We start from the raw sequence: 55,921 nt of genomic DNA, 5'->3' as shown, positions 1-55,921 counted from the left end.
ACAGCACCCGGACCCGGATCGGCTCCGCCCCGTGCCGGATCGCGTTGGTGACCAGCTCGCTGAGGATCAGCTCGGTGGTGAACACCAGCTCTTCCAGGCCCCACTCGGACAGCCGCCGGGTCACCGCGGCCCGTACCTCGCCGACGGCCGCCGGATCGGCCGGCACCGGCCACTCGGCGACCCGGTCCGCGCCGAGCGCCCGGGTGCGGGCCACGAGCAGCGCGATGTCGTCGCCCGAAGCGGCCGGCGGCCGGGCGTCGAGCACCGCGCGGCAGGTCTCCTCGGGCGACGGCCCGGCCGCCGCCAGAGCGGCCCGCAGCTCCGCCAGCCCCTCGTCGATGTCCCGCTCCCGGTCCTCGATCAGCCCGTCGGTGTAGAGCACCAGCCGGCTGCCCTCGGCCGGCCGCAGCTCCGCCGCCTCGAAGGGCAGCCCGCCGAGCCCGAGCGGCGGTCCCGCCGGGACGTCCACGATCTCGACCCGGCCGTCGGGATGGACCAGGGCGGGCGGCGGATGGCCGGCCCGGGCGACCGTACAGCTGCGCGAGACCGGGTCGTAGATGGCGTAGAGACAGGTCGCGCCGGTGACGGGGGCGCTGTCCCCGGCGGCCGACTCGGCGCCCTCGTCCTGGTCGATGCGGCCGACCAGCTCGTCCAGCAGGGCGAGCAGCTCGTCGGGCGGCAGGTCCAGCGCGGAGAAGTTGTGCACCGCCGTACGCAGCCGGCCCATCGTCGCCGCGGCGTGCAGCCCGTGCCCGACGACGTCCCCGACCACCAGGGCCACCCGGGCCCCGGACAGCGGCAGTACGTCGAACCAGTCGCCGCCCACCCCGGCCCGCGCGGGCAGGTACCGGTAGGCGAGCTCCAGGGCGTTCTGCTCGGGCAGCGTGCGCGGCAGCAGGCTGCGCTGCAAGGTCACCGCCATGCTGTGCTCACGGGTGTAGCGGCGCGCGTTGTCGATGGAGACCGCGGCCCGCGCGACCAGCTCCTCGGCGAGCGCCAGGTCGTCCGGGTCGAACGGCTCCGGCCGCGCGGCGCGCCAGAAGGTGACCACCCCGAGCCGGAGGGTGCCCGCCCGCAGCGGTACGGCGATCAGCGAGTGGACGCCGTACTCCACCACCCGCGCCGCGCGCTCCCGGTCCTGCGCCTGCCAGCCGTGCGCCCGGGTCAGGTCCGGTTCGAGGACGGCCCGGCCGGTGCGGATGGCGGCCGCCTGCGGGGTGGAGGCGACGAAGCGGATCCGCCGGCCCAGCGGGAACAGCGCGGTGTCCGCCACGGTCCCGCTGACCGCGGTCCGCAACAGCGGGCGCCCCGGTTCCGGCGGGCCTCCGGTGAGCACCGCGTCGGACAGGTCCACGGTGGCCAGGTCCGCGAACCGCGGTACCGCGAGGCCGGCCAGTTCCTCGGCCGTACGGGTGACGTCCAGGCTGGTGCCGACGCCCACGCCGGCGTCGTAGAGCAGGTCGAGGCGGGCCCGGGTGGTCTCCGCGCGGCCGGACAGGGCGCGCAGCTCGGTGGAGTCGCGCAGCGTGGCGACGCTGCCGGGCGGTCCGCCGCGGATGTCGGTGGGGCGCTGGTTGACCGCCAGCAGCAGGTCACCGACCTGGTGCACCTCGTCGGTGGCGACCCGGCCGGAGGCCAGCAGGTCGGCCGTGCCGGGCTCCAGGCCGAGGTCGCGCACCCGCCGTCCCTCGGCGTCGGCGGGCAGGCCGAGCAGGCGGTGCGCCTCGTCGTTGGCGAGCAGCAGGGTGCCCTCGCCGCCGACGATGAGCACCCCCTCGCGGACCGAGTGCAGCACCGCGTCGTGGTGTTCGTACATCCGGGCCAGCTCGTCCGGGCCCAGGCCGTGGGTCTGGCGCAGCAGCCGCCTGCTGACCAGCGCGGTGCCCGCCGTGGCCAGCACCAGCGCCGCCGCGGCGGTGCCCAGCAGCAGCGGCAGCTGGCGGTGGACGGCGCCGCCCACGTGGTCGGTGGTGAGGCCGGCCGAGACCAGGCCCACGACGGTGCCGTCGGACGCCCGGACGGGGACCACGGCCTGGGTCAGCGGGCCGAGGGTGCCGTCGATCTCCTCGGTCACGGTCCGCCCCGCCAGCGCGGGGGCGAAGGTGCCGACGTACTTGCGGCCGATGCGGTCCGGTTCGGGGTGGGTGTAGCGGATGCCGTCGGTGTTCAGCACGACGACGAAGTCCACGTCCGCCGCCTTGCGGGCGGCCTCCGCCCGGGGCTGGAGCACCGCCGTGGGGTCGGGGGCGCGCAGCGCCTGGACGATCCCGGGGGAGTTGGCGAAGGCCCCGGCCACCGCGACCGAGCGGTTGCGGGCCTCGGTGCGGCTGTCGCCCCGGGCCTGGAGCACCAGCGCGGCCACCGCCGCCAGCACGAGCAGCAGCAGCACCACCACGTGCAGGGCGAACACCTGCCCGGCCAGGCTGCGCCGGGGCAGCGCGGACCGCAGCCCCGGGACCGGTGCGCGCCGCGGCCGGCCGGGACTGCGGGTGGGCCGGGCTGCCGATCCGCCCGGGAGTCGGACCATATGTCCATGTCTACCCTGCCGGGCCGAGTGTGGCGACGCGGGGTCGACGCTCGAATGTTTCGGACTCCACCACCGCCGTAACAGATTCACGCCATGTCTTCCGTTCCCGGGAACTCGTGCGGTGACGGCCGTTGACCCGGACCGTGCGAGTCCGTAACCTCCACCGCGACATTCGGAAACAGGCCCGAAACTTTCGCCCCCTCCGGCTTCTGTCCGAAAGGAATGTCATGCGCAGGAATGTCATGCATCTGACACATTTACTGAGAGCCGCGACGGCCGGACTGATCGCCGCGACCGCCCTGACGGCCGCCGCGCACACCGCCGAGGCCGCCGACACGCTCGGCTCGGCCGCGGCCGGCCAGGGCCGCTACTTCGGCACCGCCGTCGCGGCCGGCCACCTCGGCGAGTCCGACTACGCCGCCACCCTGGACCGCGAGTTCACCTCCGTGACCCCCGAGAACGAGATGAAGTGGGACGCCACCGAGCCCACCCGGGGCGGCTTCACCTTCATCGCCGCCGACCAGATCGTGAACCACGCGCAGAGCCACGGCATGGACGTCCGCGGCCACACCCTGGTCTGGCACTCCCAGCTGCCGTCCTGGGTCGGCGCACTGGGCGCCACCGACCTGCGGACGGCGATGAACAGCCACATCACCCAGCTCATGACCCACTACAAGGGCGACATCCACAGCTGGGACGTGGTCAACGAGGCGTTCCAGGACGGCTCCAGCGGCGCCCGCCGCAGCTCCCCGTTCCAGGACAAGCTGGGCGACGGCTTCATCGAGGAGGCGTTCCGCACCGCCCGCGCCGCCGACCCGGCCGCCAAGCTCTGCTACAACGACTACAACACCGACGGCGTCAACGCGAAGAGCAATGCCGTCTACACCATGGTCAAGGACTTCAAGGCCCGCGGTGTGCCCATCGACTGCGTCGGCTTCCAGTCGCACTTCAACAGCGCCTCCCCGGTGCCGGCCGACTACCAGGCCAACCTCCAGCGCTTCGCCGACCTCGGCGTCGACGTGCAGATCACCGAACTGGACATCGAGGGCTCCGGCACCGCCCAGGCGACCAGCTACGGCAACGTGGTCAAGGCGTGCCTGGCGGTGAGCCGCTGCACCGGCCTCACCGTCTGGGGGGTCACCGACAAGTACTCCTGGCGCAGCAGCGGCACCCCGCTGCTGTTCGACGGCTCCTACGCCAAGAAGCCCGCCTACGACGCCGTACTGGCCGCCCTCGGCGGCACCGGCGGCGGCACCGACCCCGGCACCGGCGCGACCTGCACGGCCACGTACACCACGGACGCGCAGTGGAACGACGGCTACAACGGCAAGGTCACCGTCACCGCGGGCACGGTACCGGTCGGTGCCTGGACGACGACCGTCACCCTGACCGCGCCGCAGAAGGTCACCGCCGTCTGGAACGCCACGGCGACCTGGGACAGCGGCGGCAACGTGATGACCGTCAAGCCGAGCTGGAACGGGAGCCTGGCGGCCGGCGGGTCGACCAGCTTCGGGTTCACCGTCGCGAAGAACGGCAGCGCCGCGGTGCCGACGGTCGGCACCTGCACGGCCTCCTGACCCCGGGGCCCGGGGCGCACCGGGCGGTGGCGCGCCCCGGGCGGCCGGTCAGCTGAAGGGATCCAGCGTCAGGAACGCCTTGGCCGGACTGCCGTCGTGGACCAGCGACTCGTGGTTGCCGACGTCGTCGAAGGCGAACGCGTACGCCTTCCCGTCGGCCATCCGGTCGTGCACCGCGCGGGCGTAGTGGTTGGTCACCGCGTCCTGGTAGAAGCCGGCCGACGAGGTGTCCGGCTGGTTCGGGTTGGTCAGGAGCGTGGACCGGTTGAAGCCCGCGCACAGGGTGCGGGAGATCGGGCCGCGCACCTGGTCGTTGGGCGCGTCCAGCAGCCGGTGGCAGCCGAAGACGCTGCTCGCGTCCGGCTTCTGGAAGCTGGTGACGACGGCGCCCGCGCTGTTGGTGAAGTTCATGACACCGCCGCTGACCCGCCCGTAGTACTTCACGGCCGGCTGGTCGGTGAACGGGGTGACCGTCAGCGTCGAGCCGGCGTACTTCTGCCAGACCCGGTTGATGTAGTCGTCCATCACCGAGGCGGGCAGCGCGCCGGTCTCCACGCCGTACAGCGGGGACAGCGCCCGCAGCACGGTGCCGTCCGCGCGGGTCTGGATCAGGCCGGACCAGCCGCCCGACTGGGCCCGCAGGGTGTCGAAGAACCCGTTGTAGCCGCCCGCCTTCAGGTGTCCGGTGGTGACCGTGGTGCCGTCGGCGCGCTGCACGCCGACCGCGTACGGCGCCGAGAACATGTCCACCTGGGTGCTGTTGATCCACAGGCCGGAGTCGTTGAGCGTGTACTCCGACCAGTTGAAGAGGATGTCGCGGTTCGGGTCGCTGGGGTTCTGCACGGCGGGCTGCACCAGACCGCCGGTGGCCAGCTGGAACACCAGTTTCTGGCCGTAGGAGAAGTAGACCCGGCCGGAGAACTTGGGGATCTGGATGGTGCTGGACTGCCCGGGGCCCGGTCCGGCGATCGAGGCGTCGGGGGCCGGGACCGGCGGGGCGCCGCCGGCCGGCCAGGCGTGGAAGGCGCCGCTCGCGTCGGCCCAGCCCTGCCGGCCGGTCGACAGCTCGGTGCCGAGGTTGTAGACGTAGAGCGGCCCGGAGCGGCCGGAGTTGTTGGTGATCTGGAGCGGGATCGTCGCGGGGACCGCGGCCTCGGCCGGGGCGGCGGAACCGGTCGCGAGCAGGGCGCCCGCCACGGTGGTGGCCAGGGCGGTCGCCGTCGCGGCGAGCCGGTGCCCGAGTCGTCTGCGGAGTCCTTGGAACATGCGCAACCTCCGTACGGGCCCTGGGGGCAGAGCCGCGGAGACGTGGGGGGAAGGGGTGTTGGTACGGACCTGCTGAGAGCGCTCTCAGAGTGCCGGTGGGGTGTGCGCATGTCAACACCGTGCGCAGGCCGTGAACGCGGGCTGCTCCGCATGCGTACCGGGACAGGAACGGGGAGCAGCCCGCGGCACCCTCCTGCCCCCGGTCCGCCGCCGCACACTTCGGCGGTGTCCGAAAAACCGGGGACCGGGAGCAAGTTGACGGCAAGCGAATCGCAACCGCCCCTCGGATGCGTATCGTGAGGTGCCGCGGGCTTCGGCTTCCGCTACTCGGCCCCGGACCGGACGGTGAGGCTCTGTATGACTCCGGCGCGCAGACCCGATGCCGCGGGTTCGTCTGTCCTGTCCACGGCGGTGGACTTCAGGGGCGGATCGGCGATGATCCCCGCCTCCCGGGACATCGTCCAGGGATTCGTCGGGCGGCTCGGTGCGGCGGGGGTACGGACGTCCGCCGGCTTCCTGGACGCCGCGCGCCTGGTCGCCAGCGAGCTGGTCACCAACGCCCTGCGGCACGCGCCGGGGCCCTGCCGACTGGTGCTGACGCTGGTGGAGGACCAGGTGGAGATCGCGGTGTCGGACACCGGGGACGGCTTTCCCACCTTCCTGCCCCGCGATCCGCTGCGGGTCGGACGGCACGGCCTGGAGATCGTCACCCGGCTGTGCGACGAGGTGATCACCAAGCCGCACGCTCAGGGGAAGACCGTGTACGCGCGCCTTCCCCTGAGCTGACCTCGGTCAGTCGGCGAGGGCCTGGTCGACCGTCGGGTAACAGGCGATCAGCGCGTCCACCCCGACCAGCTGGAGCACCCGCCGCACAGCCTGCCGCGGGGCGGCCAGCCGCAGCCAGGTGCCGCCGGCCTCGGCCGCCTGGTGCGCCGCGATGAACACGTTGATGCCGCTGGAGTCCATGAAGGCCACGTCCGCCAGGTCGACCACCGCGCCCCGGGAACCCTCCAGGCCCGACAGCAGTACGTCGCGCAGCTGAGCGCTGCCGTCGAGATCCACTTCACCCGCGAGGGTGACGACACAGACGTCGTCGTCGGTGGTGGTACGGGTGATCAGCAGCCGCTCAGGCACCGCCGCTCCCTCGGTGTCCGACACGCTTCCTCACTTCTCGTGCAGGTCCGGCCATGGTTGGTGACCATGATGTTAAGGGTCCGGGGGCCCCTGGTGGGCAACTTGTGGAGGACCGGCTCGACGCGCGCGGGAGCCATGCCGTGACTAGGGTCTTTTCCTGTGGCGTACACATTCGACGAGCTCGTGCACAAGCGGCGTGCGGCGGACCTGGCGCAGCGCCGGGTCGAACAGCTGCGGGACGCCTACGGCCCACCCACCCAGCAGCAGTGGACCCCGCGGCAGTCCAGCACCTACGAGACCGCGGTGCGGGCCTGGCGCGACCTCGACCGCGACTGGCGCACCGCGCTGGCCGAGTACGTCAGGGAGCACGGGCAGACGCCGCGCGAGGTCGAGGCGGAGGTCGGCAAGGCGCTGCGGCCGGACGGCGACAACCCCGGCTGATCCCGGCCGGCCCCCACCCCGCCCGCCGCCCGGCGCGGACCCCCATGAGAGAACTGTGCGGCACCGTACGTCAGGTGCCGCAGGTTCGCTCGAGGTCCGTCAGTCCGGAAGGCCCGCAGATGCGTCAGTTCACCGCAGTCGTCAATCCCGCCGCGGGCGGCACCGCCACCCTACACCGGGTGGCCGCGCTGCTGCGCGCGGCGGGCGCCGGGCTGGAGACGGAGCCCAGCCGGGGCCTGGCCCACGCGGGCCGGCTCGCCCGCGACGCCGGGCGGCGCGGCAGAACCGTGCTCGCCGTCGGCGGGGACGGCATCACCGGAGCGGTCGGCGGCGCGCTCAGCGGCACCGGCACCCTGTTCGGCCTGATCCCGGCCGGCCGCGGCAACGACTTCGCGCGCGCCCTCGGCCTCCCCGCCGACCCCGCCGCCCTCGCCCGCCTGCTCCTGCACGGCGCGCCCCGCCCCGTCGACACCGTCGAACTGACCTCGGCCGTCCACCACCGCACCGTCGTGCTGGGCAGCGTCTACGCGGGCGTCGACGCGCTCGCCAACCGGCACGCCAACCGGGCCCGGCTGCTGCGCGGCACCGCCTCCTACTACATTGGCGCGCTGCGCGCCGTGGCCGGCTGGCGCCCGGCCGGCTACCGCGTCACCGTCGACGGCGAGACACACCTGTGCCGCGGGTACACGGTGGTGGCCGCCAACTCCGGCTACTACGGCTCCGGCCGCCGCATCGCCCCCGCCGCCCGGCTGGACGACGGCCTGCTGGACGTCGTCATGATCCGGCACACCCCGCGCCGCCTCTTCTTCGCCCTGATGCGCGAACTGGACGCCGGCACCCACGTGCACCGGCCCCAGGTACGGGTGCTGCGCGGCCGGGAGATACGCATCGAGGCCGACCGGAGCGTGCCCTACGGCGCCGACGGAGAGGTCGACGCCGCGCTGCCGGTCACCGCGCGGGTGCTGCCGGGAGCGCTGCGGGTCCTGTACTGATGCCGCGTCGGACCTGACCGCCGGTGCCGCCCCGGGCGTGGCGGGTCCGGTACTGGCATCCGTACCGGACCCGCCCGCCGGGGCAGGACCTGCTCAGACCTGGGTGGTGAAGCGTTCCCACACCCGGTGGCTGCCCAGCAGCGTGGTGATCTGCTCCAGGGCCGAGGTGCCGGAGGTGGCGAGGACCACGCCCGGCGCGTCGGTGGGCACCCCGGACGCCTCCAGCGCCGCCTCGCCGCCCGCCCAGGCACCGATCGCCTTGCCGTGCCGGAACGCCTCGGACAGCAGCAGCGCCACCCGCGGATCGGTGGTCGCCCCGCCGACCGGCGCCGGGTCGGACTTCGCGTCCCGCGCGGTGTACGCGTCACTGCCCGGCGCGGGCACCCCGGCGATCAGTACGGCGTCGAACTCGACCGACCGCGCCGTCACGAACGTGCGCTGCGGGGTCAGCGCCCCGCCGCCCAGGGGACCGCCGGTGGGCGCGACGACCAGCGGCACCATGCCCGCGGTCAGCACCGCCTCCCGCACCGCCGCGACCCCCTCCAGGTCGTCGCCGCCGGTCACGATGCCGATCATCCGGCCCGCGGTGGGCCAGGTCCCGTGCAACTGGGACAGCGCCGGACTGGGCTGCACGTCGGCCAGTGGCACGGTCGGCTCCGGGGCCGGTAGGCCGAGCCCGGTGGCGACCTGTCGGCACAGGTCCGGGTCGATGTTGGCCAGCACCTGGAGGGTGCGCTCGCGGACCGCCTGCTCGTAGCACTTGCCCAGCTCGAAGGTGTAGGCGCCGACGATGTGCTCCTTCTCCACCGGGCTCATGCTCAGCCAGAACCGGCGCGGCTGGCTGTAGTGGTCCGCGAACGACTCGGGCGCCTCGCGCACCTTGCGGCCCTCCGGCACCCGCACCGGCGCCTCGACGAACGCCCCGGCGTCCGCGCCGGCCGTGAACGGACAGCCGCCGTCCAGGGAGTTGGGCCGGTACGGCGCCACGCCCCGGTGCACCGCCGTCTGGTGCATGCCGTCCCGCAGCATGTCGTTGACCGGCGCGTGCGGCCGGTTGATCGGCAGCTGCGGGAAGTTCGGGCCGCCGAGCCGGGTGATCTGGGTGTCCAGGTACGAGAACAGCCGGCCCGCCAGCAGCGGGTCGTCGGTGATGTCGACACCGGGCACGAGGTGGCCGACGTGGAAGGCGACCTGCTCGGTCTCGGCGAAGTAGTTCGACGGGTTGCGGTTCAGGGTGAGCAGTCCGACCGGCTGCACCGGGGCCAGCTCCTCGGGCACCAGGTTGGTCGGGTCCAGCAGGTCGATGCCCTCGAAGGTCTGCTCCGGGGTGTCGGGGAAGGTCTGGATGCCCAGCTCCCACTGCGGGTACGCGCCCGCCTCGATGGCGTCGGCCAGGTCCCGGCGGTGGAAGTCCGGGTCGACGCCGTTGATCAGCTGCGCCTCGTCCCACACCAGCGAGTGGGTGCCCAGCTTCGGCTTCCAGTGGAACTTCACCAGCGTCGTCTCGCCGGCGGCGTTGACCAGCCGGAAGGTGTGGACGCCGAAGCCCTCCATCATCCGGTAGGAGCGCGGGATGCCCCGGTCGCCCATGAAGAAGATGGTGTGGTGGGTGGCCTCGGGGTGCAGCGAGACGAAGTCCCAGAAGGTGTCGTGCGCGCTCTGCGCCTGCGGGATCTCCCGGTCCGGGTGCGGCTTGACCGAGTGCACGACATCCGGGAACTTGATCGCGTCCTGGATGAAGAACACCGGGATGTTGTTGCCGACCAGGTCGAAGACGCCCTCGCTGGTGTAGAACTTCGTCGCGAAACCGCGGGTGTCGCGCACGGTGTCCGAGGAGCCCCGGGAGCCCGCCACGGTGGAGAACCGGGTGAACACCGGCGTCTCCACGTCCGCCGCGAGGAACGCCGCCTTGGTCACGGAGGCCGCGGTGCCGTAGCTCTGGAACGTGCCGTGCGCGCCCGCGCCCCGGGCGTGGACCACGCGCTCCGGGATGCGCTCGTGGTCGAAGTGCATGATCTTCTCGCGCAGATGGTGGTCCTGGAGGAGCACCGGACCGCGCGGACCTGCCTTGAGCGAGTGGTCGGTGTCGTACAGCCGGGTGCCCTGCGCGTTCGTCAGATAGGCCCCGGACTGCGCCTTGCGCGCCTGGTCCGCGCCGGTCGGCTGCCCGGTCGGCGACACGGTGTCCGGGCCGCTCTGGTCGGGCTTGGGCGGCAGCGGCTCACGGGGCTCGGTGGGCTCGGCCAGGGACGGCGACTCGGGCCCCGGCTTGCCGGGCACACCATCCTCCGGTCCGTCGCCCCGCAGGGCGTCGCTGACCTTGTCGGCTACCCGCTTGAGAGGGTTGGCCTCGCTCATACGTCTCTTCCTCCGATGTCGGCCGGCCGGTCGTTGTCGTCACGGTCGGGGCACGGGTCCCCGGCCGCGCGGCGGGTACCCACGGATGCCGGGATCAGCGCGCCGAAATGACGGCGGCCCGGGTGACGGTGTGTCAGACGATCGTCTCGCCGTCGTGGGTGCCGCCCTGGCACTGCTTGATCCAGCCGCCCTGGCCGTCCCAGAGCACCAGGAACGACCCGCCGCCCCTGAGGCACTCGGTGGCGGTGACGTCGAGGGGAACGCGCGCCGCGACGGCCTGTGCCGACGCGACGGGGCAGGCGAGGACGACGGCCAGCGCCGCGATCAGCGCGCAGGACGACTTGTACATGGCAGCTCCCGGCTCCGGGTGACCCGTGCCGTACCAGCCTCACGGTTCTTGGCCCGGGCCGCGACCGGACACGGGCGGGCGGGGGACCCCCGCCCGCCGGCTCAGCCCGCCTGGTGCGTGACCCGGACCGGATCGAAGCAGACCCGGGTCCGTCCGCCGCCGTCGGCCCAGGTCAGCTCCAGACCCGTGGTGCCGTCCACCGCGCACTCCACGACGGCCGCCGGCAGCGGACCCGGCCCCGGCGCCGCGGTGAGGGCGGCCAGGCAGACGTGCAGCGAGGTGCCCCGCGCCGTGCCGGTGAGGCGGGGCACCTCGGCCCAGCGGGTGCACGCGGTGCCCTGCGGGGCGCGCAGCGGCTCGGCGGCCGGGTCGAAGCCGTGCAGGCCGTGCAGGGACGAGATCAGCGGCTCGTCGGGACCGGTGGCCCACCCGGTCTGGGTGACCCGGGTTCCGGCCGGCGCCCCGCTCACCCGGTGCACCCGCAGTTCGTACGCCCCGACCGCCACGGTCACACTGTCCACCCGCAGCCCCGGCACCATCGGGGGCCCGCCCGCGAAGACCGGCCGGTGCCAGGACGCCGCCCAGCCCCAGCCGTCGCCGTGCCCGGCGCCCAGCGGGTGCAGACGCCGACGCACGCTCGGCCGGCCGGCCACCTCGACCGAGAGGTGGTTGTCGGCGGCGTTCCCGGGCGCCGTCGGCCCGGTCCGGGTCGAGTACGCCTGCCGCCCGTAGTGCGGGTCGTCCCCGGCCGCCGACTCGCCCTCGTGCGACCGGACATGGTCACTGCCGTGGTTGTGCAGCCGTACGATCCCGTCCGCGCGGGTCGCCTGCACCAGCAGCCCGGGGGCGGGCAGGGACAGCACCCGGTCGGCTGTCTCCACCGGCGCCGGTTCCTCGGTCGCCGTCCACAGCGGATGGCCGGCGGGCGCCAGCAGCGCCACGAAAACCTTCGACGCCCAGTAGGGGGAGGCGGGGCCGGAGTAGGACTGGAGGACGGCGTCGTGCGGGCCGTGCCAGCCGAGGCTCAGCAGCCCGTCGTCGGTGAGCGCGCCCCGGTCCAGGAAGTACCGCAGGCTGCCGCTGGCCAGCCGCCGGGAGACGCCCGGCGTGAGCGGGGTGTGCCCGGTCAGCGCGCCCAGGCCGACCGCCGCCGACGCGGCGAAACGGTACGTCAGGGACCGGCCGAAGTGCAGCGGCGCCCCGTCCCCGCCGAACAGCAGCGCGAAGCCGGCGAGGTGCTCGCGCAACCGCTCGCCGTACCGGGCGCCGGCCGCCGGGTCGCCGCCGAGGTGGGCGTCGAGCACCGGGTACAGGTGCAGCGCCCAGCCGTTGTAGTGGTCGAAGGCGCGGCCGTCGCCGTCCGCGTACCAGCCGCCGCCCCGGTACCAGCCCTCCAGCAGCTCCAGCGCCCGGTCCCGGACGGCCGCCGTCTCGGCGTCACCGCGCCCGACCGACTCCAGGAAACCGGCGACCGTGTAGGGGAACAGGTACCAGTTGTTGGGGGCCGGGGTGTGCCGCAGCGCCCCGCGCAGCCACTCCTCCGCCTGGTCCTGGACGCCGGCGTCGAGGTGCTGCCACAGCCAGGGCGCGGTCAGCCGCAGCCCCAGCGCTACCGAGGCCGACTCGACCATCGGCTGGCCCTGCACGTCGTGGTCGAGGATCAGCGGCCAGGACTCGGTGTCGTCCCGGCCGGGGGTGCGGGTGCCGGCGGCGAGGCCCTCGGCGTAGCGGTCCAGCCAGCCGTGCGGGTCGGCGCCGCCCGCGCCCGCCACCCGGAACGCGGCGGCCAGGAACGTCCGGGCGTAGCCCTCCAGACCGTCCGAGCGGGTCCCCGACCGGGACGGCCGCCCCGGCAGGTCGAGCAGGGCGCCGCCCGGGGTGCGCCACCGCCAGGCGGCGGCCAGCAGCCCGTCGGCCACCGCCTCCCAGTGGGCGCGGGTGTACCCGGTGTACGGGCTCAACGCCCGCTCTTCGGCGGGCAGTTCGAAGGGAATGCTCATGCCAGGAAGGCCAGCCTTTCGCGTCGTACGGGATGGCGGAAGCCCGCGCCGGACGCCCAGTGCGCGATCTCGGCGAGGGCCAGGTCGGCCAGCCGCCGCCACTCGTTGCCGACCGAGCCGGCCAGGTGCGGGGTGATCAGGGCGTTCTCGCAGTCCCACAGGGGGTGGTCGGGCGGCAGCGGCTCGGGGTCGGTGACGTCCAGGACGGCCCGGACGCGGCCCGCCCGCACCGCGTCGGTCAGCGCGTCCTGGTCGACCACCGGACCCCGGGAGGTGTTGATGAGCACGGCGTCGTCCGGCATCGAGTCGATCAGCGCCCGGCTCACCAGGCCCCGGGTCTCGGGCAGCAGCGGGGTGTGCACGCTGACGGTGTCGCAGCGGGCGAACAGCTCTGCCAACTCGACGCGTTCGGCGCCCAGTTCGGCCGCGTCGGCGTCCGACACGTACGGGTCGTGCAGCAGCACCTCCAGGTCGTGCGGGCGCAGCAGGTCGATGACGCGGCGGCCGATCAGGGAGGCGGAGAGGACGCCGACGGTGCGGCGGTGGTTGCCGACGGTGCGCGGGGTGCGCAGCCAGTCGTCGCGCCGCCGGGTGGCGCGGTAGGCGCGGGCCTGTTCCAGCGCCCGCTTGCCGGTGAGCAGGATCATGCCGAGGGTGTACTCGGCCACCGGCACCGCGTTGGCCGCGGCGGCCGAGGACACCTCGACACCACGCTGCCAGCAGGCGTCGGTGACATGGCCGCGGACGCTGCCCGCGGTGTGCGCCACCGCCCGCAGCCGGGGCGCCGCCGCCAGCACCCCGGCGTCCAGCGGCGGGCAGCCCCAGCCGGTGACCAGCAGGTCGACGCCGGCCAGCACGGACCTGGCGCGCGGGGTGGACAGGTCGTCCAGGACGGGGAAGGGGGCGAGGTCGCAGAGCGTACGGAGGGTGGCGAGGGACTCCGGGTCGAGGACGGCCTCGGCGGCGGCCGGGGACATGGCCACGGCCGCGCGGGGCCGGAAGCCGGGACCAGGGACGTGCGGGCTCACTTGACGGCTCCGGCGGTCAGTCCGCTGCGCCAGAAACGCTGGAGCAGCACGAAGGCGAGGATGAGGGGAACGACGGCCAGCAGCGACCCCATGATCACCACGGGGTAGTACTCCGGCGACACCGAGGCGGAACTGTTCCACTGGTACAGGCCGAGGCTGACCGGATACAGGTCCTGGTTCGACAGCATCACCATCGGCAGGAAGAAGTTGTTCCAGATCGCGGTGAGCTGGAAGAGGAACACGGTGACCAGCCCCGGACCGAGCATCCTGAGCGCCACCCGGGCGTACGTGGTCAGCTCGCCGGCGCCGTCCACCCGGGCCGCCTCCAGCACCTCGTCGGGGACGTAGCCCCGGCTGAAGATCCGGCCCAGGTACACCCCGAACGGGTTGAACAGCACCGGGATGAACACCGCCCAGAAGGTGTTCACCAGGCCCGCTTCGGAGGCCATCAGATACAGCGGCAGCGCCAGCACCGTCTGCGGCACCATGACCGCCGCCAGCACCAGCCCGAACAGCTTCTCCTTGTGCCGGAAGCGGTACTTGTCGAAGGCGTACCCGCAGGCCACGCTCACCAGCGCGCCGGCGGCGGCGCCCAGCACCGCGTACAGCAGGCTGTTGAGGTACCAGCGGCCGTACAGCCCGCCGTCCATCGCGAACAGGTCCTGGATGTTGCGGACGAAGGAGAAGTCGCCGAACGACAGCAGGTCGCTGCTGAACAGCGCGTCCCGGTTCTTGGTGGAGGCCAGTAGCAGCCACAGCACCGGCAGCAGGGTGTAGAGGACGGAGACGGCGACGACCACGTTGACCGTGAGCCGCCCCAGCAGACGGGTGCTCATCGGGCCTCCTCGGCGGCGTCGGCGCGGCTGGTGAAGCGGGTGACGCCGTAGGACAGGGCGATGGTGCAGGCCAGCAGGACCACCGAAGCGGCCGCCGCCAGGCTGTAGTTGGTGCGGTTGAAGGCCGCGTCGTAGATGTACATGCTCGGCGAGAACCGGGAGTTGATCATCGGGGAGGACTGGCTGAGCAGCATCGGCTCGGTGAACAGCTGGAGCGCCCAGATCAGGGTGAAGATGGCCACCATCACGATGGAGGCGCGCACCAGCGGGGTCTTGACCTGGAGCGCGGTGCGCACCGGCCCGGCGCCGTCCACCACGGCCGCCTCGATCACCTCGCGCGGCACGGCCTGCAGGGCGGCGTAGAAGACCACCATGTTGTAGCCGAGGTTGCTCCACAGGGCGATGTTCACGATCGACGGGATCACCGTGTGCACGCCGAGGAAGTCGATGGTGAGGTCGGCGCGGGCGAACAGGTCGATGACCGGGCTGATGCCCGGCGTGTACAGGTACAGCCAGATCAGCGCCGCGATGATGCCGGGCACCGCGTGCGGCAGGAAGAGGCCGAGCTGGGCGAAGGCGCGCAGCCGGGCCACCCCGGAGTCCAGCAGCAGGGCGAGGGCGAGCGCGCCGACGACCATCAACGGAAGGTAGAGCAGGCAGTACAGCGCGACCGTGCCGAGCCCACCGAGGAAGGTCGGGTCGGTCAGGACGGCCGCGTAGGAGCGCAGGCCGACGAAGACCGTGCGCTCGGGACCGAAGCCCAGGCCGGGCTGGTCGTCGCTGTAGAAGCTGAGGTAGACGGCGGTGCCGACCGGGATCAGGAAGACGGTCAGCAGCAGGGCGAAGAACGGCGTCATGAGCACGCCGCAGGCGGCCAGCCGGCGGCGCTGGGCCGCCTTGCGGGCGCGCAGCCCGGCGGCGGACGGGGTGGCGGCGCGGGGGGTGCCGGCCGGCACCCGTTCGTGGGTGGTCGCGGTCATGGGTGTCACCTGCCTTTCGGCGGCTCAGGTGCTGTGCTGGGTGGTGGACAGGCCCAGGGCCAAAAGGTCCGGCATGGTGCCGTCCTGCGCGCTGCGCAGTGACTCGACGAGGCTGCCCTGACCGCCGCCGACCCGCGCGAACGAGTCCTGCATGACCTTCTGGGTGGCGGTCATCCGGGGCCCCCACACCCACTGTTCGCCGATCTTCTCGGCCTCCCGCTCGAACAGGGCGTAGATGTCCTGCCCGCCGTAGTACGACCGGTCGAACGCCTCCCGGCCGACGGCGACCAGGTCGGGCGCGGCCGGGTACTGGCTGCTGGTGCCGCTGGAGAGGCGGGCGCGCAGCGCGTCCGGGTGGGAGACCTGCCAGGCGATGAACTCCATCGCGGCCTCGGGGTGCCGGCTGTCCTTGGTGACGGCGAAGGTGGACCCGCCGTGGGTGCCGGCCGAGGGGCGGGCGGGGTCCCACTGCGGCAGCGGCGCGATCCGCCACTGCCCCTTCTGCCCGGGCCGGGCGTTCATCTGCGCCCCCGCGTCCCAGGCCCCGCTGAGCCGGGTCAGCACCAGCCCGTCGCCGATCTGCGCGTCCGACTGCCGGCTCTCCACGGCGTTCATGAACACGTCGCCGGCGTCGATCAGCCGCTGCCAGTAGGCGGCGACCCGCCGGGACGGGGCGTCGGCGAGCGAGACGTTCCAGGCGCCGCCCGAGGTGTCGAACCACTGGGCGCCCGCCTGCCAGGCGTACGCGGCGAACTGGGTCATCCCGTCGGTCGGGAACAGCACCAGCCGCCGGTCGGCCGCCTGCTGCCGCACCAGGCGCGCCTGCGCCGCGAACTCGTCCCAGGTACGCGGGACTTCGAGCCCGTACCGGTCGAACAGGTCGGTCCGGTAGTGCAGCACCATCGGCTCTATGTCCAGCGGCACGCTGAACACCCGGCCCTCGAAGGTGGTCAGCCCGAGCGCCTGCGGCAGCAGCTTGCGGCGCAGCCGGTCGTCGACCAGACCGGTGATGTCCCGGGCCACCCCGTCGATGGCGTACCCGGGTACCTGGGGGTACTCCAGGGTGGCGACGTCGGGGGCGTTGCCGGCCCGGGCGGCGTTGCTGAGTTTGGCGTAGCCGCCCTGCCCGCCGGAGGGGATCTGCTGGAAATCGACCTGGATGCGGTCGTGGGTGCGGTTGAACGCGTCGACCACCTCCTGGCTGCCGCGCAGCGCGGACCAGAAGGTGATGCGCGTGGTTCTGCTCGTGCCGCTCGACCGACTGCCGTCACTGCCGCCGCTACAGGCGCCCACGGCTCCTGTCAGCGGCACTGCGGCCATCGCGGCGAGCACGGATCGACGACTGTGTCGACCGGGCATGGCGCCTCCCGCGGCTCCTGCGTGTCGTCGTCCACGACACGACTCTTCGGGACACGGGAATCCTGAACGCCACGGCTCAAACGGTCAATAGATCGATCAGAAGAAAGTGAAACGCTCAAACGATCGGTCCGGGGTTGTCAGCCCAGGGCCGGTCCAGGGTCGGTCAGCCGTCGGGTCGAGCCGCGCACGGTCAGCTGGGGCAGCAGTTCGACCCGCTGGGCCGGCCGTCCCGGCTCCGTGCGCAGCCGGTGCAGCAGCAGCTCCGCGGCCACCCGCCCGACCTCCCCCTTGGGCGGCGACACGGCTGTCAACGGCGGCGTGCCGAGCCCGGCCACCACGTCGTCGTACGCCACCACCGAGCAGTCCTCCGGCACCCGCACCCCCTCCTCGGCCAGTCGCTGCACGATCATCAGCGCGTCCTCGTCGCCGTGTCCGACCAGCGCGGTCGCGCCGGTCTTGCGCAGCAGCGCCGGCACCTCGCCCGTCTCGTCCGCCGGGTACGGCCCCTCCTGCCCGGCCCCCGGCGCGCTCAGCGTCCACGCCCACTCCTCGACCAGCGGATGCGCGTCGGCTATCTCGGTGAACGCGGCCCGCAGTGTGCGCGCGGTCGGACTGTCCTCCCGGGACGCGAACACGATCCGCCGATGCCCGAGCCCCACCAGGTGCTCCACGGCCAGATGCGCGCCGTACCAGTGGTCCGAGCAGACCGAGTCCAGCGCGTGCGCCGGGCTGCCCGGCCGCGGGCGCCGCTCCATGAGCACCGTCGGCACCTCCAGCGCGGCCAGCCAGCCGTGGTCGGCGGCCTCGTGCGCCCGGCCGAGCCAGCGGGGCGCGATCAGCAGCCCCCGGGCGCCGTCCGCGAGCGCCCGCTCCACCAACGGCCGCTCGGCGCCCGCCGCGCGGGCCGCGATGTGCAGGGCGAAGGGCACCCCGGCCGCCTCCAGCACCGTCCGGGCGCCGTGCAGCACCTCCGCCAGATACGCGTGCCGCTCCGGCACCACCAGCGCCACCCGGCCCCCGTCCCGCACCTCGGCGGCCGGCTCCTCGGCGGTCTCGGCGGACCGCACCACACCGTGGCCGCGCCGCAGACCGCCCTGCCGGGTCAGCTCCTCCACGTCCCGGCGCACCGTCACCACCGAGACCCGCAGCTCCTCGGCGAGATCCCGCACCCGCGCGGTGCCACGCGCCCGGACCGCCGCCATGATCCGCTGCCGCCTGACTTCGACCGGCTCCCGCACCTGGGCCTCCCCACCCACCCGAGCCTCACCCGAGAATGTTCGTTTGAGCGTTTTGGCTCATCATAGCGATCAGAGGGTGCGGGGGAGGGTGGGGGAGAGAGGGGGAGGGGGAGAGGGGGAGGGGGAGAGGGAGATCAGGGCTCGGGGTCGGCGAGCAGCGGGCCCAGCGGGCCCAGGTCGAGGTTGAGGTCGGCGCGGGTCAGCCCGTGTCGTTCGCACAGGTCGTCCATGCGCTGGTCGAGCAGCATCAGGGCGGTGCCGAGCCGGTCCTCCTGCTCCGCGCTCAGCGTCCCCTCGTCGAAGCGCCGCACGGCCTGCCGCTCCATCAGCTGCCGCAGCAGTTCGACGACGGTCAGCACCAGGGCGGCCAGGTCGTTGCCGACCCGGTCCGGGTCCAGGTCCAGGGTGCGGTCGCGCGGCGCGGTCACAGCGGCCCGCTGTCCGGCCAGGGGGACGGCACCCGCTCGTTCACCGACGACAGCAGGGCGTGCAGCGAGACCCGCACCAGCGGTACGTCGGCGATGGCCAGCACCAGGTCGCCGCTGACCACCACGCCGGTCGCCAGCACCCGGTCCAGCAGGTCGACCAGGGGGACACCGAGCGGCGCGTACTGGTCGGGGCCGTTCCACGGCACATGGGTCAGGCCGGGCTCGCGGACGTCCGGGGCGGTCATGACCGCACCGCCTCCGGTGCGCTCTCCCGGTCGTCCCGCGTGAAGTCACATGTGGGGTCTCCCGCGGAGTCCCATGTGGCGAAGGAGTACGGGATCCAGGGCCCGGACGCGCTCAGCTCGACGCCCGCGGCCCCGCCGTCCGCGCGGAGCCGGGACAGTGCCGCGGTGAAGCCGGTGCGGCGGGCGTCGTCCACCAGGTAGGCGGCGTTGAGGAGCTGGGGTGCGCGGCGGCCGGTCAGCTGTTCGCTCTGCGGACGGTGCCGGGTGGCGGCGACGGCGTACCGCCGCAGCTCCGTGTCGACGGCCTCCGCACCGGCGGCCGCCCGGCCGCGGCTGTCCTGCCGGATCCGGCGGCGGGCGCTGGCCCGGCTGAGGTAGGAGCGGCCGTCGACGCCGTCGGGTGCCGGGTCCGCAGGCCCGTCAGCCTCGGCGGCGTGCACCTTGACCGCCCACTCCGTACGCCCCCGGAGCCGGTCGAGGAGCGCGCCGAGTTCCGCCGCGCGGGAGGTGACGGCCGTCGCGGCGCTGTGGTCGGTGCGGTAGAGCGTGGCCAGCGGCAGCGGCACGACGGGGCCGGTACGGGCGGCGGCCTCGACGCCCCGGTGGTGGGCGCGGGCGCAGTCCTCGAGGTCGGCGGGCCGGTTGAGCCGTTCGGTGAGGGCGGCTTCGTCGAACGACGCGGCGGGGACGTCCTGCACGACCAGGTACAGGTCCCCGGCGGGCAGCACCCGCAGCGGGCCGCCCTCGGCGTGGCCGGGTGTCGCGGCCAGCACGTCGGCGGGCGGCGGCGTACGGGTGACGGCGAAGGCGCACACGACACGGCCGGGCGCGGACAAGTGGCTCACCGGGCCTCCTCCAAGGTGTCCTCGGCACTCTCCTCCAAGGCGTCCAACCGGGCCCGCAGCCGCGCGTTCTCCTCGGCGAGCGCGTCGTGCGCGGCCCGCGAGGACAGCGCCGGGTCCGTCTCCCACCAGTCGATGCCGGCCTTCTTCGCGGTGTCCACCGAGGCGATGAACAGCCGCAGCCGGATGGTGAGCAGTTCGATGTCCAGCAGATCGATCTTGATGTCGCCGGCGATGACGATGCCCTTGTCCAGGACCCGTTCCAGCAGGTCGGCGAGGTTGCCGGTGACGGGGGCATAGGGCTGCGGCTCGGGGCCGCCGGGGTACCGGTGGTCGAGGTCGGTCACCGCGGGTCCCTCACAGGGCCGTCGTCCTCGTCGCTCTCAACATCCTCGTCGCTCTCAACATCCTCGTCCTCGTCCTCGTCCTCGTCGTCTTCCTCTTCGTCGTACTCGTCGTCCTCGTAGTCGTCGTAACCGTCCTCGTCCTGCTCCGCGCTCTCGTCCTCCAGCACCTCCTCATGGGTCCGGACCACCTCCCCGTCGCGGATCTCGCCGCGCCAGCCCTCCACCTCCTCGTCCCCCCGGAGGGTGACGTGCCGGGCGAAGTGCTTCAGGTCGAGGCGCAGCCGGCGCCCCTGGGCGCGCCACAGGTTGCCGGTCTTCTCGAAGAAGCCCGCCGGGTAGTACTCGACGACCACCACGATCCGGGTCAGGGCCGGCGCGAGGGCGTGGAAGGTGACGACACCGGTGGTACTGCCCTTGGCGCCCTCGGAGGTCCACACGATCCGCTCGTCGGGGATCTGCTCCTGGACGGTCGCCTTCCAACTGCGGGCGGACGGGCCGACCTTGACGTTCCAGTCGGAGGTGGTGTCGTCGGTGCGGTTGACGCCTCGGACGCCCTTGGTGAAGTCGCTGAAGTCCTCGAAGCGCGTCCAGTGGTCGTAGACGGTGCGCAGCGGCACGCCGACGTCGACGGTCTCCATGATGTGCGTGGCCTTGACGCTGCCGCGCGGCCCGCCGTCCTGGGAGCCACCGCCGCCGCCCTTGCCCTCGGCGACGTCGGTCAGCCGGCCGGTGAGGTCCTTGACCCGCTCGCCGGCCCGGTCGGTGAGGCCGGAACCCTTGGCGGAGAGATAACCGCCGAGGGCCTCCTTGAGGTTGCCGAGTGCCTGGTTCGCCGTCATCGTCGGCCACCTCCCCGCGGCTGACGCCGGGCCGGCGCGGCCGCCTTCTTGGCGGTCTGGGCGGTCTGGGCGGCCTTGGCGGTCTTGCGAGGCGGTTCGTCCTCGTCACAGGTCTCCTCCGGGTCCCCGTCCTCGTACCCGTCCCCGTGCCCGTCCTCGTACCCGTCCTCGTCCCGGCGGCCCGCGCCGTCGAGCGTGTCGGTGCGCTCGCGCAGCGCGTCGGCGAACCGGTCCAGCCGGCGGCTCGCGGCGGCGGTGACCGCCGCGCGCCCGGCGGTCAGCAGCTCGCCGCGCACCTGGTCCGACAACTCCTGGAACTGCGGGACCTGTTGCAGCCGGCCCAGCCCTTGAGACAGCACCTGCCCCGGCGCGAGGCCGAGCCGCCGTCCCGTGAGGTAGGAGCCGACGGCGAAGGCCAGCTTCGCCTTCTTCGTGCGGCCCATGAGGTAGCCGCCGGCCACGGCCGCCGCCAGCGCCGCCCTGTTGTCGCTCATACGTGCCTTCCCTGCGTTCGCGTTCGCCGGTCTCTGGTCGTGCGCGGCCCGGTCCGGCGTTCGAGGAGCGTGAGCAGGCGCTCCTCCTCCCGCTCGAAGGCCGCCTCGTCGATGTCGCCCGCCTCCAGCGCGCGGTTGAGCGCCGCCAGCCGCGCCTGCAGGGCACGCGGGTCGTCGTGCTGCCGCCGGGCCTCGGCCAGCAGGTGGTCGGCGATCCACACCGTGCCGCGCACCGGGGCCAGCGGCAGCAGCAACAGGCCGCTCACCAGTCCCATCCCGTCACCGCCCGGCCGGCGCGGGACGCGCGTCGACGAAGCTGTAGCAGGGCAGCGGCCCGGTCACGCCGAGCGCCAGCCGGTCCCCGCAGGCGCGGGCCCGCGCGGCCGCCTCCCGCCGGAAACGCGGCTCGTCGGCGGCGCGCACCAGGAACGACGTACTGAGCACCCGTTCGTCGTCCAGCGGGCCCGGTGCGGTGCGCACGGCCAGCGGCGTCAGCCGGTCCAGCACGTCCCGGGCCGCGCGCCGCGCCTCGCGGCGGACAGCCTGGGCGAGCGCCTCGCCGAGCCGCACGTTGGCCTCGTAGTCCGGCCGGCGCCGGGTCCGCAGCGCCAGCGAACGGAGGTTCTCGTCCCGGCGCACCAGCTCGGCGAGGCAGTCGGACACCACCGTGCCCTTGACGTTCATCTCGACGCAGCCGGCGATCGCCTCCAGTTGACGCCTCAAGTGGTCGCCCTCGGTACGCAGTTGGGTGCGCAGCGCGGCCGGCTCGGGGGTGAGGACGGCGAACCGCATGGGCAGTACGGGCCCCTGCGCGGCCAGTTCGTCCAGTACCGCCTGATGGGCCATCAGGTCGCGGCGCCGGGCCCGGGGCCGCTCGGGGGCCGGCGAGACGGCCGCGCAGAGCCCGGACTCGGTCAGCAGTCCCACCGGGGCGCCGTCCACGCCGGCCGTGCGCGGGGCGCGGACGCCGGCGGCGGTGATGCCGTAGACGTAGAGGGTGCCCAGGCCCGGGGCGGCGGTGGGCGCGGTCGCTGTCACGGTCACTCGTCCTCCGGCGTCGGGCGGCGGCGGGGGCGCGGCCGGTCGCCGCCGTGGCGGGACTCCGGGGACCGGCCGGTGCGGCGGTGCTGCCGGGCCGCGCTCCGCTCCCGGCCGGACGGCCGCGGCTCGTCGTCGTCCCGGTCGTCCCGGTCGTCCCTTGCATCACGGTCGTCGGGGGACAGGACGTCGCGGACCTTGTCGGTCAGCGAGCGGGCCGTCCGCTTCGCGCCGGTCCGGCCGACCGCCTTGGCCACCGGCCCGCCGAACAGCTCGGGCACCGTCTTGGAGCGCACGTCGTGCTCCAGGTCCAGCCGGTTGCACGCCTCCGCGAACCGCAGATACGTGTCGACGCTCGCGACCACGATCCGCGCGTCCACCTTGAGGATCTCGATGCCGACGAGCGAGACCCGCACGAAGACGTCGATCACCATCCCGCGGTCGAGGATGAGTTCCAGCACGTCGTAGAGGGTGCCGGCGCGGGGCGCGCAGACGACCTCGTCTTCGTAGGTGCTCGTGATCATGCGACGGTCCTTCCGCAAGCGGGCCTCGGGGGCGGCCCGTCACTGGTCCTGGGCGCCCCGCCGGTAGCGGGCGATCCGGCGGTACTGGAGCAGTTCGCCCGCCGGGTCCAGTTCGACCTCGTAGGTGGCGAGCAGGCTGGTGGTGTCGGGGATGCGCGCGAGTTCCAGGACGTCCACGTTGACGATCCAGCCGTCGTCCTCGCTACGGCGCACCGCGGAGACGCCCTCCAGCCGGTGCTGGACGAGTGCGGCCAGTCCGTCGGCGGCGCGCCGGGCGGCGTCCCCGGCCCCGCGCACGGCGCGCCGCCGCTCGGTGGTGGACGTGGTGCCGCGCCTGCGCTCGCCGGGTGCTGTCATGCTGACCACTCTGGCCGCGCCCGGCGGCGGGCGCGTGCGCAGTTACCCCATCCGGGCGCCGGGGCCGCGCCGCAGCCGTGCGCGGCCGGGCGGGGAGGCCTGTGTCCTTCAGGCGCGTGCGCGGCCGGGCGGGGAGGCCTGTGTCCTTCAGGCGCGTGCGCGGCCGGGCGGGGAGGCCTGTGTCCTTCAGGCGCGTGCCCGGTCGTGTGGGGAGGCCTGTGTCCTTCAGGCGCGTGCCCCTCGTGCCGGAAGCCCTGTGCCTCAGCCGCGCACCCGGCCCCGTGTCCTCAGCCGCGCACCCGGCAGTGCAGGAAGAGCTGCGGTTCCGGCACCGCGTCCGGGTGCTCGGGTGTGAACAGCAGCTCCTCCTGGTCCAGGACCTCCAGACCGGCCCCCTCCAGCACGGCCGTCAGGTCCGCCGCGGCGAAACTGGTCACCCGTACGGGCTGCCCCATGAAGACGCCCTCGACGCCCTCCACGTCCAGCGGCACGGTGGCCAGCACCAGGTACCCGCCCGGCTTCAGCGCCCGCGTCAGCCGCCGGACCACGTCCCGCTGCTCGGCCCGGTCCATCTGGAGCAGCGCGAAGTACACGCAGACCGCGTGGAAGGAGCCGTCCGTGAGCGGCAGGTCGCGGATGTCGGCGCACCGGAAGGCGGCGGCGGGGACCTGCCGGGCGGCCAGTTCGACCATGACGGGGGAGATGTCCACCCCCAGCACCTCGTGGCCCGCCCGCACCAGGGTCTCGGCCGTGGGCCGTCCCGTCCCGCTGCCCACGTCCAGCACCCGGCTGCCGGGCGCGAGCCGCCCGAGCAGCCGGTCCAGTGACCGCCGGTGGGCCTCGGAACCGGCGAACGCCTTCTCGTAGGCGCCGCCCAGCGCGTCGAAGACGGCGGCGGCCCGCGCCCGCTGCGGCTCGTCGGTCACGGTCGGCCCCTTCGGTGGTCGGTGCCGGGCATCGTGCCACCGGCGCGGACCACCGACAAGTACCGGCCGGGCCCGGGGTCCCCGCAGCGGGGGTGAGGCGTGACCGGCCCCGCCCCGGCGCACCACGGCCTCAGCGCCCCCGCGCCCCGTCCAGCGCCAGCTCCACGAGCCCCGCCACCAGCGCCTCGTCCAGCGGCGCCCCGCTGAGCAGCACCCGTACGAACAGCGGCCCGCTCACCGCCTCGATCAGCAGCCCGGCGTCCGTGCCGGGGGCCAGCTCGCCGCGCTCCACACCGCGTCGGACCATCACCACGGCGCGGTCCAGCCGGTCCCGCCAGTAGGGGCCGCGCCGGTCGTCCAGCGTGTCGTCCCGCTCCACGCTCAGCCGGAGCAGCGCCTGCCCCTCGGGGGTGGCGAGCAGCCGGGCCAGCCGGGAGAAGAAGACCAGCAGGTCGTCCCGGATCCGCCCGGTGTCGGGAATCGGCAGCGCGGAGTCCAGCCCCGTGGTCAACGCGTCGAAGATCAGGTTCTCGCGGGTCCCCCAGCGCCGGTAGACCGACGTCTCGTGCACCCCGGCCGCGCGGGCCACCGCGGCCACCGTCGCACCCGCCAGCCCTTCCCTCGACAGCAGCTCCACCGCCGCGGCCAGCACCGCCTGCCGCATCGGCTCCCCGCGACGGCGCAACGGCGGGGCGGCGGACGGCGGGGAATCCTTCGGCGGGGTCATCGACCCAGCCTAAAGCAACTCGACTTGCGATGGGTGTACGGTTAACGCAAGACGACCTGCGATAAGTGCGGGGTCGCCGCCGCACCGAGGAGGTCCTGTCATGGAGCGGATGCTCGCCGCCCGTCTGCACGTCCCGAGCCGCGCCCTGCGGCTGGAGGAGGTGCCCCGCCCCCAGCCCGGCCCCGGTGAGGTACTGGTCAAGGTCGAGGCGGCCGGGGTCTGCCTCTCCGACGTCCACCTCATCGACGGCACCCTCACCCCGCTGTTCCTCCGGGGCGACACCGTCACCCTCGGCCACGAGGTGTCCGGCACCATCGCCGAGACCGGCCAGGGCGTCACCGCCTGGACACCGGGACAGCGTGTGGTCCTGTACGCCGGCGAGGTGCGCGACGGCGTCACCTACACCCGGGGCGTCGACTACGACGGCGGCTGGGCCGAGTACGCCCTGTCCACGGCCGACGCCCTGACCCTGCTGCCCGACGCCATCCCCTTCGACCAGGGCGCGATCATCCCCGACGCGGTGTCCACGCCGTGGGGCGCGATCACCGAGACCGGCGCGGTCCGGCCCGCCGAGGCGGTCGGCGTCTGGGGCGTCGGCGGACTCGGCGTGCACGCCGTGCGGTTGCTGCGCGCCGTCGGCGCCTGCCCGGTCGTCGCCGTCGACCCCAACCCCGTCGCCCGCGACCGCGCCCTCGCGGCCGGCGCCGATCTGGTCCTCGACTCCGCCGACCCGGGCCTGCGGGAGGCCGTCGGCCGGGCGACCGGCGGGGCCGGGATCGCCGCCGCCTTCGACTTCGCGGGCGTGCCCGCGGTGCGCGAGCAGGCCCTCTCCGTCCTCGCCCCCAAGGGGCGGCTGGTCCTGGCCGGCCTGACCGACAAGCCGCTCACCGTCGCCGACGGCACCCGCTTCAGCTACCTCCAGCAGCGCATCCTCGGCCACTACGGCTCCGACATGCCGGTGGCGCTGCCGCAGTTGCTGCGGCTGATCGAGGGCGGCCGGCTGGACTTCTCCGAGTCCATCAGCGGCGTACTGCCGCTGGCCGAGGCCGCCGCGGCGGTCGCCCGGCTGGAGCGGAAGGAAGGCAACCCGATCCGGCTGATCCTGCGCCCCTGACCCGCCGGGTCCCTAACGCCGCGCCCTGTCGAACACCCGCGTCGAACACGCCACCGCGGCAGCGGAACTGGCGCAAACGAACATTGCGGCTGTGTTTCCCAGGGCGCAGCCTGTGCATTGGGAGCGCTCCCACACGCGCTCCCGTGCTCGATCCTCCATCGGCCCCACCCGGAAAGAGGAGATCACGGCCATGACCCGGACCCGCACTTGTCATGAACCCAACAGTTTGCGAGGTGGGCGCCGCCGCGTCCTGACCCTCGTCCTCAGCGCGCTCGCCGCGGCCCTGCTCGCGCTCGTCCCCTGGAGCGGCACCGCCGTCGCGCACGGCTCCGTCATCGACCCCGCCTCCCGCAACTACGGCTGCTGGCTGCGCTGGGGCAGCGACTTCCAGAACCCGGCCATGGCCGACGAGGACCCCATGTGCTGGCAGGCGTGGCAGGCCGACCCGAACGCCATGTGGAACTGGAACGGCCTGTACCGCAACGGCTCCGCCGGCAACTTCCAGGCGGTCGTCCCGGACGGCCAGTTGTGCAGCGGCGGCCGGACCGAGGGCGGCCGGTACAACGCGCTGGACGCGGTGGGCGCCTGGAAGACCACGGACATCGCGACCGACGACTTCACCGTCCACCTGTACGACCAGGCGAGCCACGGCGCGGACTACTTCCTCGTCTACGTCACCCGGCAGGGCTTCGACCCCGCCACCCAGCCGCTGACCTGGAGCGACCTCCAACTGGTCGCCCAGACCGGCAGCTACGGGCCCGCCAACAACTACGACATCCCGGTCAGCACCTCGGGCCTGAGCGGCCGGCACGTCGTCTACACCATCTGGCAGGCGTCGCACATGGACCAGACGTACTTCCTGTGCAGTGACGTGAACTTCACCTGAGCCGCACCGCCTCGGCGGCGGGGCCGTACACGATCCGGCGCAGTTGTGCCGGAAAGCCACGGCCCCGCCCACGCGTTGCGCTATACGTCCAGCATGGACGACGACCACCTGGACGACTACTACGACCTCGGCACGCACGGCCGGCCCGTGACGACCACGTCGGCGCGGGCCCAGACCTGGTTCGACCGGGGCCTGGTGTGGACGTACGCCTTCCACCACGAGGAGGCCATCGCCTGCTTCGAGGCCGCCGCCGCGGCCGACCCGGACTGCGCGATGGCCCACTGGGGCATCGCCTACGCGCTCGGGCCGAACTACAACAAGCCCTGGGAGGCGTTCGACGAGCGCGAGCTGGCGCTGACCGTCGAGCGGACCCACGCCGCCGTGGAACGCGCCCATCGGAAGGCCGCCGCCGCGACCCCCGTCGAACGCGCCCTGATCGGCGCCCTGCGCGCCCGCTACCCGCGCCCCGAGGCGGTCGCGGACTGCTCGGTGTGGAACGTCCCGTACGCCGACGCCATGCGCGCCGTCCACGAACTCGCCCCCGACGACCTGGACGTCGCCGCCCTCTACGCCGACGCCCTGATGAACCTGACCCCCTGGCAGCTGTGGGACCTGCGCACCGGCCGCCCCGCCGAGGGCGCCCGCACCCCGCAGGCCAAGGCGGTCCTGGAGCGCGCCCTCGCCACCGGGGCCGGCCGCGACCACCCGGGCGTCGTGCACTTCTACGTCCACCTGATGGAGATGTCCCCCGCCCCCGAGGCGGCCCTGACCGTCGCCGACCGACTGCGCCACCTGGTCCCCGACGCCGGGCACCTGCTGCACATGCCCTCGCACCTGGAGGTCCTGTGCGGCGACTACCGGCGGGTGCTCTCCGACAACACCGCGGCGATCGCCGCCGACGAGAAGTACCGGGCCCGGGCCGGGGCGATGAACTTCTACACCCTGTACCGGTCGCACGACTACCACTTCAAGATCTACGGCGCGATGTTCCTCGGCCGCCTCCAGGACGCGCTGGAGACCACGGCCCGCTTGGAGGAGTCGATCCCGGAAGACCTGCTGCGGGTGCCGAGCCCGCCGATGGCCGACTGGCTGGAGGGCTTCCTCGCCCTGCGGACGCACGTACTGATCCGGTTCGGCCGCTGGGCGGACATCCTCGCCCTGCCGCTGCCCGCCGACCCGCGCCTGTACTGCGTCACGACCGCGACGCTGCGCTACGCGCGCGGGATCGCACTGTCCGCCACCGGCCGCATCACCGAGGCGGAACACGAACGCGAGCTGTTCCGCGCGGCCGTCGCCGCGGTCCCCGCCTCCCGCACCCTCTTCAACAACACCTGCGCCGACCTGTTCGCCGTCGCCGCCGCCATGCTCGACGGCGAACTGGCGTACCGCAAGGGCGACTACGAGGCCGCCTTCGCCGCCCTGCGGCGCTCCGTCGAACTCGACGACAGCCTGCCCTACGACGAACCGTGGGGCTGGATGCAGCCCACCCGGCACGCCTACGGCGCGCTGCTCCTGGAACAGGGCCGGGTCGCGGAGGCCGAGGCGGTCTACCGGGCCGACCTGGGCCTGGACGACACCCTGCCGCGCGCCCTCCAGCACCCCGGCAACGTCTGGGCGCTGCACGGACTGCACGAGTGCCTGGTGCGGCTCGGCAAGGACGGCGAGGCCCGGATCATCGCCCAGCAGCTCAGAACGGCGGCCGCGCTGGCGGACGTACCGGTCGAGGCGTCCTGCCTCTGCCGCCTGGACCGGCACTCCTGCTGCGCCTGACGGCCCCCGTCAGCCGTCGAGGGCGTCCTTCACGTCCCCGAGGTCGACGAACTTGAAGTTGGTGACGGCGGTGTCGCCGTCACCGGGAGCGTCATGACCGTCCTGCACGACCAGCAGCCCGCGCGGATACCGCGACCCCAGCTGCTGGTCGAGCACCGCCGCCCCGTCGCACTCCTCGGACCCGTCCAGCGCGGCCGAGGCGGCGGTGACCCGGAACCCGCCCGCGTACTCGTTGCCCTCGCCGGTCTCGCGGTCGTACGCGGCGAAGGTGTCGTCACCCTGGCTGGAGGCGAGCAGGTAACCGTCCCCGTCCCGCTCCTGGAGCAGCGTCAGTCCCTCCACGTCGGCGGAGATCCGGGTGCCGCCGTAGCCGGGGTCGGCGCCCGCGACGCACTCCTCGGTGGCCTCGTCGTAGCGGCCCGGCACGCCGTACTCCCGGACCTTGTCCAGCAGCCGGGGGGTGCCGGTGAGGTCGGCGCGCAGCCGCCAGATGCCGACGTCCTCCTGACCGGCGTACAGCACACCGTTCGCGGGGTCGACGACCATGCCCTCGACCTGGGGGAGTTCGCCCGGCTCCGCGCACGGTGACCAGGAGGTGCCGTCGGGCAGCCGGAAGGCGGACGGCAGGTCCAGGGTGCGGACCTCGCGGTAGCCGACGCGGCCCGCGGCGGCCGGGATCAGTTCCAGCAGGGCGAGCGTGGTGCGCTCGCGGCGGCTGACCAGGGCGTAGGACCGGCCGGTCGAGCGGTCGGTCCAGGTGGCCAGGCCGTACGCGGTGCGCTCCTCGTTGATCTCGGCCTGGTCGGCGGCGAAGACCGGCGCGGCGGCCGGGTCGGTGACGTCGGTGAGCGGGCCGCCGGGCGCGGCCGGGTCGACGCGGTAGATCCGCAGCCGGTCGTTGCCGCGGTCGGTGGTCACCGCCAGGTCCGCCCGGCCCCGGCCGAGCCGCACGCCCGGCACGAGGTCGACGTTGTTGAACCGGCCGGGGGCGTCCTCGGGCGTCGGTCCGGCCGGCGCCGCGACCGACTGCACCAGCCGCGCGTCGAGGCCGTAGACCCGCAGCCCGCCCTCCTTCGCCGTGGCGATGACCAGGCTGCGGTCCGGGTCGGCCGCGTCCCGCCAGATCGCGGGGTCGTCCGCGTCGGCGTTGCCGCCGGCCTCGTCGTCGCTCAGCGGGGCCGTCTCGGCGCGCGGGTGCACGGTCGGCAGGGCCGCGGCCCGGTCCTGCCGCGCGACGGCCGCAGTGGCCGGAAGGACGGCGACGGCCGCGGTCAGGACAGCGACGGCCAGCCGTCCGAAGGGGTGCCTCACCGGTACTCCTCGTAAGTCGGAGACATGACAACACGGTACGTTGGGCGATCTTGGTGGGGCAGGGGGTCGGCCGGACGTTCTCCCGGTGACGGGACGGTGTCCGCCGGGGGAACGGAAACCGCCCCGCCGCGGCGTCTATACGATGGCGGCTCGGAAAACGGACGGCGGCGGAGAGGAGACGGACCGTGGCGGATCACCCGCGTCCCCGCAGGGGGCAGGGCGAACTGGAGGCGCTGGTGCTGACGGCGCTCAGTGAGGCGGACGGCCCGGCGACGGCCGGGTGGGTGCAGGAGCGGCTCGGCGGCGGCCTCGCCTACACGACCGTGATCACGATCCTGACCCGGCTGCTGGACAAGGGCGCGGTCACCCGGGAACGGGCCGGCCGCTCCTTCGCCTGGACGCCCGCCGCGGACCAGGCCGGCCTGGCCGCCCGCAAGATGCGCAAGGTGCTGGACGGCGAGAGCGACCGCGAGGCCGTCCTGGCCAGCTTCGTCACCGGCCTCGACCCGGACGACGAGCGGCTGCTGCGCGATCTGCTGGAGCACCCCCGCGCCGCGGACGAAGGGGAAGACTGACGCCTGATGGGCCTCTTCGTCTTTCTCCCGCTGGTCCTGCCGCTGACCGCCTGGCCCATCGCGCGGCTGGCCGAACAGCACCTGCACCCGCGCACCGCGACCCGGCTGCTCACCGCCGTCGCCGCGGTGATGGCCCTGTGCAGCACCGTGTGCCTGGCGCTGGTGATGGTGGTCGGCACCGCGCAATTGCCCGGCAACCCGCTGCCGGACGGCTGGTCCGACCCCGAGGTGCGGGCCGCCGTCCCCTACGACGACGTGGCCGGCAAGGCGGCGATCCCGGCGCTGTGCCTGGTCCTCGCGGCCTGCGGCCGGGCGCTGTGGCGGCACCGCCGGGTACGCCGCCGCGCCCACGGCGCGCTCGCCGGCCTGCCCGGCACCTCGGTGGCCGTGCTGCCGGACGACGTCCCCTACGCCTACGCGCTGCCCGGCGGCCGGCGCGACCGGGTGGTGGTCACCACCGCCCTGCTGGACCGCCTCGAACCCGCCGAGCGCCGGGCGCTGTTCGCCCACGAACGGGCCCATCTGTCCGGCCGGCACCACCGCTTCCTGCTCGCCGTCCGGCTCGCCGCGCTGGCCAACCCGTTCCTGCGGCCACTGCGCACCGCGGTGGCCTACACCGCCGAGCGGTGGGCCGACGAGGAGGCCGCCCGGGTCACCGGCAACCGCCGCGCGGTGGCCACCGCCATCGGCAAGGCGGCCCTGGTCTCCCGCGGCACCCCGGTCGCCACCCTGGCCGGTCTGGCCGCGCCCGGCCCGGTACCGCGCCGGGTCGCCGCCCTGCTCGGCCCCGCCCCGGCGGCCCGCCGCCGCCCCTCGGTCTTCACCTCGGTGGGCCTGGCGGCCTGGGCCGCCGCCGCGGGCACCGCCGCGTCGGTGATGTCGTCGGCGAACGCGACGGTGACCATGTTCCTGATCTTCCGGGCGGCGTTCTGACGAGAGCCGGCCGCGCTCCCCTCAGGCGGCCGGCACCCGGCGGGCGGCGACCTCGAAGACGAGTTCCCGGCCGTCCTCCTCGTCCCACTGCTCCCCGACCTCGACGAAGCCGAAGCCCGAGATCGTGGCCAGGGACGCCACGTTGCCGGGGCTGATCGTCGCCCGCACGGTGGTGACCCCGGGTTCGGCCGCCGCCCGGCGCAGCAACTCGGTCAGCGTGGACCGGGCGTACCCCTGGCGGCGGAAGCGGGGATCGACGGCGTAGCCGATCTCCACCATGCCGGCCTCGTCGGGCGGTCCGTGGAACCCGGCATGTCCGACGACGAGACCGTCGTCGCCGACCACCGCCTGCCGCGCCATCCACCGCGCACGGCGGGGGTCGGCGGCCATCTGGCCGAGCCGGAACCGCCACAGCCACCGTGCCCGGTCCGTCAGGAAGTACTCGGTCAGCACGACCCCGGCCGTCCGGCCGGCCACGGCCAGGTCTCCGTCGAGCAGAGCGGACATCACCGCACCGGACAACTCGACGAAACGAATACGTTTCGGGCTGGCTGTCGACGGTCTCGGGTCACCGGCTTCACCTGTCATCCGTGGATGCTCACCGATCGGCCCGCAGGCCGTCCAATGATTTCCGGGCCCCCGGTCAGGACAGTGCGCCGATCTCCGCCGGCGACAGGACACCGGCGTAGGTGCGGACTTCGTCCACGTCGCCGTCGAGGTGGTGGCTGCCGCCCTGGCCGGCCCCGTCGCGGCCGACCTGGAGGGCGAGGTGGGCGTTCCAGGCGTCGGACGCGGCGTACGGGGCACTGTCGGCGAGGTATCCGTCCCGGAAGAGGCGGACCTGGCCGGCCGTGCTGTCGTACTGCACGGCGAAGGTGTGCGGGCCGTCGCTGTAGGGGGCGGTCAGGGTGGTGGTCGCCGGCTCCGCGGTGTCGGCGTGGGCGAAGACGGCCTCCCAGACGCCGTCGGCCCGGTAGCGCAGGGTGAAGGCGTCGGCCTGGTCACCGCCCTGCGAGAGGAGCGCCATGTCCCGTTCCGGCGCCCACTGGTGCAGCCGCACCTGGGCCGTGACGGTGTAGCCGCGGTCGGTGTCGACCTGGTGGTCGTCGCTGTCCAGATGGTCGCCGTCGCCGTCGAGCGAGATGCTGCCCGCGCCGGTCAGCGGGTCGGCGGTGTCCAGGTGGGCGTCGCCGTTGAGGATGAGGCTCTTGCGGCCGTCGGCGTCCGGGGTGTCGGTGTACGTCTCCCCCTCGGTGCGCACGGTGTCCATCGCCCAGTAGCCCGTACGCGGCGGCGTGCGGTGGCCGAGACCGGCGATCTCCGCGGGCAGCACGACCCGGTCCCAGACCCGGACGTCGGCGAGGTCGCCGTGCCAGGGGCCGGTCCAGTGCACGCCGTCGGTCTCCAGCTCGCGTCCGATGTGCACGTATCCATGGGGGAGTCCGCTGGGCACCGCCGCCTCGCCGGTGGCGGCGAGGACCCCGTCGACGTAGAGCCGCGCGGTGCCCTTCACCGGGTCGTAGACGCCGGTCAGGTGGGACCACTCGCCGGGTGCCGGGGTGCCGCCGGTGACCTGGGTCGCGGCGCCGGATGCGCTGGGCAGGGAGAACCGGAAGGACGGCGTTCCGTCCGCTGTGACGGTGGTCCCGAGAGCGAAGTCGGAGGGTGCCTGGAAGCCGGTCTGGCTGACCGCCGTCATGGTGCGGTCGATGTCCTCGGGGCGGACCCAGGCGCTCACGGAGAAGCTCGCGGCGGGGTCCGCGGCCGTGGTCTCGGCGCGCAGCCCGACACCGTAGGAACCGTCCAGGGACACGGCCCCGGTGAGCGGTGTGCCGGTGGGTGCCTCGGCGCCGAAGGCAACGCTCTCGCCGGGGCCCGCCCAGGCCGACGGTCCGCCGGACGTCTCCGCGGCGGACAGGGAGCCCGCCGCGTCGTCCAGTTTCCACCGGGCCACCGAGTCGGCGGCCGAGGCGATCCGGAGCGTGTACCGGGTGGGCGCGCTGAGGTTGCCCGCCGCGTCGGCCGACTGGACCTCCAGGACCGTCACCCCGGTGCCGGGAGGAGTCAGCCGCACCGTCACCGGCGCCCCGGGCGCGTCCGCCCGCGCGACGGCCTGTGCGCCACCGCCGAAGGAGTAGTGGTACGCGGTGACGTCGGACGAGGAGGAGGCGAAGGTGAAGGCCGCGTAGCGCCCCACGAGATCCACCCACTCGGCACTGCCGAGCGGTACGTCGGGTGAGGTGACCTCGGGTGCGGCCGGTACCTGGGTGTCCTTGACGTACCGGCACCGGCCCTGGTCCGCCGCGTCGCTCCACGGTCCGTAGCCGTCACTGCCCTTGGCCCGCACCCGCCAACTGGCCGGCCCGTCGGGCACGGTGGCGGGCACCGGCCAGGAGAACTCCGATCCGCCGGCTTTGGCGGTGGTCTCGATGCTCAGACTGCCCGGCGTGCCGGAACCGTCGTCGTCCCAGCCCACCTCGAACTGCGCGCTCACCCGGTCACCGCCGGGGTCGCCCAGCACGGCCCGGAGGGTCGGCGAGACCCGTACCGGGGTGGGTGTCACCACGTCACAGGGCCGGTCGCCCGTGGTCAGCCGGTCGAGCGAGGGGCGTGCGGGTTCGTCCCCCGCCAGCGCGGAGGCCGGCCACGGGCCGGCCAGCACGGTGGCCGCGGCGAGGGCGACGGTCAGGACGCGGAAGGTTGGTCTCGGCACGATGTGACTCCCCGGTCGGTCGGCGGGGAGATCACGGCGCACACGCGCCGGTGCGGCGAACGGCCCGCCGTCCGGCCCGCCCCGCCCACCGGGCCCGCACTCGGAACAGCACGACGTCTGTCACCTGTGCGGAACCCGCCCCCCGGCCGCCACACTAGCCCCGGGCGTGGCATGACCGCCTCAGAAATATCTCGGCCTGAGCGCCCCGCGCAGCGGATACGCGACAGACAGCGCGACCAGCACGAGCAGTCCGCTCGCCCACAGCGGCCCGAGTTCCCCGGCCCCGGTGCCGAGCGCGGCGGCGCCGGCCAGGGGGCCGGTGGCGGCGCCGGCGTTGAGGGCGGCGGTCGCGTAGGAGCCCGCCAGGGTGGGGGCGCCGGCCGCCTCGTACAGGACCCGGGTGATCAGGGTGCTGCCGAGCGCGAAGGACAGCGCGCCCTGGAGGAGGACGAGGACGAGCAGGGCGGCCGGTTCGGCGGCCAGCACGGCCAGCGCGGGCCAGCCGAGGAGCAGCAGGGGGCCGGTGACCGCGACGACCGCGCCCGGGTGCCGGTCGGACAGCCGGCCGGCGACGGTGACGCCCGCGAACGCGCCGGCGCCGAAGAGCACCAGCGCGACCGGGACCCACAGGTCGCCCAGCCCGGCGGCGCCGGTCACCACCGGCGCGAGGAAGGTGAGGCCGGCGAAGGTCGCCGCGTTCACCAGCGCGCCCAGCAGCATGACCAGCAGCAGGCGGGGACGGGCGAGTTGGGCGAGTTCCGTGCGCAGGGCCGGGCCGTCGGCCGGGTCCCGCCGGGCGCGGCGGGCCGGGATGCCGGTGAGGACACCCACGGCGGCCGGCAGGCACAGCGCGGCGACCGCCCAGAAGGCGGCCCGCCAGCCGAGCAGCGCGCCGAGCGCCGAACCGCCGGGCACACCGGCGACGGTGGCCGCCGTGGTGCCCGCGAGCAGCACCGCGAGGGCGCGCCCCGTCCGGCCGGGCGGGACCAGCGTGGCGGCCGTCGTCAGGGCCACGGCGAGGAAACCGGCGTTCGCCACCGCCGCGGTCACCCGGGTCGCGAACAGCACCGGGAAGCTGGTGGTGACGGCGCCCAGCACATGGGCCGCGGCGCACACGAGGACGAACCCGAGCAGCGCGGAGCGGGGCGGCCAGGCGCGGGCGAAGACCGCGGTGAGCGGGGCGCCGACGGCCATGCCGACGGCGAAGGCGGTGCCGAGCGTGGCCGCGGTGCCCACGGTGACACCGAGGTCCGCGGCGAGGTCCGGCAGCAGGCCGGCGAGCATGAACTCCGAGGTGCCCATGGCGAACACGGCCAGGGCGAGCACGTACAGCGGGGCGGGCATCGAGAAGCTCCGAGGTGAGGAGGGCCGGAAAGGACGGCTCGGCTCGGCACCGCGGTCAGCGCCCGCAGGGGGGTACGTCCTGCTGGATCAGTGGATCAGTGGATCAGGGGGCTGACGGCGGCACCGAAAGCCCCCACCTCGTCCGACTCGGGGCTCGACATGGGCCGCACGGTACCGGACCCGTCCCCGGCCCGGCACCCCGGTTTCACGACGGCGGCCGCGGACGGACGGCGAGCACCGCGATGTCGTCGGCGCTGTCGGCGCCCAGGCCGATCAGCAGCTCGTCGCAGAACGTCTCCAGGGGCTCGCGGGCCAGCCCCGCCGCGTGCCGGCCCAGCCGGGCCAGCCCCCGGTCCAGCGGCTCGTCGCGGCGCTCGATCAGGCCGTCGGTGTACAGCAGCAGGGTCGAGCCGGCCGGCAGTACGGTGCTCGCCGTGCGGCGGGGCATCTCGGGGTCCATGCCCAGCAGCAGCCCCGACGCCTCGTCGAGGTAGCGGGTCCCGCCCTCCCAGGTGGTCAGCAGCGGCGGCAGATGGCCGGCCGAGGAGTGCTTCAGCTCCCACGGACCGTGCGGGCCGCCTTTGACCAGGCCGTACAGACAGGTGGCGGTGGCCTCCCGGTACAGGCTGTGGTTGGCCAGGTCCAGGCGGCGCAGCACCGTCTCGGGCGGCTCCTGCCGGTCCACCGCGATGCCGCGGAGCATGCTGCGCAACTGGCTCATGGCGATGGCCGCGTCCAGGTTGTGCCCGGTGACGTCGCCGATGACCACGGCGGTGTCCCCGTTGGGCAGGATGAAACTGTCGTACCAGTCGCCGCCGACCTGCGCGGTGGTGGAGGACGCGGCGTAGCGGGCGGCCAGCTGGAGGTTCTCCACCTCGGGCAGCACCGGCAGCAGGGAGCGCTGGAGGCGTTCGGCGATGTTGCGGGTCTGCTGGAACAGGCGGTCGTTGTCCACCCCCAGGGCCAGACTGCGCACCAGGTCGTCGACGAGGGACAGGTCGTCCTCCGTGAACGGCCGCCGTCCGGCCGTACGGGTCACCGTCAGGGAGCCGAAGATCTCCCGGCGGGCCATCAGCGGCGCGACGACGCTGCTGCCCGCGCCGAGCCTGCGGAACAGTTCCCGGTAATCGGCGTCCAGCGCGCTGCCGATCTGGCCGGCCGGCGGGGCGCCGTCGAGCAGCAGCGGGCCCGCGCCGCGCAGCGCCCGGGCCAGCGGGCCGCGGGACGCCTCGGAGACCGGCGGCAGCCGGCCCTCGTACGCCGAGGGATGCGGCCCCCGGGGATTGCGGTGGACGACGCAGGCCCGCTCCACCTGGGCGTCCTCGCGGAACAGGTCCACCGCGCACCAGTCGGCCAGCCGCCGCGTCAGCAGCCGGCCGACCGAGCGCAGTCCCTCGTCCAGGTTCAGTGTGTTGTTCAGCGCGGCCCCGGTGTCGGCCAGCAGGGCGAGCCGCTCCAGCGGGTTCAGGCCGGCCCGCGCCCCGTCCGGGCTCCGGCGGCGCTCCGGTCCCGGCGGCGGGCCCTCCTGCGGCAGCGCCGGCACCCGGCTCGGGCCGGGCGGGTCGGGGGTGTCGACGGAGGTGGTGGCCCGGGGCGAGAGCTGGGCGACGAAGACGGTACGGCCGTCGGCCATCTCCTGGGTCTCGATGTACAGCCGTACCGGCACCACCCGGCCGTCGCGGTGCAGCGCCGGCAGCGGCACGGAGCGGCCCACGATGCGGGCCCGCCCGGTGAGCAGCAGCGAGGTGAACGCCACGCTGTGGCGGCGGCGCAGATGCTCGGGGATGAGGGTGGTCAGCCGTTGCCCGACGAGGTCGTCCGGCCGCCAGCCGAGCAGGTCGGCGGCCGGCCCGTTCACCGCGATGATCCGGTTTCCGTCGTCGGCGGCGATCACCGGGAACCGGCTGGCCCGCATATGGCCGGCGTCCCAGGGCACCAGCTCGGAGGCGCTCGCGTCCGGTTCGCGGGGCACCACGGTCCAGGCCGTGGGGCGGTCCCCGGCGAGCTGGCCCAGGACCTGGTCGAACATCCAGTCCTGGAAGGCGCGGCCGCGCGGCAGCGCCGGCAGGGTGAGCAGCCGCTCCTCCCGCGCCGCGTCCTCGGCCAGGTCCAGTACCCGGCGCAGGACCCGGACCGCCGGTGCGGCGCCGGCCGGCAGCGGCAGCCGCAGGGTGCGCAGATGCGCCTCGGCCGGCGGCCGCGCCGACGCGGCGGCGACACAGGCGCTGAGTACGTGGTCGATGTCGGCGGCGGTGGCGAGGTCCGCGGCGGGCACGCCCGGCACCGGGGCGTCGGCCGACGCGGCGAGGGCCAGTTCGCGCAGTGTCGCGTGCCGGTGCTGCTGGGCCGCCGCGCACAGGGCGCTCGGCACGTCGACGAGTGTCACCGTCGCCGCCGCGCCGCCGCACGTCCCGGCCGGGTCCCACTCGGAGGCCGGCGACGGCGGCGGACCGTCCGGCCACAGCTCGAACCACACCGTCTTGCGCCGGCCGTCGCCCTCCGCCCCGTGCCGCGAGGCCAGCCGCTCCACCAGGTCCAGCCCCTGCCCGGTGCCGGCGCAGGGCGGATAGTGCCGCGCCACGGGGCCCTGGTCCGGCCGGTCGTCGCTGACCGCCACCCGCACCCTGCCGTCCGCGACGTCCACCGCCACCTCGGCGGCCGAGCGGGCGTGCAGCACGGTGTTGGTCACCAGCTCGCCGGCCAGCAACTGGGCGGTGTCGGCCAGCTCCCCGGGTACGCCGTCCAGCGCGGCCCGCACGAAGCGCCGGGCCGCCGCCGCGCTCCGCGGCGTCCCGGGAAACCCGCGGGACACGCTCTCCGGCCGGTCGACGTCGCGCATGTCACCAGTGTGCCGCTCCCGGCCCGGCCCGCACCTCGGCTTTCGGTGCGTCGCGGGGTACGGCGGCTCGTGGGTCGGCTTTCGGTGGTGCGGCGGGGTGTGGGGGTTCGCGCGGGGGGTCCGGGTGGTGCGGCGGGGTACGGCGGCTCGCGCCTCGGCTTGGGGTGCCGTCGCCGGCGTGGCGGTCCGCACCTCGGCTCTCCGGGCCGCCGCGGGCCACGGCGGCCCGGTGGGTTCAGTCGGTCAGGCCGGCGGCGAGTGCCGCCCCCAGCTCCCAGCAGGCCGCCAGCTCGGCCCTGCCGGGCTCGCCGGTCACGGTCACCGGCGGTGCCGCGCGCCGCCAGCCGAGCCCGGTGGTGACCGTGTCCAGGGCCCGCACCGCGCCCGTGGTGTCGCTGCCGCCGTGCACGTACGCGCCGAACGGCCGGCCGCGCGTCTCGTCCAGACACGGGTAGTAGACCTGGTCGAAGAAGTGTTTGAGGGCGCCGGACATGTAGCCCAGGTTGGCCGGGGTGCCCAGCAGGTAGGCGTCGGCCGCCAGCACGTCGGACGCGGTGGCCGCGAGCGCCGCCCGCCGCACCACGCGGACCCCCTCGATCTCCGGCGCGGTGGCCCCGGACACCACGGCCTCCAGCAGGGCCTGGCAGTGCGGCGAGGGCGTGTGGTGGACGATCAGCAAAGTGGCCATCCCCGCAGCGTGCCGGTTCGGGCGGGGCGGGGCAAGGAAGGGGGCCGCCCGCCCGAGTCGGGCGAGCGGCCCCGCGTCCGGGCGCCTGCGGTGGGTCAGTGCACCGGGGCCGCCGGGCCCTTGTCGGTCGGGGCGGCGTTGCCCGCCTCCTGGGCGAGCCGCTCCATGCCGCTGGTGGTCTTCAGCGGCTTCTCCTTGATGAAGACCACCGCGACCAGCGCCAGCAGGGCGAACGGCGTGGCGATGAGGAACAGGTCGGCGGTGGCGACACCGTAGGCGTGCTCCACGATCTCCCGCATCGGGCCGGCCAGCGTGGACATGTCCGGCAGGCTCTCACCGCCGCCCGAGTCGGCGCCGGCCGCACCGGCGACGCCGGCCTCCTTGAGGCTCTTGGTCATCTCGTCGGTGACCCGGTTGGCGAGGATCGCGCCGAGCACCGAGGTGCCGATGGTGCCGCCCATGCTGCGGAAGAAGGACAGCACGGAGGTGGCGGCGCCCAGTTCGGCGGCGGGCACGTCGTTCTGGGCGGCCAGCACCAGGTTCTGCATCAGCATGCCGACGCCGACGCCGAGGACCGCCATGTAGACGCTGAGCAGCCCGAAGTGGGTGTCGGCGCTGATCAGCGAGAGCAGCGCGAGGCCGGCCGCCATGATGACGGAGCCCGCCACCAGGTACCGCTTCCACTTGCCGGTGCGGCTGACCAGCTGGCCGGCCACGGTGGACGACACCAGCAGACCGAGGATCATCGGCAGGCTCATCAGACCGGCCGTCGTCGGCGACTTGCCCAGCGAGATCTGGAAGTACTGGGAGAGGAAGACGGTTCCGCCGAACATGGCGACACCGACCAGGAGGCTGGCGACCGTGGTCAGGGTGACCGTGCGGTTCCTGAAGATGTCCAGCGGGATGACCGGCTCGGTGGCCCGCGCCTCGACCAGCACCGCCAGGCCCAGCAGCAGCACGCCGCCGACGACCAGCGCGGCGGTCTGCCAGGAGGCCCAGTCGAACTGGTTGCCGGCCAGGGAGACCCAGATCAGCAGCGCGCAGACACCGGCCACGATGAGGAACGCGCCGAGCCAGTCGATCTTCACCTGGCGCTTGACGGTGGGCAGCTTCAGGGTGCGCTGCAACAGGAAGATGGCGAGCAGCGCGAACGGCACGCCGATGAAGAAGCACCAGCGCCAGCCCAGCCACGAGGTGTCCACCAGCACACCGCCGACCAGCGGTCCGGCCACGGTGCCGACGGCGAAGACGGCACCGAAGATGCCGGAGTACTTGCCCAGTTCGCGGGGCGGGATGACGGAGGCCATGACGACCTGGGCGAGGGCGGTCAGACCGCCGGCGCCGATGCCCTGCACGACCCGGCTGAAGATCAGCAGAGTCGCTCCGTGCGAGAAGCCCGCCAGCAGCGAGCCGATCACGAACATGCACAGCGAGAGCTGGAGCAGCAGCTTCTTGTTGAACAGGTCGGACAGCTTGCCCCACAGGGGCACCGTCGCGGTCATCGCCAGGAGTTCGGCGGTGACCACCCAGGTGTAGGCGGACTGGCTGGCACCCAGGTCGGCGATGATCGTCGGCAGCGCGTTGGACACCACGGTGCCCGCGAGGATCGCGACGAACATGCCGGCCATCAGGCCGGACATGGCCTGGAGTATCTGTTTCTGCGTCATGGAACTGGGCGGCGCGTCGGCGGGCGCCTGCGATGCGGTCACGACAACTCTTTCGACGGTGCTGATCAACAGTGCTGATCAGCAGATGATGTGGTGAACAGGGATGACAAGGAAGGACGCCGGCCCGCGCGGGCCGGCCAGGACGTCGGCGCCGGTGTCCAGGCGCGCGGTCGGACGGTGGGCGGCGCCGCGGCGGACAACCGGGCGGCCGGGGGGATGGACTACGCGGGCGGCGCCGGCAGTCCGGCGGCAAGGAGTGCGAAGACCTCCTGGAACACCTCGGGGAAGGCGCGCTGGTCCTGCCGGGCGCACCAGTGGTCGACGCTGACCCGGACGGCGGTGACCGCCACCGCGGCCAGCAGCCGCGGGTACAGGTCCAGGGCTTTGCGCCGTTCCTCGGGGGAGGCGTCCGGTGCGGGAGCGCCGGGGCCGGAGCGGATCCGTTCGGCGACGGCCTCGGCCAGTCCGGTCTCGTCCGCCATGTGCGCGCCGAGACTGCGGACCAGCAGATGCGGCGCGGCCCGCAGCACCTCGCCGTGCAGCCGCCACAGTTCGTGCTGCTGCTCGGCCTCCGCCAGCTCCGCGGCCAGGGCGTCGCGCACCGCTTCCAGCGGGGTGAGCCCGGCCGGTGCGGCGAGCAGCGCCTGCCGTACGTGGGCACCGCTCTCGGCACCCACCAGGACGAACACGTCGTCGCGGGTGTCGAAGTAGTTGAAGAACGTGCGGACGGAGACCCCGGCCGCGGCGCTGATCGCCTCGACGGTGACCTTCTCCGCCCCGTGCTCCGCCGCCAGACGCACCGCGGCCTCGGTGAGAGCGGCCCGTGTGGCCCGCTTCTTCCGCTCCCGCAGTCCGCCCCCGGCGGTACTCCCCTCCGACATAACTTGCATCATATGCAAACATGCATGACATGCAAAATTCGCCCCGGCCCCCGGCCCCGGCCCCGGCCCCGGCCCCCGGCCCCCGGCCCCGGCCCCCGGCCCCGGCCCCCGGCCCCGGCCCCTGATCCCGGCCCCTGATCCCTGATCCCCGGGCCGTCGATTCCCGGGGGCGGGGGAGTGACCCGAACGGCCCTGTCGGGTACCCGCCGGGTCCGCGCAGGGTGGTGGGATGTGCACCGGGCGCCACGGTTCGCCGGTCCCTCGGGCCGCGCGGCCGGCGGCACCACGGTCCACCCCCGGCCCGCCCGCCGTCCCGACCCGGAAAGGACTCCGATGTCCGCCGTTCCGCACGAGGCGCCCGCCCCACTGACCGACGCCGAACTAGCCGCCCTGGACGCCCACTGGCGCGCCGCGAACTACCTCGCCGTCGGCCAGATCTACCTGATGGCCAACCCCCTGCTCACCGAGCCGCTGCGCCCCGAGCACGTCAAGCCCCGGCTGCTCGGCCACTGGGGCACCTCACCCGGCCTCAACCTGGTGCACACCCACCTCAACCGGGTGATCAGGGCCCGCGACCTGGACGCCCTGTGCATCTGGGGCCCCGGCCACGGCGGGCCCGCCGTACTGGCCAACTCCTGGCTGGAGGGCACGTACACCGAGACGTATCCGGACCTCACCCGGGACGCGGCCGGGATGGGACGGCTGTTCAAGCAGTTCTCCTTCCCCGGCGGTGTGCCCAGCCACGTCGCCCCGGAGACCCCCGGCTCCCTCCATGAGGGCGGCGAACTGGGCTACTCCCTCTCGCACGCCTACGGCGCCGCCTTCGACCACCCGGACCTGACGGTCGCCTGTGTCATCGGTGACGGCGAGGCGGAGACCGGGCCGCTGGCCGCCTCCTGGCACTCCAACAAGTTCCTCGACCCGGTGCACGACGGCGCCGTCCTGCCGATCCTGCACCTCAACGGCTACAAGATCGCCAACCCGACCGTCCTGGCCCGCCTCCCCGAGACCGAGCTGGACGAGCTGCTGCGCGGCTACGGCCACGACCCGGTCCACGTCACCGGCGACGACCCGGCCGCCGTGCACCGGGCGCTGGCCCGGGCCATGGACACCGCCCTGGACCGCATCGCCGCCTTCCAGCGCGCCGCCCGCGAGGACGGCGCGACCGGGCGCCCCCGCTGGCCGATGATCGTGCTGCGCACCCCGAAGGGCTGGACCGGCCCCGCCGAGGTCGACGGCAAACAGGTCGAGGGCACCTGGCGCGCCCACCAGGTCCCGCTGGCCGGCGTCCGGGACAACCCCGAGCACCTGCGCGAGCTGGAGCGGTGGCTGCGCTCCTACCGCCCCGAGGAACTCTTCGACCAGACCGGCGCCCCGCGCCCCGCCGTCCTGAGCGGCATCCCCGAGGGCAGCCGCCGGCTGGGCGCCACCCCGTACGCCAACGGCGGACTGCTGCTGCGCGACCTGCCGCTGCCGTCGCTGGACACCTACGCCGTCGCCGTCGACAAGCCCGGCACGGCTCTGCACGAACCCACCCGGGTGCTCGGCGACGTCCTGCGCGACGTGATGGCCGCCACCGCCGACCGGCGCGACTTCCGCCTGGTCGGCCCCGACGAGACCGCCTCCAACCGCCTCCAGGCCGTCTACGCCGCCAGCGGCAAGGCGTGGCAGGAGCGGACCCTGCCCGTCGACGAGGACCTCGACCCGCACGGCCGGGTCATGGAGATCCTCTCCGAGCACACCTGCCAGGGCTGGCTGGAGGGCTACCTCCTCACCGGCCGGCACGGCCTGTTCTCCTGCTACGAGGCGTTCGTGCACATCGTCGACTCGATGGTCAACCAGCACATCAAGTGGTTGCGGGTGACCCGCCGGCTGCCCTGGCGGGCCCCCATCGCCTCCCTCAACTACCTGCTCACCTCGCATGTGTGGCGCCAGGACCACAACGGCTTCTCGCACCAGGACCCCGGCTTCGTCGACCACATCCTGAACAAGAGCCCCGAGGCGGTACGGGTCTACCTGCCGCCGGACGCCAACACCCTGCTCTCGGTCGCCGACCACGCCCTGCGCAGCCGTGACTACGTCAACGTCATCGTGGCCGGCAAGCAGCCCTGCTTCGACTGGCTGACGATGGACCAGGCCCGCGTGCACTGCGCGCGCGGCGCCGGCATCTGGGACTGGGCCGGCACCGAGGACGGCAGCCGGGAACCCGACGTGGTGCTCGCCTGCGCCGGTGACGTGCCCACCCAGGAGGTGCTGGCCGCCGCCCAGCTGCTCCGGCACCACCTGCCCGACCTCGCCGTCCGCGTGGTCAACGTCGTCGACATCGCCCGGCTGCTGCCCAGCGGCGAACACCCGCACGGCATGAGCGACTTCGAGTACGACGGCCTGTTCACCCCCGGCAAACCGGTGATCTTCGCCTACCACGGCTACCCCTGGCTGATCCACCGCCTGGCCTACCGGCGCACCGGCCACCAGCACCTGCATGTGCGCGGCTACAAGGAGATCGGCACCACGACCACCCCGTTCGACATGGTCGTCGGCAACGACATGGACCGCTACCGGCTGGTCATGGACGTCATCGACCGCGTGCCCGGCCTGGTGGTACGGGCCGCCGCCGTCCGGCAGCGGATGGAGGACGTCCGGCTGCGCCACCACGCCCACATCCGGGAGCACGGCGTCGACCTGCCCGAGGTCGCCGACTGGACCTGGGAGGGCTGACCACCGCCGCTGGACCCGCGACAAGGAGTACACCGTGACCGCGACCGCCGCCTCGACCTGGGAGTACCACGGCTATGACCCCGCCGAGGAGCGGCTGCGGGAGTCGCTGTGCACGCTCGGCAACGGCTGCTTCGCCACCCGCGGCGCACTGCCCGAGTGCGCCGCGGACGACGTGCACTACCCGGGCACGTATGTGGCCGGCTGCTACAACCGGCTCACCTCGTCCGTCTCCGGACGGCGGATCGAGAACGAGGACATGGTCAACCTGCCGAACTGGCTGCCGCTGCGCTTCCGGGTGGCGGGCGGCGAGTGGCTCACGCCGGACACCGCCGAGGTGCTCACCCACCGGCAGGCGGTGCACCTGGACTCCGGACTGCTGGAGCGGCACACCCGGTTCCGGATCGGCGGGCTGGGCGTGCTCGCCGTGCGGCAGCTGCGGCTGGTGCACATGGCAGATCCCCATCTGGCGTGCCTGCGTACCGAGTTCACGGCCGAGACCGGCGCCGTCGACCTCGACGTGGAGGCGGCCCTGGACGGCGGTGTCACCAACTCCGGGGTGCCGCGCTACCGGGACCTGGCGGGCCGTCACCTCACCCACGTGCACACCGGTGACGCCGGACCCGGCACGGTGTGGCTGCGCTGCCGCACCCGCACCTCGGACATCCGGGTCGGCCTGGCCTCACGGGTGACCGCCGACGTCCCGGCCGCGCCGGCGGCCGAGAAGCTGCGGGCCGTCCAGCGGCTGCGGCTGCCGCTGCGCCCCGGCCGCACGGCTGTCGTCGACAAGACCGTCGCCCTGCACACCTCACGCGACCCGGCGATCAGCGACCCGCTCCAGGCCGCCGTCGACCGGGTGGCCCGCGCGCCCGGCTTCGACGCGCTGCTGCGCAGCCACAGCACCGCCTGGGCCCAGCTGTGGCGCCGCGCCGAACTGGACGTGCCCGGCGAGGCGGGCGCCATCCTGCGCCTGCACCTCTTCCACGTCCTGCAGACCCTCTCCCCGCACACCGCCGACCTGGACGTCGGCGTCCCGGCGCGCGGCCTGCACGGGGAGGCGTACCGGGGCCATGTCTTCTGGGACGAGCTGTTCGTCCTGCCCTACCTCAACCTGCACTTCCCCGAGGTGTCCCGGGCGCTGCTGCACTACCGGCACCGCCGCCTGGAACGGGCCCGGGCGGCGGCCCGCGCGATCGGCCGGCGGGGCGCGCTGTACCCGTGGCAGAGCGGCAGCGACGGACGCGAGGAGACCCAGCAGCTCCACCTCAACCCGCGCTCCGGCCGCTGGCTGCCCGACCACTCGCACCTCCAGCACCACGTCGGCTCGGCCATCGCCTACAACGTGTGGCAGTACTGCGAGGCCAGCGGTGACGCCGAGTTCCTGCACACCAAGGGCGCCGAGACACTGCTCCAGATCGCCCGCTTCTGGGCCGACTCGGCGGTCTGGGACGACGGCCTGGACCGGCACCGCATCCGCGGCGTCGTCGGCCCCGACGAATACCACGAGGCATACCCGGACGCCGAGCGGCCCGGCCTCGACGACAACGCGTACACGAACGTCACCGCCGCCTGGGTGCTCACCCGCACCCTGGAGGTGCTGGCCGCACTCCCCGAGCCGCGCCGCCGCGAACTGGTCGAACGCACCGAGCTGGACGACGCCGAACTCCAGCAGTGGGAGAACGTCTCCCGCACCCTGCACGTCCCCTTCCACCAGGGCGTGATCAGCCAGTTCGAGGGCTACGGCGACCTGGCCGAACTCGACTGGGCGGGGCTGCGCGAGCGGCACGGTGACATCCGCCGCCTGGACCGGGTCCTGGAGGCCGAGGGCGACACCGTCAACCGCTACCAGGCGTCCAAGCAGGCCGACGTCCTCATGCTCGGCTACCTCTTCTCCCCGGCCGAACTCCGCTCGCTGTTCGCCCGGTTGGGATACCGCCTCGACGACGACACCTGGCACCGCACGGTCGACTACTACCTGGCCCGCACCAGCCACGGCTCCACCCTCAGCGGCCTGGTGCACGGCTGGGTGCTGGCCCGCGCCCGGCGCGCCGAGGCGTGGTCCTACGTACAGGAGGCACTCAAGGGCGATGTCGCCGACCTCCAGGGCGGCACCACCGGCGAGGGCATCCACCTCGGCGCGATGGCCGGCACCCTCGACCTCGTGCAGCGCGGACTGACCGGCCTGGAGACCCGGGCCGGCGCGCTGTGGCTGGACCCGGTGCCGCTGCCGGAACTCTCCTCCTACGGATTCTCGCTGCGCTACCAGGGCCACTGGGGCGTCCGGCTGCGGCTGGAGCACGAACTGCTGGAGATCGCCGTACCGGACTCCGGCCGGCTGCCGATCGACGTGCGGCTGCCCGGCCGGACGGTCCGGGTGGAGCCGGGCGACACCTGCCGCCTGGTCCTCCCGGACCGCCCCGGGACGGGGCTCAGCCCGGCAGCGGATAACTGACCACGCGCGGCGCGCCGTCCGGCCGGCCGTCGGTGTACGTCACGCTGATCCGGGTGAAGTGCCGCTCGCCCGGACCGTTCCCGCCGGTCACCGGCGCCGCCAGGCGCACCGTCACCGGATACGAGCGAAAGGTGCCCGCCGCGCAGTACGGCACGCAGTCGTTGACCACGTTGACCCCCCGGCCCACCGCCGCGTCGCTGCCCCACCGCGACCAGTGCAGCGCGTCCAGCCTGCTGTTGCCGTCGCCGCAGGCCAGCAGGTAGGCGCCGGGACGCACCTCGCCGCGGCCCTGGCAGTCGGCCAGGACGGGCCCGCTCGCGCGGTGCCGGTCCGGCTCCGGGGACGGGGTGGTGGCCGAAGCCGCTGTCAGGGGCGCCGCCGCGAGCGCCGCGGCGGCACCGAGTGTGACGGCCGCCCTCATCGCATGTCCGCGCATGTCCGCTCCTGCCGTTCGACCAGGGACCGCTGTGCTGTGGGTCACGGTCCGTCGTCCGATACGACGCTACGGCGGTGTCCGCCGAGGCACCACTCGGACGGAGTACCGCCCGGTCGGCACCGGTGTCGGCGGCCCGTCGGCGATCTGTCGGCCGGAGGGGGCAGGGTGGGACCCGCTCGCCGGCCCCGGGGAGCGCCCGCCCGCCGCCGAGGGAGCCGTCCGCCATGCCCACCACCCCGCCGCCCTGGGACGTCCGCCGGCCGCCCCGCGCCGAGGACCGGACCGTCCTGGTCACCGGCGGCAACGCCGGCATCGGCTACTTCACCGCCGAACAGCTCGCCGGCACCGGGGCCACCGTGGTGCTGGGCAGCCGGAACCCGGTCCGGGCCGCCGTCGCCCTGGACACCCTGCGTGCCCGCGTGCCGGGCGCCCGGGTCCGGTCGCTGCGCCTGGACCTGGCCGACCTGCCCTCGCTCGGTGGCGCCGCGGCCGCCCTGGGGTCCCTCGGGGTGGCGCGGCTGGACGCCGTGGTGCTCAACGCCGGCGTCGCGCTCGACGACCCGCCCCGGGCGGAGACCGGCGCCGGCCACGAGCTGATGTTCGCCACCAACCACCTCGGGCACTTCGCGCTGGTCCGGTGGCTGCTGCCACTGCTCGCGGCGGCGCCCGCGGGCCGCGTGGTGACCACCGGCAGCTTCGCGGCGAAGACCGAGCGGCTCGACCTGGCCGACCTCCAGTCCCGTACCGGCTACCGGCCCAAGCGCGCCTACGGGCGGTCCAAGCTGGCGCAGATGTACTTCGGCCTGGAACTCGACCGGCGGCTGCGGGCCGCCACCAGCACGGTGAGCAGCGTCGTGGTCCACCCGGGCGGCGCCCTGGACGGACTGACGCCCGCGCGGAAGGGGGTCCACGAACCGGCTCCGGGCGCCCGGCTGACGTCGGCGCCGGCTGCCCTGCTGGTGCAGGGCAAGCACGCCGGGGCCTGGCCCGCCGTCCGGGCGGTGCTCGATCCGGCCGTCCGCGGCGGGCAGGTGTGGGGGCCGCGGGTGTTCGGGCTGCGCGGCAGGCCGCGGCCCGAACCACTGTGGCCGCACCTGACCGACACCGCCGTCGCGGCCCGGTTGTGGGAGGCGAGCGTCCGGCTCACCGGGGTCGATCCGGCCGACGCGCTCGGCCCGCGCCCGGCCGGGGAGGTCAGAACGTGACCGCGTCCCGGATCAGCGGGCAGGTCATGCAGTGGCCGCCGCCCCGGCCCCGGCCCAGTTCGGCGCCGACGATGGTGATCACCTCGATGCCGGCCCGGCGCAGCAGGGCGTTGGTGTGCGTGTTGCGGTCGTAGGTGAACACCACCCCGGGCGCCACGGCCACCGCGTTGTTGCCGCTGTCCCACTGCTGCCGCTCGGAGGCGTACACGTCGCCGCCGGTCTCCACCACCCGCAGCGCGCCGAGCCCCAGCGACCGGGCGACCACCTCGGTGAACGGCGTCGTGCCCTCGTCGGTGACCTCGATGCCGGGCGCCTTGTCGCTCGGCCGCAGCGAGAAGGTGTGCACGGCGTCCATGATCTTCGGGTAGAGGGTGACGACGTCCCGGTCGGCGAAGGTGAAGACGGTGTCCAGGTGCATCGCCGACCGGAGCCGCGGCAGCCCCGCGACGATCACCTGCTCGGCGGCGCCCGCCCGGAACAGCGCGGCGGCGACCTGCGTGATGGCCTGCCGCGAGGTGCGCTCGCTCATGCCCATCAGCACGACCCCGCCGCCGACCGGCATGATGTCGCCGCCCTCGAAGGTGGCCTGCCCCCAGTCGCGTTCCGGATCGCCCCACCACACCGTCGACCCCGCGAACTCCGGGTGGAAGGTGTACACCGCCTTCATCAGCAGCGTCTCGTCGTGCCGGGCCGGGTAGTACAGCGGGTTGAGTGTCACCCCGCCGTACAACCAGCAGGTGGTGTCCCGGGTGTACAGGGTGTTGGGCAGCGGCGGCATCAGGTACTCGCGCGCGCCGGTCGACTCCCGGGCCAGCGCCAGGTACCCGGAGCGGAAGTCGGCGGGCAGGTCGGCGGTGGCCAGCCCGCCGATCAGGAACTCGGCCAGCCGGCGGGGCGCCAGTGACTCCAGATAGGCCCGGGTGGCGTCGATGAGACCGAGCCCGACCTGGCCCGCGACGATCTTCCGCTCCAGCAGCCAGTCCCGGGCCCCGGGAACGGCCAGCGTCTCGGCCAGCAGGTCGTGCAGCTCGACCACCTCCACCCCCCGCCCGCGCAGCGCCGCCACGAAGTCGGCGTGGTCGCGCTGGGCGTTCTCCACCCACATCACGTCGTCGAAGAGCAGGTCGTCGGAGTTGGTCGGGGTCAGCCGGCGGTGCGCGAGGCCGGGGGAGCACACCAGCACCTTGCGCAGCCGGCCGACCTCGGAGTGGACGCCGTACACGGGTGACATGGTGGTGTCGTCGTCGGTCACGAAACCTCCTTGAGAGCCGGGTTCACAGAGCCTGCTTCACGCAAGCCGGATTCACAGGCTGATCCAGCCGGCCGCCAGCGCGACGACGCCGAGCACCGCGCCGGCCACCGAGACGGCCAGCACCACGAGTTCACCGGGGGAGAAGAGCCGTCGGCCCTGTTCCCGGCGGGCCATCACGAACAGGACGGTGGCCGGGGCGTAGAGGACGAACGAGACCAGCAGGAACTTCAGGCCGGCCGCGTACAGCAGGAACGCGGTGTACAGCGTGGCCAGCACGGCGACGGGCGTCCGGGCCCGGGCCCGCACCGCGAAGGCGGCGGCCAGCAGGTACGGGATCAGCGACAGCGCGCTGGTCAGGTTGAGCGCGAAGTCGAAGGCGTCGTCCGAGAAACTGGTGACGATCAGCACCGCCTGGGTGAGCAGCGACGTCATCAGCAGCGCCGGCACCGGTACGTCCACGGCGTTGGCGCGGCGCAGGAAGCGCGGCATGTCGTCGTCCCGGGCGGCGACGAAGAGCACCTCGGCCGCCATCAGCGTCCACGCCAGATACGCGCCGAGCACGGACACGATCAGTCCGACGCTGACGAAGACCCGCCCCCAGGTGCCGACGGCCGACTCCAGGACACCGGCCATGGACGGCTGGCGCAGGCCGGCGATCTCGCCCATCGGCATGATCCCGTACGACACGATGGTCACCGAGGCGAAGACCGCGAACACGCTGAGGAAGCCCAGCACGGTGGCCCGGCCCACGTCGGAACGGCGCTTGGCGTGCCGCGAGTAGACGCTGGCGCCCTCGACGCCGAGGAAGACGAAGACGGTGGCCAGCATCGTGCCGCGGACCTGGGAGAAGAGCGATCCGGCGTAGTCGGCGCCGGCGAAGTTGCCGGCGAAGACACCCGGATCGAAGTAGCACAGCGCCAGCACGATGAAGATCAGGATCGGCACCAGCTTGGCCACCGTCACGACCTTGTTGATGGCGGTGGCCTCCCGCACACCCCGCCGGATCATGAAGAAGAACGCCCACAGCCCGGCCGACGACAGCACCACCGCCACCGCGGTGTCCCCCTCGCCCAGTTCCGGCCAGATCGCGCCGACCGTCGACATGATCAGCACCCAGTACGTCACGTTGCCGACGCAGGTGCTGGCCCAGTAGCCGAACGCCGAGAAGAAACCCAGGTACTCGCCGAAGCCCGCCTTGGCGTACGCGTACACACCCGCGTCCAGATCGGGCCGGCGCACCGCCAGCGACTGGAAGACGAAGGCCAGCATCAGCATGCCCGCCCCGGCGACCGCCCAGGCGATCAGTGCCCCCGCGACCCCGGTCTCCTCGGCGAACCGGCTCGGCAGCGAGAAGACGCCCGCGCCGACCATCGACCCGACGACCATGGCCGTCAGGGTGAGCAGCGGCAGCTTGGCGGCCGGCGGGTGCTGCCTCTCGGTGTCGGACGGGGCGGCCTGCGGCATGTCGTCCCTCGGGGTCGCTGAGCATTGCGACCACTGTGCCCCAGGTGATCGGCGCGGGCACGTCGGCGGCGGGGCGGTCAGTGCCCGGTGCGCAGGTCGACGCCGTGCCGGGCCAGGGACAGCACACCGAGGACGACCAGGGCGACGCCGAGCGCCATCGGCAGCAGCCACCAGCCGGTCCGCAGCTGTTCGAGGTAGAGGAACACCCCGAGCAGCAGGCTGACCGTCGCGTCCCCGAGGGTGAGGGCGGGCTGCGAGGCGACCAGCGGACCGCCCTGCATGGAGTGCTCCAACAGCAGGACGGCGCCCACCCCGGCCGCGGCGAACGCGTAGGTCTGCCACGCGGCCAGGAACCCGGACACCCCGTCCGTGCCCAGCACCCGCATGGAGTCCTTCATCAGCGCCGCCGTCAGCGCGTAGCACACCGCGGTGGCCGCGCCCAGGCAGCCGGCCCGGGCCTTGCCGACCGGGCGCCGCAGCCCGGCCCCGGCCAGCAGCACGGCCGCCACCGCGCAGGCCGCCAGCCCGACCGCCCAGCGCGCACCGGACACCTCGCCCTGGCCGCCGTACGGCGCCGCCGCCCCCAGGGCGATGCCGAGCCCGGCCACCACGGCGGCCACCGCGCCCCACATCACGGGCGGCAGTCGGCGCCCCGTGGACAGCGAGGCCAGCAGCAGCGCCAGCGGGAGTTCCAGCACGAACAGCGGCTGGACCAGGGAGAGCGGACCGGTCGCCAGCGCCGCCGCCTGGCCCACCCCGGCGACGATCACGGCGAGCATCCCGGCCAGCCAGACCGGCCGCCGCAGCAGGTCGAGGACGAGCGAGAGGCGGAACCCCTGGGACTGCGGCACGGTCAGCGCGGCCCGCCGCTGCAGCACGGTGGCCGTGGCGTTGCTGAGCGCGGCGAGGAGCGCGAAGAGGACCGACAGGAGGAGGACACCCATCCACCGATCCTCGCCGCCCACCGCGCCGGGCGCGCGCCGGGACCGGCCACCTACCGGAACAGGATCAGAAGGGGTAGTCGGCGATGTCCGGGCGGACGGTGACCCACTGGGTCTCGGTGAAGGCTTCGAGGTTGGCGGTGGCGCCGCCGAACCGGGAGCCGGTGCCGGATGCCTTGACTCCGCCGAAGGGGGCGTTGGGCTCGTCGTCGACGGTCTGTTCGTTGATGTGGACCTTGCCGGTGTCGATCCGGTCGGCGAGTGTCATGGCGGTGCCGACGTCGCCGAGGATGCCGACGGACAGTCCGTATGCGCAGTCGTCGACGATCCGCGCGGCGTCGTCGATGGTGGAGAAGCCGATGACGGGGGCGACCGGGCCGAAGATCTCCTCGCGCCAGGCCGGCATGTCGGTGGTCAGGTCGGTCAGTACGGTGGCGCGGTAGCAGGCGCCGGTGATCTCGCCGCCGGCGGCCAGTGTGGCGCCGGCCGCGACGCTGTCGGTGACGATGGAGTGCACCCGTTCCAGTTGCCGGCGGTCGATGATCGGGCCGAGTGCCACGTCCTCGCGGGCCGGGTCGCCGACGGGGAGAGCTTTGGCCTTGGCGGCGAGCGCGGCGGTGTATTCCTCGATGAGGGAGTGGTGGACGATGTGCCGGCCGGTGGTCATGCAGATCTGGCCCTGGTGCAGGTAGGAGCCGAACGCGCCGGCGGCGGCCGCTTTCGCGACGTCCGCGCCGGGCAGGACGACCAGGGCGTTGTTGCCGCCGAGTTCGAGGTGGGCCCGCTTGAGGAGCCGGCCGGCCTGTTCTGCGATGGCCCGGCCGACCGGTGTGGATCCGGTGAAGGAGATGACCCGTACCTCGGGTGCCTCGACCACCGCCTGTCCCACCGCGCCGTCGCCCGGCAGCAGGTGCAGGACGCCCTCGGGCAGCCCGGCCTCCTGCAGCACCCGTGCGATGGCGACACCGCCGCTGACCGCGGTGCGCGGGTCCGGTTTGAGCAGGACCGCGTTGCCCAGGGCGAGCGCGGGTGCCACTGAGCGCAGGCCGAGGATGAGCGGGAAGTTGAAGGGGGCGATGACGCTGACCACGCCGGCGGGGCGGCGCCGCGCGAACGACCAGCGGGGTGTCTGGGAGGTGAGTACCTCGCCCTGCGGGTGGCTGGGCAGTCCGGCGCACTCGAAGAACTCGCCGATGGCCAGCCCGACCTCGAAGGCCGCCTTGGCGCGTACCGATCCGGCCTCCCGGATCAGCCAGTCCTCGGCCTCGGCGGCGTGCTCGGTCAGCAGCTCGCCCGCCCGGCGCAGTACCGCGGCCCGTTGCTGTGGCGGGGTGGCCGCCCAGGCCCGCTGGGCCTCGGCGGCCCGGGTGGCGGCGCGGCCGACGTCCTCGGGGGTGGCCAGACCGACGGTGCCGAGCCGGTCGCCGGTGGCCGGCTCGGTCACCGGCCGCGTCGCGGCGGCATCCCGCCAGCCGCCGCTGTAGAACTTCTTGCTCCAGACCGCACTGTCCAGAAGGGTCATCGCGTCTCTTCCTCTCGTCGGGGCCATCGAACAACTCGGCCTACAACCACACAAGTGCTTGAACGACTTGTTCACCATAACCGGTTGAAGCAAAGCCGTTCATCGGGCAGGCTGCCCCTATGACCTCCACCCCGCCCCCTCCCGACGTCTTCTCCCCGCCGAGCCCGGAAGCGGCCCGCGCCCAGCGGGTGTACGCCGCCCTGCTGCGCATCGCCGAACGGCACGCGGCCACCGACGCCCAGCGCCGTCGCCAGACCAACCCCGCGCTGCTCGGCCCGCACGAGGCCGTCCGGCTCGTCGCCTTCCTGCTCAGCGGGGCGGCACTGCCACACGACGGCGAACCCGAGGTGGACCGGGCCGACATCACCGCCGCGCTGAGCCTGGTCCCGCTGGTCCGCGGCGAACTGGACGAACTGGAGGCCGGGCTCCTGAAGATGGCCCGGGGCCGCGGCATGACCTGGCACGAGATCGCCTTCGGCCTGGGCCTGGGCACCCCGCAGGCCGCCCGCCAGCGCTACGAGCGGCTGTCCGAGCGCGTCGACACCGACCCCGTCGGAGCCGACTGATCACCAGCTCAGAAGCAGCTCAGAAGCAGCTCAAGTAGCTTGATCGGTACGGCGTCCCGCGTCGACGATGGAGACATGTTCGGACGAAGCAAGCCGCTGGAACTCAATGTCCTCGTCCTGCGCGACGCGGACGTCATCGCCGCCGCCCTGCGCACGGCGCTGGCCGACGCCGCACCCGAGGAGCGGCCCGGTCTGGAGCGGGCCGCCGCACTGGTGGAGCAGGCGGCGGCGGTACCGGACGCCGCCCTGCGCGCCCGCTGGGTCCATGAACGGCTCACCGCCGCCGGCCACGAGGGCCCCGCCGACTCGATACCGGCGATCAAGACCCTGCGCGAGTCCGCGCCCGGACTGAGCCTGCTGTCCGCCGTCCAGTTGGCGAAGGACGCGGCGGCGCACCGGGCGTAGCGCGGCGGGGCGCCGCGCCCGTACCGTCTCTCCTGTCACCAGGTCGTGCGCTCCAGCGCGAACGGGGGCGCACGGGTGTTCGGCGTGAGCCCTGTACGCGCCCCGGCTCGCGTGGGCACAATGCGCCATGCCATCGATCATGTGGCTGAGGTGCTGAACCCTTCAGGTGCCGGACCCCCGCCACCCGAATCCCGAGGAAGGCAGGTCGGCCGCCGTGCTGTTGCGTCTGCCCACGTCCGTGTCCGAAGCGCAGGAGTACCTCGCCCAGGGGGCGGTGCCCATAGGCGGAGCGACCCTCGTCTGGGCGGGCTGGCAACGGGACGGCTTCCCCGAACTGGCCATGTCGCTAAGGAACCTGCCGGAGGCGAACGAGATAGCCCGCGAGACGCTGGGCGCGGCCGTGCTGCTGCACCGGGTCGACGAACGGGTGCCCGAGGTGCTGCGGCGCGCGGCCGGCACGGTGGGCACCGGAGCGGTACGGCGGACCGCCACGGTCGGCGGCAACATCGTGGGCAGCACGCTGCGCTGCCTGCTGCCCGCGGCGCTGGTGCTGGACGCCCGGGCCACGGTGCTGTCCCAGGACCGGGTCCTGGAGACCGACCTCACCGAACTCGTCGCCAAACGGCCCCTGTTGCTCTCGTTGCGCTGGCGGGCGCCCCTGGTCAGCGGCTACCGCAAGCTGCCGGCCGAGGCGGGCGGCCCGCCGCCGCTGGTCGTCGCCACCGCCGTGCACGCCGAGGAGAGCGGGCGCCGGCGGCTGCGGGTCGCGGTCCGCGACGGCTACGAGGTGTTCAGCGAGAGCGCCGACTGCGGTACGGACGCCGGGGACACCGCCGACGCGCTGGACGCCTCCGCCCTCGGCTCGCTGGCCGCCGAGGCCCGCGCGGTGCTGCGCGAGCAGGTCACCGAGATCCTGGACCGCGCCGCCGAACACTGAGGCGTCGTCGGGCACGGAACGCGCGGCGGACGTCCGGGCAACGCGACTTTCCGGTCCCGGACGGGCGCGGTGGCGCCAACGTCCGCCGTGCGCCCGCCGATTCGGCGCCCGGGCTTGACTGGCCGGGACCCGGTAGGCCTACTGGAAGGCGCGGGCCGGGCGTATGGGGGAGTCGTCCGGACCGGACCCGTAGGCCGGCCCCCGCCGAGACGCAGGGGCAGGAGTCCGGATGGTGCGGCGTCGATGGGCAGTGGCCGTGGTGCTGCTGCTCGCCTCGGTGCTGCTGAACCTCTTCGCGCCGCAGCAGGCACCGCACGAGACCGCCGCCGCCGTGGTCGCGGCCCGGATGGACGTCGCGCCGGGCGACGGTCCCCGGGACACCGAGGCCGAGAGCCTCACCGAGCCGAGCCCCCGCGCGGACGGCACCGCCGTCCGCCGCGCCGCGCCGCGCCC

The 55,921-nt window shown here is 74.0% G+C and carries 52 protein-coding genes (1 of these 52 cut by a window edge); 16 read left to right on the top strand and 36 right to left on the bottom strand.

The genetic code is table 11. The features are described from left to right. Positions 1 to 2,527, bottom strand: partial view of a SpoIIE family protein phosphatase gene (locus ACTT8P_RS03140; protein WP_442829951.1) — the 5' portion only. Its footprint begins 182 nt before the window's first position; 2,527 of the gene's 2,709 nt are visible here — the first part of the coding sequence; the start codon lies at positions 2,525 to 2,527; the stop codon falls past the left edge of the window. 227 nt (positions 2,528 to 2,754) lie between these two features. Between ACTT8P_RS03140 and ACTT8P_RS03135 the strand changes: the two genes are divergently transcribed. Beyond that, entirely contained in the window at positions 2,755 to 4,104 is a 1,350-nt protein-coding gene (locus ACTT8P_RS03135) for an endo-1,4-beta-xylanase (RefSeq protein ID WP_442829950.1), read from the top strand. 48 nt (positions 4,105 to 4,152) lie between these two features. On the opposite strand, the gene ACTT8P_RS03130 is transcribed toward ACTT8P_RS03135, so the two are convergent. Next, on the bottom strand, positions 4,153 to 5,370 hold the full coding sequence (locus ACTT8P_RS03130; protein WP_442829949.1) for a glycoside hydrolase family 64 protein: 1,218 nt from the start codon (positions 5,368 to 5,370) through the stop codon (positions 4,153 to 4,155). A gap of 435 nt (positions 5,371 to 5,805) precedes the next feature. On the opposite strand from ACTT8P_RS03130, the gene ACTT8P_RS03125 reads away from it, so the two are divergent. Next, positions 5,806 to 6,156 (top strand): ATP-binding protein, encoded by a 351-nt coding sequence (locus tag ACTT8P_RS03125; RefSeq protein WP_442829948.1) that lies wholly within the window; start codon positions 5,806 to 5,808, stop codon positions 6,154 to 6,156. Positions 6,157 to 6,162: 6 nt separating this feature from the next. Here ACTT8P_RS03125 and ACTT8P_RS03120 read toward each other — a convergent pair whose 3' ends face one another. Next, on the bottom strand, positions 6,163 to 6,528 hold the full coding sequence (locus ACTT8P_RS03120; RefSeq protein ID WP_442829947.1) for an STAS domain-containing protein: 366 nt from the start codon (positions 6,526 to 6,528) through the stop codon (positions 6,163 to 6,165). Positions 6,529 to 6,663: 135 nt separating this feature from the next. On the opposite strand from ACTT8P_RS03120, the gene ACTT8P_RS03115 reads away from it, so the two are divergent. Together ACTT8P_RS03115 and ACTT8P_RS03110 are read left to right on the top strand one after the other, a co-directional pair. Further along, the gene (locus ACTT8P_RS03115) at positions 6,664 to 6,945 is read left to right on the top strand and encodes a hypothetical protein (protein ID WP_442829946.1); all 282 of its coding nucleotides are present in this window, start codon (positions 6,664 to 6,666) and stop codon (positions 6,943 to 6,945) included. A gap of 119 nt (positions 6,946 to 7,064) precedes the next feature. Continuing rightward, complete coding sequence (locus ACTT8P_RS03110; protein WP_442829945.1) at positions 7,065 to 7,937, top strand: diacylglycerol/lipid kinase family protein; 873 nt, start codon at positions 7,065 to 7,067, stop codon at positions 7,935 to 7,937. A 93-nt stretch (positions 7,938 to 8,030) separates the two neighbouring features. Here ACTT8P_RS03110 and ACTT8P_RS03105 read toward each other — a convergent pair whose 3' ends face one another. From ACTT8P_RS03105 to ACTT8P_RS03010, 20 genes are all read right to left on the bottom strand, one after another. Next, complete coding sequence (locus ACTT8P_RS03105; protein ID WP_442829944.1) at positions 8,031 to 10,295, bottom strand: catalase; 2,265 nt, start codon at positions 10,293 to 10,295, stop codon at positions 8,031 to 8,033. Positions 10,296 to 10,428: 133 nt separating this feature from the next. Next, positions 10,429 to 10,644, bottom strand: coding sequence for a hypothetical protein (locus tag ACTT8P_RS03100; RefSeq protein WP_442829943.1), 216 nt, complete (start codon positions 10,642 to 10,644; stop codon positions 10,429 to 10,431). A 101-nt stretch (positions 10,645 to 10,745) separates the two neighbouring features. Beyond that, positions 10,746 to 12,644 carry a DUF2264 domain-containing protein gene (locus tag ACTT8P_RS03095; RefSeq protein WP_442829942.1) on the bottom strand — a complete coding sequence of 633 codons (1,899 nt, stop codon included), beginning with the start codon at positions 12,642 to 12,644 and terminating at the stop codon, positions 10,746 to 10,748. After that, positions 12,641 to 13,621: a hydroxyacid dehydrogenase gene (locus ACTT8P_RS03090; RefSeq protein ID WP_442830032.1), complete on the bottom strand. Its 981-nt coding sequence runs from the start codon at positions 13,619 to 13,621 to the stop codon at positions 12,641 to 12,643. The genes ACTT8P_RS03095 and ACTT8P_RS03090 overlap by 4 nt, the downstream gene beginning before the upstream one ends. Positions 13,622 to 13,668: 47 nt before the next feature. Beyond that, the gene (locus ACTT8P_RS03085) at positions 13,669 to 14,508 is read right to left on the bottom strand and encodes a carbohydrate ABC transporter permease (RefSeq protein ID WP_442829941.1); all 840 of its coding nucleotides are present in this window, start codon (positions 14,506 to 14,508) and stop codon (positions 13,669 to 13,671) included. Next, positions 14,505 to 15,488 (bottom strand): carbohydrate ABC transporter permease, encoded by a 984-nt coding sequence (locus tag ACTT8P_RS03080; protein WP_442829940.1) that lies wholly within the window; start codon positions 15,486 to 15,488, stop codon positions 14,505 to 14,507. Before ACTT8P_RS03080 ends, ACTT8P_RS03085 begins: the two co-directional genes overlap by 4 nt. 24 nt (positions 15,489 to 15,512) lie before the next feature. Beyond that, positions 15,513 to 16,847 carry an ABC transporter substrate-binding protein gene (locus tag ACTT8P_RS03075; RefSeq protein ID WP_442829939.1) on the bottom strand — a complete coding sequence of 445 codons (1,335 nt, stop codon included), beginning with the start codon at positions 16,845 to 16,847 and terminating at the stop codon, positions 15,513 to 15,515. Positions 16,848 to 16,984: 137 nt separating this feature from the next. Further along, positions 16,985 to 18,085 (bottom strand): substrate-binding domain-containing protein, encoded by a 1,101-nt coding sequence (locus ACTT8P_RS03070; protein ID WP_442829938.1) that lies wholly within the window; start codon positions 18,083 to 18,085, stop codon positions 16,985 to 16,987. Between the two features lie 134 nt (positions 18,086 to 18,219). After that, a complete protein-coding gene (locus tag ACTT8P_RS03065; protein WP_361171884.1) occupies positions 18,220 to 18,513 on the bottom strand; it encodes a gas vesicle protein K in 294 nt (97 codons plus the stop codon). Next, positions 18,510 to 18,758, bottom strand: a complete 249-nt coding sequence (locus ACTT8P_RS03060) for a gas vesicle protein (RefSeq protein ID WP_442829937.1) — start codon at positions 18,756 to 18,758, stop codon at positions 18,510 to 18,512. The genes ACTT8P_RS03065 and ACTT8P_RS03060 overlap by 4 nt, the downstream gene beginning before the upstream one ends. Then, positions 18,755 to 19,603, bottom strand: coding sequence for a GvpL/GvpF family gas vesicle protein (locus ACTT8P_RS03055; RefSeq protein WP_442829936.1), 849 nt, complete (start codon positions 19,601 to 19,603; stop codon positions 18,755 to 18,757). The genes ACTT8P_RS03060 and ACTT8P_RS03055 overlap by 4 nt, the downstream gene beginning before the upstream one ends. After that, the gene (locus ACTT8P_RS03050) at positions 19,600 to 19,947 is read right to left on the bottom strand and encodes a gas vesicle protein (RefSeq protein WP_442829935.1); all 348 of its coding nucleotides are present in this window, start codon (positions 19,945 to 19,947) and stop codon (positions 19,600 to 19,602) included. Before ACTT8P_RS03050 ends, ACTT8P_RS03055 begins: the two co-directional genes overlap by 4 nt. Beyond that, positions 19,944 to 20,786: an SRPBCC family protein gene (locus ACTT8P_RS03045; RefSeq protein WP_442829934.1), complete on the bottom strand. Its 843-nt coding sequence runs from the start codon at positions 20,784 to 20,786 to the stop codon at positions 19,944 to 19,946. Before ACTT8P_RS03045 ends, ACTT8P_RS03050 begins: the two co-directional genes overlap by 4 nt. After that, the gene (locus tag ACTT8P_RS03040) at positions 20,783 to 21,280 is read right to left on the bottom strand and encodes a hypothetical protein (protein ID WP_442829933.1); all 498 of its coding nucleotides are present in this window, start codon (positions 21,278 to 21,280) and stop codon (positions 20,783 to 20,785) included. Before ACTT8P_RS03040 ends, ACTT8P_RS03045 begins: the two co-directional genes overlap by 4 nt. Further along, positions 21,277 to 21,555, bottom strand: a complete 279-nt coding sequence (locus tag ACTT8P_RS03035) for a gas vesicle protein GvpG (RefSeq protein WP_442829932.1) — start codon at positions 21,553 to 21,555, stop codon at positions 21,277 to 21,279. Before ACTT8P_RS03035 ends, ACTT8P_RS03040 begins: the two co-directional genes overlap by 4 nt. A gap of 4 nt (positions 21,556 to 21,559) precedes the next feature. Beyond that, a complete protein-coding gene (locus ACTT8P_RS03030) occupies positions 21,560 to 22,324 on the bottom strand; it encodes a GvpL/GvpF family gas vesicle protein (protein ID WP_442829931.1) in 765 nt (254 codons plus the stop codon). Then, entirely contained in the window at positions 22,321 to 22,842 is a 522-nt protein-coding gene (locus ACTT8P_RS03025) for a gas vesicle structural protein GvpA (RefSeq protein ID WP_442829930.1), read from the bottom strand. The genes ACTT8P_RS03030 and ACTT8P_RS03025 overlap by 4 nt, the downstream gene beginning before the upstream one ends. A gap of 39 nt (positions 22,843 to 22,881) precedes the next feature. After that, positions 22,882 to 23,199, bottom strand: a complete 318-nt coding sequence (locus ACTT8P_RS03020) for a gas vesicle protein (protein ID WP_442829929.1) — start codon at positions 23,197 to 23,199, stop codon at positions 22,882 to 22,884. Between the two features lie 287 nt (positions 23,200 to 23,486). After that, on the bottom strand, positions 23,487 to 24,125 hold the full coding sequence (locus ACTT8P_RS03015; protein ID WP_442829928.1) for a class I SAM-dependent methyltransferase: 639 nt from the start codon (positions 24,123 to 24,125) through the stop codon (positions 23,487 to 23,489). A 130-nt stretch (positions 24,126 to 24,255) separates the two neighbouring features. Then, positions 24,256 to 24,789: a TetR-like C-terminal domain-containing protein gene (locus ACTT8P_RS03010; protein ID WP_442830031.1), complete on the bottom strand. Its 534-nt coding sequence runs from the start codon at positions 24,787 to 24,789 to the stop codon at positions 24,256 to 24,258. Between the two features lie 163 nt (positions 24,790 to 24,952). Here ACTT8P_RS03010 and ACTT8P_RS03005 point away from each other — a divergent pair, with 163 nt between their 5' ends. The 3 genes from ACTT8P_RS03005 (at position 24,953) to ACTT8P_RS02995 (ending at position 28,622) form a co-directional block, all read left to right on the top strand. Then, the gene (locus tag ACTT8P_RS03005; protein WP_442829927.1) at positions 24,953 to 25,966 is read left to right on the top strand and encodes a zinc-binding dehydrogenase; all 1,014 of its coding nucleotides are present in this window, start codon (positions 24,953 to 24,955) and stop codon (positions 25,964 to 25,966) included. 190 nt (positions 25,967 to 26,156) lie between these two features. Continuing rightward, positions 26,157 to 26,852, top strand: a complete 696-nt coding sequence (locus tag ACTT8P_RS03000) for a lytic polysaccharide monooxygenase auxiliary activity family 9 protein (protein WP_442829926.1) — start codon at positions 26,157 to 26,159, stop codon at positions 26,850 to 26,852. Positions 26,853 to 26,945: 93 nt separating this feature from the next. Then, entirely contained in the window at positions 26,946 to 28,622 is a 1,677-nt protein-coding gene (locus ACTT8P_RS02995; RefSeq protein WP_442829925.1) for a hypothetical protein, read from the top strand. 9 nt (positions 28,623 to 28,631) lie between these two features. Here the strand turns inward: ACTT8P_RS02995 and ACTT8P_RS02990 are convergent, their stop codons facing one another. Further along, positions 28,632 to 29,933 carry a phytase gene (locus ACTT8P_RS02990; RefSeq protein ID WP_442829924.1) on the bottom strand — a complete coding sequence of 434 codons (1,302 nt, stop codon included), beginning with the start codon at positions 29,931 to 29,933 and terminating at the stop codon, positions 28,632 to 28,634. A gap of 185 nt (positions 29,934 to 30,118) precedes the next feature. On the opposite strand from ACTT8P_RS02990, the gene ACTT8P_RS02985 reads away from it, so the two are divergent. Both ACTT8P_RS02985 and ACTT8P_RS02980 read left to right on the top strand, forming a co-directional pair. After that, complete coding sequence (locus ACTT8P_RS02985; RefSeq protein ID WP_442829923.1) at positions 30,119 to 30,508, top strand: BlaI/MecI/CopY family transcriptional regulator; 390 nt, start codon at positions 30,119 to 30,121, stop codon at positions 30,506 to 30,508. 6 nt (positions 30,509 to 30,514) lie between these two features. Continuing rightward, positions 30,515 to 31,441 (top strand): M56 family metallopeptidase, encoded by a 927-nt coding sequence (locus ACTT8P_RS02980; protein ID WP_442829922.1) that lies wholly within the window; start codon positions 30,515 to 30,517, stop codon positions 31,439 to 31,441. A 21-nt stretch (positions 31,442 to 31,462) separates the two neighbouring features. Here ACTT8P_RS02980 and ACTT8P_RS02975 read toward each other — a convergent pair whose 3' ends face one another. The 7 genes from ACTT8P_RS02975 to ACTT8P_RS02945 all read right to left on the bottom strand — a co-directional run bounded on the left by ACTT8P_RS02975 (position 31,463) and on the right by ACTT8P_RS02945 (position 41,582). After that, positions 31,463 to 31,948, bottom strand: a complete 486-nt coding sequence (locus ACTT8P_RS02975) for a GNAT family N-acetyltransferase (protein ID WP_442829921.1) — start codon at positions 31,946 to 31,948, stop codon at positions 31,463 to 31,465. Between the two features lie 136 nt (positions 31,949 to 32,084). Then, a complete protein-coding gene (locus tag ACTT8P_RS02970) occupies positions 32,085 to 34,154 on the bottom strand; it encodes a LamG-like jellyroll fold domain-containing protein (protein ID WP_442829920.1) in 2,070 nt (689 codons plus the stop codon). A gap of 180 nt (positions 34,155 to 34,334) precedes the next feature. Then, positions 34,335 to 35,498 carry a Cmx/CmrA family chloramphenicol efflux MFS transporter gene (locus ACTT8P_RS02965; RefSeq protein WP_442829919.1) on the bottom strand — a complete coding sequence of 388 codons (1,164 nt, stop codon included), beginning with the start codon at positions 35,496 to 35,498 and terminating at the stop codon, positions 34,335 to 34,337. Between the two features lie 205 nt (positions 35,499 to 35,703). Further along, positions 35,704 to 38,337: a SpoIIE family protein phosphatase gene (locus ACTT8P_RS02960; protein ID WP_442829918.1), complete on the bottom strand. Its 2,634-nt coding sequence runs from the start codon at positions 38,335 to 38,337 to the stop codon at positions 35,704 to 35,706. Between the two features lie 235 nt (positions 38,338 to 38,572). Further along, positions 38,573 to 39,025 (bottom strand): flavodoxin family protein, encoded by a 453-nt coding sequence (locus ACTT8P_RS02955; protein ID WP_442829917.1) that lies wholly within the window; start codon positions 39,023 to 39,025, stop codon positions 38,573 to 38,575. A gap of 95 nt (positions 39,026 to 39,120) precedes the next feature. Beyond that, complete coding sequence (locus ACTT8P_RS02950; RefSeq protein WP_442829916.1) at positions 39,121 to 40,734, bottom strand: MDR family MFS transporter; 1,614 nt, start codon at positions 40,732 to 40,734, stop codon at positions 39,121 to 39,123. A 179-nt stretch (positions 40,735 to 40,913) separates the two neighbouring features. Then, positions 40,914 to 41,582, bottom strand: a complete 669-nt coding sequence (locus ACTT8P_RS02945; protein ID WP_442830030.1) for a TetR/AcrR family transcriptional regulator — start codon at positions 41,580 to 41,582, stop codon at positions 40,914 to 40,916. A gap of 324 nt (positions 41,583 to 41,906) precedes the next feature. Here ACTT8P_RS02945 and ACTT8P_RS02940 point away from each other — a divergent pair, with 324 nt between their 5' ends. Next, positions 41,907 to 44,291 carry a phosphoketolase family protein gene (locus tag ACTT8P_RS02940; RefSeq protein WP_442829915.1) on the top strand — a complete coding sequence of 795 codons (2,385 nt, stop codon included), beginning with the start codon at positions 41,907 to 41,909 and terminating at the stop codon, positions 44,289 to 44,291. A gap of 34 nt (positions 44,292 to 44,325) precedes the next feature. After that, positions 44,326 to 46,740 carry a glycoside hydrolase family 65 protein gene (locus ACTT8P_RS02935; protein ID WP_442829914.1) on the top strand — a complete coding sequence of 805 codons (2,415 nt, stop codon included), beginning with the start codon at positions 44,326 to 44,328 and terminating at the stop codon, positions 46,738 to 46,740. On the opposite strand, the gene ACTT8P_RS02930 is transcribed toward ACTT8P_RS02935, so the two are convergent. Further along, positions 46,718 to 47,176: a hypothetical protein gene (locus ACTT8P_RS02930; protein WP_442829913.1), complete on the bottom strand. Its 459-nt coding sequence runs from the start codon at positions 47,174 to 47,176 to the stop codon at positions 46,718 to 46,720. The two genes, ACTT8P_RS02935 and ACTT8P_RS02930, sit on opposite strands and share 23 nt — an antisense overlap. A 224-nt stretch (positions 47,177 to 47,400) precedes the next feature. Here ACTT8P_RS02930 and ACTT8P_RS02925 point away from each other — a divergent pair, with 224 nt between their 5' ends. Continuing rightward, on the top strand, positions 47,401 to 48,381 hold the full coding sequence (locus ACTT8P_RS02925) for an SDR family NAD(P)-dependent oxidoreductase (protein WP_442829912.1): 981 nt from the start codon (positions 47,401 to 47,403) through the stop codon (positions 48,379 to 48,381). Here ACTT8P_RS02925 and ACTT8P_RS02920 read toward each other — a convergent pair. The 4 genes from ACTT8P_RS02920 to ACTT8P_RS02905 all read right to left on the bottom strand — a co-directional run bounded on the left by ACTT8P_RS02920 (position 48,371) and on the right by ACTT8P_RS02905 (position 53,560). Continuing rightward, on the bottom strand, positions 48,371 to 49,612 hold the full coding sequence (locus tag ACTT8P_RS02920) for an arginine deiminase (RefSeq protein ID WP_442830029.1): 1,242 nt from the start codon (positions 49,610 to 49,612) through the stop codon (positions 48,371 to 48,373). The two genes, ACTT8P_RS02925 and ACTT8P_RS02920, sit on opposite strands and share 11 nt — an antisense overlap. Before the next feature lie 72 nt (positions 49,613 to 49,684). Further along, entirely contained in the window at positions 49,685 to 51,097 is a 1,413-nt protein-coding gene (locus ACTT8P_RS02915; RefSeq protein WP_442829911.1) for a basic amino acid/polyamine antiporter, read from the bottom strand. 77 nt (positions 51,098 to 51,174) lie between these two features. After that, a complete protein-coding gene (locus ACTT8P_RS02910) occupies positions 51,175 to 52,041 on the bottom strand; it encodes a DMT family transporter (RefSeq protein ID WP_442829910.1) in 867 nt (288 codons plus the stop codon). A 64-nt stretch (positions 52,042 to 52,105) separates the two neighbouring features. Continuing rightward, entirely contained in the window at positions 52,106 to 53,560 is a 1,455-nt protein-coding gene (locus ACTT8P_RS02905) for an aldehyde dehydrogenase family protein (protein WP_442829909.1), read from the bottom strand. A 119-nt stretch (positions 53,561 to 53,679) separates the two neighbouring features. Between ACTT8P_RS02905 and ACTT8P_RS02900 the strand changes: the two genes are divergently transcribed. From ACTT8P_RS02900 to ACTT8P_RS02885, 4 genes are all read left to right on the top strand, one after another. Continuing rightward, a complete protein-coding gene (locus tag ACTT8P_RS02900; protein WP_442829908.1) occupies positions 53,680 to 54,126 on the top strand; it encodes a DNA-binding protein in 447 nt (148 codons plus the stop codon). A 75-nt stretch (positions 54,127 to 54,201) separates the two neighbouring features. Further along, positions 54,202 to 54,531: a hypothetical protein gene (locus ACTT8P_RS02895; protein ID WP_442829907.1), complete on the top strand. Its 330-nt coding sequence runs from the start codon at positions 54,202 to 54,204 to the stop codon at positions 54,529 to 54,531. 214 nt (positions 54,532 to 54,745) lie between these two features. Then, positions 54,746 to 55,468, top strand: a complete 723-nt coding sequence (locus tag ACTT8P_RS02890) for an FAD binding domain-containing protein (RefSeq protein ID WP_442829906.1) — start codon at positions 54,746 to 54,748, stop codon at positions 55,466 to 55,468. Between the two features lie 229 nt (positions 55,469 to 55,697). Then, positions 55,698 to 55,921 (top strand): hypothetical protein (locus ACTT8P_RS02885; protein WP_442829905.1); only part of this gene is annotated, 224 nt, incomplete at its 3' end.

Source organism: Streptomyces sp. JW3 (genome assembly GCF_052216785.1).
In the GTDB taxonomy this organism is placed as follows: Bacteria; Actinomycetota; Actinomycetes; order Streptomycetales; family Streptomycetaceae; genus Streptomyces.
The sequence above is the reverse complement of the archived record's forward strand: the minus strand, read 5'-3'. Positions and strand labels throughout refer to the sequence as shown.

Bases quoted from the DNA above. Each gene is read 5' to 3' on its own strand.
- ACTT8P_RS03135 (WP_442829950.1), top strand. From the start codon at position 2,755: ATGCGCAGGAATGTCATGCATCTGACACATTTACTGAGAGCCGCGACG.
- ACTT8P_RS03130 (WP_442829949.1), bottom strand. From the start codon at position 5,370: ATGTTCCAAGGACTCCGCAGACGACTCGGGCACCGGCTCGCCGCGACG.
- ACTT8P_RS03125 (WP_442829948.1), top strand. From the start codon at position 5,806: ATGATCCCCGCCTCCCGGGACATCGTCCAGGGATTCGTCGGGCGGCTC.
- ACTT8P_RS03110 (WP_442829945.1), top strand. From the start codon at position 7,065: ATGCGTCAGTTCACCGCAGTCGTCAATCCCGCCGCGGGCGGCACCGCC.
- ACTT8P_RS03105 (WP_442829944.1), bottom strand. From the start codon at position 10,295: ATGAGCGAGGCCAACCCTCTCAAGCGGGTAGCCGACAAGGTCAGCGAC.
- ACTT8P_RS03100 (WP_442829943.1), bottom strand. From the start codon at position 10,644: ATGTACAAGTCGTCCTGCGCGCTGATCGCGGCGCTGGCCGTCGTCCTC.
- ACTT8P_RS03095 (WP_442829942.1), bottom strand. From the start codon at position 12,644: ATGAGCATTCCCTTCGAACTGCCCGCCGAAGAGCGGGCGTTGAGCCCG.
- ACTT8P_RS03090 (WP_442830032.1), bottom strand. From the start codon at position 13,621: ATGTCCCCGGCCGCCGCCGAGGCCGTCCTCGACCCGGAGTCCCTCGCC.
- ACTT8P_RS03085 (WP_442829941.1), bottom strand. From the start codon at position 14,508: ATGAGCACCCGTCTGCTGGGGCGGCTCACGGTCAACGTGGTCGTCGCC.
- ACTT8P_RS03080 (WP_442829940.1), bottom strand. From the start codon at position 15,488: ATGACCGCGACCACCCACGAACGGGTGCCGGCCGGCACCCCCCGCGCC.
- ACTT8P_RS03075 (WP_442829939.1), bottom strand. From the start codon at position 16,847: ATGCCCGGTCGACACAGTCGTCGATCCGTGCTCGCCGCGATGGCCGCA.
- ACTT8P_RS03060 (WP_442829937.1), bottom strand. From the start codon at position 18,758: ATGACCGCCCCGGACGTCCGCGAGCCCGGCCTGACCCATGTGCCGTGG.
- ACTT8P_RS03045 (WP_442829934.1), bottom strand. From the start codon at position 20,786: ATGACGGCGAACCAGGCACTCGGCAACCTCAAGGAGGCCCTCGGCGGT.
- ACTT8P_RS03040 (WP_442829933.1), bottom strand. From the start codon at position 21,280: ATGAGCGACAACAGGGCGGCGCTGGCGGCGGCCGTGGCCGGCGGCTAC.
- ACTT8P_RS03035 (WP_442829932.1), bottom strand. From the start codon at position 21,555: ATGGGACTGGTGAGCGGCCTGTTGCTGCTGCCGCTGGCCCCGGTGCGC.
- ACTT8P_RS03025 (WP_442829930.1), bottom strand. From the start codon at position 22,842: ATGATCACGAGCACCTACGAAGACGAGGTCGTCTGCGCGCCCCGCGCC.
- ACTT8P_RS03020 (WP_442829929.1), bottom strand. From the start codon at position 23,199: ATGACAGCACCCGGCGAGCGCAGGCGCGGCACCACGTCCACCACCGAG.
- ACTT8P_RS03010 (WP_442830031.1), bottom strand. From the start codon at position 24,789: ATGCGGCAGGCGGTGCTGGCCGCGGCGGTGGAGCTGCTGTCGAGGGAA.
- ACTT8P_RS03005 (WP_442829927.1), top strand. From the start codon at position 24,953: ATGGAGCGGATGCTCGCCGCCCGTCTGCACGTCCCGAGCCGCGCCCTG.
- ACTT8P_RS03000 (WP_442829926.1), top strand. From the start codon at position 26,157: ATGACCCGGACCCGCACTTGTCATGAACCCAACAGTTTGCGAGGTGGG.
- ACTT8P_RS02995 (WP_442829925.1), top strand. From the start codon at position 26,946: ATGGACGACGACCACCTGGACGACTACTACGACCTCGGCACGCACGGC.
- ACTT8P_RS02980 (WP_442829922.1), top strand. From the start codon at position 30,515: ATGGGCCTCTTCGTCTTTCTCCCGCTGGTCCTGCCGCTGACCGCCTGG.
- ACTT8P_RS02975 (WP_442829921.1), bottom strand. From the start codon at position 31,948: ATGTCCGCTCTGCTCGACGGAGACCTGGCCGTGGCCGGCCGGACGGCC.
- ACTT8P_RS02965 (WP_442829919.1), bottom strand. From the start codon at position 35,498: ATGCCCGCCCCGCTGTACGTGCTCGCCCTGGCCGTGTTCGCCATGGGC.
- ACTT8P_RS02960 (WP_442829918.1), bottom strand. From the start codon at position 38,337: ATGCGCGACGTCGACCGGCCGGAGAGCGTGTCCCGCGGGTTTCCCGGG.
- ACTT8P_RS02955 (WP_442829917.1), bottom strand. From the start codon at position 39,025: ATGGCCACTTTGCTGATCGTCCACCACACGCCCTCGCCGCACTGCCAG.
- ACTT8P_RS02945 (WP_442830030.1), bottom strand. From the start codon at position 41,582: ATGCAAGTTATGTCGGAGGGGAGTACCGCCGGGGGCGGACTGCGGGAG.
- ACTT8P_RS02940 (WP_442829915.1), top strand. From the start codon at position 41,907: ATGTCCGCCGTTCCGCACGAGGCGCCCGCCCCACTGACCGACGCCGAA.
- ACTT8P_RS02930 (WP_442829913.1), bottom strand. From the start codon at position 47,176: ATGCGCGGACATGCGATGAGGGCGGCCGTCACACTCGGTGCCGCCGCG.
- ACTT8P_RS02925 (WP_442829912.1), top strand. From the start codon at position 47,401: ATGCCCACCACCCCGCCGCCCTGGGACGTCCGCCGGCCGCCCCGCGCC.
- ACTT8P_RS02920 (WP_442830029.1), bottom strand. From the start codon at position 49,612: ATGTCACCCGTGTACGGCGTCCACTCCGAGGTCGGCCGGCTGCGCAAG.
- ACTT8P_RS02915 (WP_442829911.1), bottom strand. From the start codon at position 51,097: ATGCCGCAGGCCGCCCCGTCCGACACCGAGAGGCAGCACCCGCCGGCC.
- ACTT8P_RS02910 (WP_442829910.1), bottom strand. From the start codon at position 52,041: ATGGGTGTCCTCCTCCTGTCGGTCCTCTTCGCGCTCCTCGCCGCGCTC.
- ACTT8P_RS02905 (WP_442829909.1), bottom strand. From the start codon at position 53,560: ATGACCCTTCTGGACAGTGCGGTCTGGAGCAAGAAGTTCTACAGCGGC.
- ACTT8P_RS02900 (WP_442829908.1), top strand. From the start codon at position 53,680: ATGACCTCCACCCCGCCCCCTCCCGACGTCTTCTCCCCGCCGAGCCCG.
- ACTT8P_RS02895 (WP_442829907.1), top strand. From the start codon at position 54,202: ATGTTCGGACGAAGCAAGCCGCTGGAACTCAATGTCCTCGTCCTGCGC.